The 57,671-nt window shown below is 45.0% G+C and carries 52 protein-coding genes and 1 tRNA gene (2 of these 53 running past the window's edge); 28 read left to right on the top strand and 25 right to left on the bottom strand.

The genetic code is table 11. From position 1 onward, the window contains the following. The 9 genes from rpmC to rplC form a co-directional block, all read right to left on the bottom strand. Positions 1-31 carry the 5' end (the start) of a 50S ribosomal protein L29 gene (gene rpmC / locus QH73_RS01035; protein WP_039714887.1) on the bottom strand. It extends 203 nt beyond the left edge of the window, so the window shows 31 of its 234 coding nt (coding positions 1-31); the start codon lies at positions 29-31; the stop codon falls past the left edge of the window. A 3-nt stretch (positions 32-34) separates the two neighbouring features. Further along, positions 35-454 carry a 50S ribosomal protein L16 gene (gene rplP, locus QH73_RS01040; protein WP_015152295.1) on the bottom strand — a complete coding sequence of 140 codons (420 nt, stop codon included), beginning with the start codon at positions 452-454 and terminating at the stop codon, positions 35-37. A gap of 62 nt (positions 455-516) precedes the next feature. Then, complete coding sequence (gene rpsC / locus QH73_RS01045; protein WP_015152296.1) at positions 517-1,263, bottom strand: 30S ribosomal protein S3; 747 nt, start codon at positions 1,261-1,263, stop codon at positions 517-519. A 105-nt stretch (positions 1,264-1,368) separates the two neighbouring features. Further along, positions 1,369-1,725, bottom strand: a complete 357-nt coding sequence (gene rplV, locus QH73_RS01050) for a 50S ribosomal protein L22 (RefSeq protein ID WP_015152297.1) — start codon at positions 1,723-1,725, stop codon at positions 1,369-1,371. Positions 1,726-1,799: 74 nt separating this feature from the next. Continuing rightward, the gene (gene rpsS / locus QH73_RS01055; RefSeq protein WP_015152298.1) at positions 1,800-2,078 is read right to left on the bottom strand and encodes a 30S ribosomal protein S19; all 279 of its coding nucleotides are present in this window, start codon (positions 2,076-2,078) and stop codon (positions 1,800-1,802) included. 122 nt (positions 2,079-2,200) lie between these two features. After that, complete coding sequence (rplB, locus tag QH73_RS01060; RefSeq protein WP_039714888.1) at positions 2,201-3,064, bottom strand: 50S ribosomal protein L2; 864 nt, start codon at positions 3,062-3,064, stop codon at positions 2,201-2,203. 92 nt (positions 3,065-3,156) lie between these two features. Further along, the gene (locus tag QH73_RS01065) at positions 3,157-3,471 is read right to left on the bottom strand and encodes a 50S ribosomal protein L23 (protein ID WP_039714889.1); all 315 of its coding nucleotides are present in this window, start codon (positions 3,469-3,471) and stop codon (positions 3,157-3,159) included. Continuing rightward, positions 3,464-4,096, bottom strand: a complete 633-nt coding sequence (gene rplD / locus QH73_RS01070) for a 50S ribosomal protein L4 (protein ID WP_039714890.1) — start codon at positions 4,094-4,096, stop codon at positions 3,464-3,466. The genes QH73_RS01065 and rplD overlap by 8 nt, the downstream gene beginning before the upstream one ends. A 79-nt stretch (positions 4,097-4,175) precedes the next feature. Then, positions 4,176-4,814, bottom strand: a complete 639-nt coding sequence (gene rplC, locus QH73_RS01075; protein ID WP_039714891.1) for a 50S ribosomal protein L3 — start codon at positions 4,812-4,814, stop codon at positions 4,176-4,178. A 645-nt stretch (positions 4,815-5,459) separates the two neighbouring features. Between rplC and QH73_RS28565 the strand changes: the two genes are divergently transcribed. The 9 genes from QH73_RS28565 (at position 5,460) to QH73_RS01115 (ending at position 13,593) form a co-directional block, all read left to right on the top strand. Next, positions 5,460-5,594: a hypothetical protein gene (locus QH73_RS28565; RefSeq protein ID WP_286194030.1), complete on the top strand. Its 135-nt coding sequence runs from the start codon at positions 5,460-5,462 to the stop codon at positions 5,592-5,594. A gap of 2 nt (positions 5,595-5,596) precedes the next feature. Then, positions 5,597-6,085, top strand: a complete 489-nt coding sequence (locus tag QH73_RS01080; protein ID WP_039714892.1) for an NAD(P)H-quinone oxidoreductase subunit N — start codon at positions 5,597-5,599, stop codon at positions 6,083-6,085. 97 nt (positions 6,086-6,182) lie between these two features. Next, the gene (ldpA, locus tag QH73_RS01085) at positions 6,183-7,364 is read left to right on the top strand and encodes a circadian clock protein LdpA (RefSeq protein WP_039714893.1); all 1,182 of its coding nucleotides are present in this window, start codon (positions 6,183-6,185) and stop codon (positions 7,362-7,364) included. Positions 7,365-7,416: 52 nt separating this feature from the next. Further along, the gene (locus tag QH73_RS01090) at positions 7,417-9,180 is read left to right on the top strand and encodes a R3H domain-containing nucleic acid-binding protein (RefSeq protein ID WP_039714894.1); all 1,764 of its coding nucleotides are present in this window, start codon (positions 7,417-7,419) and stop codon (positions 9,178-9,180) included. A 224-nt stretch (positions 9,181-9,404) separates the two neighbouring features. Next, complete coding sequence (locus QH73_RS01095; RefSeq protein WP_039714895.1) at positions 9,405-10,022, top strand: DJ-1/PfpI family protein; 618 nt, start codon at positions 9,405-9,407, stop codon at positions 10,020-10,022. Positions 10,023-10,084: 62 nt separating this feature from the next. Then, a tRNA-Gln gene (locus QH73_RS01100) sits at positions 10,085-10,156 on the top strand. Between the two features lie 185 nt (positions 10,157-10,341). Further along, positions 10,342-11,127, top strand: coding sequence for an HAD family hydrolase (locus tag QH73_RS01105; RefSeq protein WP_039714896.1), 786 nt, complete (start codon positions 10,342-10,344; stop codon positions 11,125-11,127). A 97-nt stretch (positions 11,128-11,224) separates the two neighbouring features. Next, a complete protein-coding gene (locus QH73_RS01110) occupies positions 11,225-12,535 on the top strand; it encodes a DNA double-strand break repair nuclease NurA (protein WP_039714897.1) in 1,311 nt (436 codons plus the stop codon). 311 nt (positions 12,536-12,846) lie between these two features. Continuing rightward, on the top strand, positions 12,847-13,593 hold the full coding sequence (locus QH73_RS01115; RefSeq protein ID WP_039714898.1) for an SDR family oxidoreductase: 747 nt from the start codon (positions 12,847-12,849) through the stop codon (positions 13,591-13,593). A 149-nt stretch (positions 13,594-13,742) separates the two neighbouring features. On the opposite strand, the gene QH73_RS01120 is transcribed toward QH73_RS01115, so the two are convergent. Both QH73_RS01120 and QH73_RS01125 read right to left on the bottom strand, forming a co-directional pair. Beyond that, positions 13,743-14,543: a helix-turn-helix domain-containing protein gene (locus QH73_RS01120; protein WP_039714899.1), complete on the bottom strand. Its 801-nt coding sequence runs from the start codon at positions 14,541-14,543 to the stop codon at positions 13,743-13,745. A 31-nt stretch (positions 14,544-14,574) separates the two neighbouring features. Then, complete coding sequence (locus QH73_RS01125; protein WP_039714900.1) at positions 14,575-15,354, bottom strand: pseudouridine synthase; 780 nt, start codon at positions 15,352-15,354, stop codon at positions 14,575-14,577. A gap of 204 nt (positions 15,355-15,558) precedes the next feature. Between QH73_RS01125 and QH73_RS01130 the strand changes: the two genes are divergently transcribed. Then, positions 15,559-16,272 carry an LmeA family phospholipid-binding protein gene (locus QH73_RS01130; RefSeq protein WP_039714901.1) on the top strand — a complete coding sequence of 238 codons (714 nt, stop codon included), beginning with the start codon at positions 15,559-15,561 and terminating at the stop codon, positions 16,270-16,272. A gap of 46 nt (positions 16,273-16,318) precedes the next feature. On the opposite strand, the gene QH73_RS01135 is transcribed toward QH73_RS01130, so the two are convergent. Together QH73_RS01135 and cbiT are read right to left on the bottom strand one after the other, a co-directional pair. Continuing rightward, entirely contained in the window at positions 16,319-17,206 is an 888-nt protein-coding gene (locus QH73_RS01135; RefSeq protein ID WP_039714902.1) for a phosphatidate cytidylyltransferase, read from the bottom strand. Between the two features lie 85 nt (positions 17,207-17,291). Continuing rightward, positions 17,292-17,894 carry a precorrin-6Y C5,15-methyltransferase subunit CbiT gene (cbiT, locus tag QH73_RS01140; protein WP_039714903.1) on the bottom strand — a complete coding sequence of 201 codons (603 nt, stop codon included), beginning with the start codon at positions 17,892-17,894 and terminating at the stop codon, positions 17,292-17,294. A gap of 292 nt (positions 17,895-18,186) precedes the next feature. Here cbiT and QH73_RS01145 point away from each other — a divergent pair, with 292 nt between their 5' ends. Further along, entirely contained in the window at positions 18,187-18,393 is a 207-nt protein-coding gene (locus QH73_RS01145) for a hypothetical protein (RefSeq protein ID WP_039714904.1), read from the top strand. Between the two features lie 28 nt (positions 18,394-18,421). On the opposite strand, the gene QH73_RS01150 is transcribed toward QH73_RS01145, so the two are convergent. The 11 genes from QH73_RS01150 to QH73_RS01200 all read right to left on the bottom strand — a co-directional run bounded on the left by QH73_RS01150 (position 18,422) and on the right by QH73_RS01200 (position 35,853). After that, positions 18,422-19,486: a potassium channel family protein gene (locus QH73_RS01150; RefSeq protein WP_039714905.1), complete on the bottom strand. Its 1,065-nt coding sequence runs from the start codon at positions 19,484-19,486 to the stop codon at positions 18,422-18,424. A 307-nt stretch (positions 19,487-19,793) separates the two neighbouring features. Beyond that, the gene (locus tag QH73_RS01155; RefSeq protein WP_165587595.1) at positions 19,794-19,940 is read right to left on the bottom strand and encodes a hypothetical protein; all 147 of its coding nucleotides are present in this window, start codon (positions 19,938-19,940) and stop codon (positions 19,794-19,796) included. Between the two features lie 38 nt (positions 19,941-19,978). Beyond that, positions 19,979-22,078, bottom strand: a complete 2,100-nt coding sequence (locus QH73_RS01160) for a M3 family metallopeptidase (RefSeq protein ID WP_039714906.1) — start codon at positions 22,076-22,078, stop codon at positions 19,979-19,981. Between the two features lie 8 nt (positions 22,079-22,086). Beyond that, positions 22,087-22,242, bottom strand: a complete 156-nt coding sequence (locus QH73_RS01165) for a hypothetical protein (protein WP_165587596.1) — start codon at positions 22,240-22,242, stop codon at positions 22,087-22,089. 7 nt (positions 22,243-22,249) lie between these two features. Continuing rightward, positions 22,250-22,765, bottom strand: a complete 516-nt coding sequence (locus tag QH73_RS01170; protein ID WP_039714907.1) for a chemotaxis protein CheW — start codon at positions 22,763-22,765, stop codon at positions 22,250-22,252. 87 nt (positions 22,766-22,852) lie between these two features. Continuing rightward, positions 22,853-26,551, bottom strand: coding sequence for a hybrid sensor histidine kinase/response regulator (locus QH73_RS01175; protein WP_309476427.1), 3,699 nt, complete (start codon positions 26,549-26,551; stop codon positions 22,853-22,855). Beyond that, complete coding sequence (locus tag QH73_RS01180; protein ID WP_039714909.1) at positions 26,526-30,032, bottom strand: methyl-accepting chemotaxis protein; 3,507 nt, start codon at positions 30,030-30,032, stop codon at positions 26,526-26,528. The genes QH73_RS01175 and QH73_RS01180 overlap by 26 nt, the downstream gene beginning before the upstream one ends. A 124-nt stretch (positions 30,033-30,156) precedes the next feature. Then, positions 30,157-33,471 carry a methyl-accepting chemotaxis protein gene (locus QH73_RS01185; RefSeq protein WP_039714910.1) on the bottom strand — a complete coding sequence of 1,105 codons (3,315 nt, stop codon included), beginning with the start codon at positions 33,469-33,471 and terminating at the stop codon, positions 30,157-30,159. 92 nt (positions 33,472-33,563) lie between these two features. Next, positions 33,564-34,142, bottom strand: a complete 579-nt coding sequence (locus QH73_RS01190; protein WP_039714911.1) for a chemotaxis protein CheW — start codon at positions 34,140-34,142, stop codon at positions 33,564-33,566. A gap of 62 nt (positions 34,143-34,204) precedes the next feature. After that, entirely contained in the window at positions 34,205-34,567 is a 363-nt protein-coding gene (locus QH73_RS01195; RefSeq protein ID WP_039714912.1) for a response regulator transcription factor, read from the bottom strand. A 107-nt stretch (positions 34,568-34,674) separates the two neighbouring features. After that, positions 34,675-35,853, bottom strand: a complete 1,179-nt coding sequence (locus QH73_RS01200; RefSeq protein ID WP_039714913.1) for a response regulator — start codon at positions 35,851-35,853, stop codon at positions 34,675-34,677. Positions 35,854-36,751: 898 nt separating this feature from the next. On the opposite strand from QH73_RS01200, the gene rfbF reads away from it, so the two are divergent. From rfbF to QH73_RS01285, 17 genes are all read left to right on the top strand, one after another. Then, positions 36,752-37,525, top strand: coding sequence for a glucose-1-phosphate cytidylyltransferase (gene rfbF, locus QH73_RS01205; RefSeq protein WP_039714914.1), 774 nt, complete (start codon positions 36,752-36,754; stop codon positions 37,523-37,525). Between the two features lie 111 nt (positions 37,526-37,636). Further along, positions 37,637-38,866: an L-2-hydroxyglutarate dehydrogenase gene (gene lhgD, locus QH73_RS01210; RefSeq protein WP_039714915.1), complete on the top strand. Its 1,230-nt coding sequence runs from the start codon at positions 37,637-37,639 to the stop codon at positions 38,864-38,866. A gap of 15 nt (positions 38,867-38,881) precedes the next feature. Next, positions 38,882-39,913 carry an NAD-dependent epimerase/dehydratase family protein gene (locus QH73_RS01215; protein ID WP_039714916.1) on the top strand — a complete coding sequence of 344 codons (1,032 nt, stop codon included), beginning with the start codon at positions 38,882-38,884 and terminating at the stop codon, positions 39,911-39,913. An 84-nt stretch (positions 39,914-39,997) separates the two neighbouring features. Continuing rightward, positions 39,998-41,272 carry a class I SAM-dependent methyltransferase gene (locus tag QH73_RS01220; RefSeq protein ID WP_039714917.1) on the top strand — a complete coding sequence of 425 codons (1,275 nt, stop codon included), beginning with the start codon at positions 39,998-40,000 and terminating at the stop codon, positions 41,270-41,272. 16 nt (positions 41,273-41,288) lie between these two features. After that, positions 41,289-41,831 (top strand): dTDP-4-dehydrorhamnose 3,5-epimerase, encoded by a 543-nt coding sequence (gene rfbC / locus QH73_RS01225; protein ID WP_039714918.1) that lies wholly within the window; start codon positions 41,289-41,291, stop codon positions 41,829-41,831. Positions 41,832-41,950: 119 nt separating this feature from the next. Continuing rightward, positions 41,951-42,763: a nucleotidyltransferase family protein gene (locus QH73_RS01230; protein WP_039714919.1), complete on the top strand. Its 813-nt coding sequence runs from the start codon at positions 41,951-41,953 to the stop codon at positions 42,761-42,763. 215 nt (positions 42,764-42,978) lie between these two features. Beyond that, positions 42,979-44,337 (top strand): DUF4910 domain-containing protein, encoded by a 1,359-nt coding sequence (locus QH73_RS01235; RefSeq protein ID WP_039714920.1) that lies wholly within the window; start codon positions 42,979-42,981, stop codon positions 44,335-44,337. A 30-nt stretch (positions 44,338-44,367) separates the two neighbouring features. Further along, positions 44,368-45,372, top strand: coding sequence for an NAD-dependent epimerase/dehydratase family protein (locus tag QH73_RS01240; protein WP_039714921.1), 1,005 nt, complete (start codon positions 44,368-44,370; stop codon positions 45,370-45,372). Between the two features lie 152 nt (positions 45,373-45,524). Next, positions 45,525-46,301, top strand: a complete 777-nt coding sequence (locus QH73_RS01245) for a PIG-L deacetylase family protein (RefSeq protein WP_039714922.1) — start codon at positions 45,525-45,527, stop codon at positions 46,299-46,301. A 167-nt stretch (positions 46,302-46,468) separates the two neighbouring features. Continuing rightward, on the top strand, positions 46,469-47,668 hold the full coding sequence (locus tag QH73_RS01250; protein WP_052289949.1) for a glycosyltransferase: 1,200 nt from the start codon (positions 46,469-46,471) through the stop codon (positions 47,666-47,668). Between the two features lie 946 nt (positions 47,669-48,614). Beyond that, positions 48,615-49,790, top strand: coding sequence for a glycosyltransferase family 4 protein (locus QH73_RS01255; protein ID WP_052289950.1), 1,176 nt, complete (start codon positions 48,615-48,617; stop codon positions 49,788-49,790). A gap of 446 nt (positions 49,791-50,236) precedes the next feature. Next, complete coding sequence (hepC, locus tag QH73_RS01260) at positions 50,237-51,067, top strand: heterocyst development glycosyltransferase HepC (RefSeq protein WP_132866470.1); 831 nt, start codon at positions 50,237-50,239, stop codon at positions 51,065-51,067. Between the two features lie 314 nt (positions 51,068-51,381). Further along, positions 51,382-52,707: a lipopolysaccharide biosynthesis protein gene (locus QH73_RS01265; RefSeq protein WP_039714924.1), complete on the top strand. Its 1,326-nt coding sequence runs from the start codon at positions 51,382-51,384 to the stop codon at positions 52,705-52,707. Positions 52,708-52,812: 105 nt separating this feature from the next. Next, positions 52,813-53,934, top strand: a complete 1,122-nt coding sequence (locus tag QH73_RS01270; protein ID WP_039714925.1) for a hypothetical protein — start codon at positions 52,813-52,815, stop codon at positions 53,932-53,934. Between the two features lie 16 nt (positions 53,935-53,950). Beyond that, a complete protein-coding gene (locus tag QH73_RS01275) occupies positions 53,951-54,931 on the top strand; it encodes a glycosyltransferase family 2 protein (protein WP_039714926.1) in 981 nt (326 codons plus the stop codon). Between the two features lie 27 nt (positions 54,932-54,958). Beyond that, a complete protein-coding gene (locus tag QH73_RS01280) occupies positions 54,959-55,915 on the top strand; it encodes a glycosyltransferase family 2 protein (protein ID WP_039714927.1) in 957 nt (318 codons plus the stop codon). A gap of 86 nt (positions 55,916-56,001) precedes the next feature. After that, positions 56,002-57,438, top strand: a complete 1,437-nt coding sequence (locus tag QH73_RS01285; RefSeq protein ID WP_039714928.1) for an O-antigen ligase family protein — start codon at positions 56,002-56,004, stop codon at positions 57,436-57,438. 169 nt (positions 57,439-57,607) lie between these two features. On the opposite strand, the gene QH73_RS01290 is transcribed toward QH73_RS01285, so the two are convergent. After that, on the bottom strand, positions 57,608-57,671 hold the 3' portion of the coding sequence (locus tag QH73_RS01290; protein WP_039714929.1) for a glycosyltransferase family 4 protein. Its footprint extends 1,007 nt past the window's final position; 64 of the gene's 1,071 nt are visible here — the last part of the coding sequence; the start codon falls outside the window, past its right edge; it ends in the stop codon at positions 57,608-57,610.

Consider the following 57,671-nt stretch of genomic DNA (forward strand, 5'->3'; position numbering starts at 1 on the left):
CTCTCGCTTCGGAAATCTTAGGTAGGGGCATGACTTATACTTGCTCCTCCTCGCGCATAATAAACTTTGTTTGAATTGGTAGTTTGTGAGAAGCCAATCGCATTGCTTCGCGGGCAGTTGCTTCTGGCACACCAGCGATTTCAAATAAAATTCGTCCTGGCTTCACTACGGCTACCCAAAACTCAGGCGAACCTTTACCCGAACCCATACGGGTTTCAGCCGGACGCATGGTTACTGGTTTATCGGGGAAAATCCGAATCCAAATCTTCCCACCACGACGGATATAGCGAGTCATGGCACGACGGCTTGCCTCAATTTGCCGAGAGGTAATCCAAGCTGGTTCTTGAGCTTGTAGGGCAAATTCACCAAAGTTGATGTTGCTACCTCTGGTGGCAAGTCCTTTCATTCGTCCGCGTTGTTGTTTGCGGAATTTTGTTCTTCTAGGGCTTAGCATGGTTTGTCATTCGTCATTTGTCATTTGTCATTTGTCATTTGTCATTTGATGACGAATGACAGTTAACCTTCGTTAGAACGGTCTTCAAACTGCTGCCGTCGGCGCTGCTGTTGACGGCGGCGGGGTTGATTGGTTCCAGGGGTAGGCTGTGGTTCTTGTCCAGGGATAATTTCTCCCTTAAACGCCCAAACCTTGATTCCTAAAATGCCGTAAATGGTTTTTGCGGTACAGTAGGCGTAGTCTATATCTGCCCGTAAGGTGTGTAATGGTACTCTACCTTCGCGCGTCCATTCGGTACGGGCAATTTCTGCGCCGTTGAGCCGACCGCCAACTTGAACTCTAATACCTTGAATGCCTGCTCTTTGAGCGCGTTGAATCGCTTGGCGTACTACGCGGCGGAAGGAGACGCGACGCTCTAACTGTTGCGCAATGTACTCAGCAATTAGAAAGGCATCGGCATCAACTTGGGCGACTTCGACAACGTTAATCCGAATTTGGCGTTGGCTGCCCAGAAGCTCTTGAAGTCCGTTACGCAAGGCTTCAATCCCAGCTCCACCACGACCGACGACTACACCAGGGCGAGCAGTGCGTAACTCTAGCTCAATTTGATCTGCTTTGCGCTCGATCCGAACTTCAGCAATTCCGGCATTATTGGCAGCATAACGTCCTAGCTTCTGCTCGATGTATTGCCTTAGTTTATAGTCTTCTTGAAGAATTTCTGGATATCGCTGTGGCTCGGCAAACCAACGAGAGTGGTGTTCTTTGGTAACGCCGAGGCGAAAACCGACTGGATGAATTTTTTGTCCCATAGTTGAGGGGTAAGGGGTAAGGGGTAAGGGGTAAGGGGTAAGAGGCGAGAGGCAAGAGGTTTTTCCCCTCAGCTCCCTCAGCTTCCTCAGCTCCCCCAGCTCTCTTTATTGAGCTGCTACGGCGATCGTGATGTGACAGGTCGGCTTGCGAATCTGATACGCTCGCCCTTGCGCTCTCGGACGGAAGCGCTTCAGCACTGGTCCTTGGTCGGCATAGGCTTGGGTAATTTTTAGCTCGGATGGTTCTAATCCAGCGTTGTGTTCGGCATTAGCAACGGCAGAACGCAGCACTTTCAACACTGGTTCGCAGGCACGGTAAGGCATGAACTCTAGAATAATTAATGCTTCCCGATACGAGCGCCCCCGAATTTGGTCGAGAACGCGCCGCACTTTAAAAGGAGACATGCGAATGTAACGGGCGATCGCTTTGATTTCTTGTGTATTAGTTGTGTTTGTAGCCATAACTTTCTCCATTTAGCTGTTAGCAATTAGCTATTAACTTCTTTTAGTGCTGATAGCTAATTGCTAATCGCTCGTTATCTGCCAGCTTTTTTGTCACTTTTGGCGTGACCGCGAAAGGTACGGGTGGGAGCAAATTCACCTAATTTATGTCCTACCATTTGTTCGGAAACATAGATGGGAACGTGCTGTCTGCCGTTGTGAACTGCGATCGTGTGACCGACCATCTGTGGCAGAATTGTCGATGCCCGCGACCAAGTTTTGATGACCTGTTTCTCACCTCGTGAATTCAGCTTTTCAATTTTGCTGAGTAGGCTATCGGCAATGAAAGGACCTTTTTTTAAAGAACGACCCATAGTTTTATGTGGTTGGTAATTGGTAGCTGGTAGTTGGTAATTGGTGAGTTAGGCAAGAGGCGAGAGGCGAGAGGCAAATTTTGACTTTTGACTTCCCATTACCTATTACCCATTACCCAAATTTAGCTTTCGCGACCGCCACGTCCGCGCTTGGAGGATTTACGACGGCGACGGACGATTAAAGCAGAACTTGGTTTTTTCCGCTTACGAGTCTTCATACCTAATGCTGGCTTACCCCAAGGGGTGACTGGACCCGATCTACCAATGGGCGCTCTACCTTCACCACCACCGTGTGGGTGATCGACGGGGTTCATAACGCTACCCCGAACGTGGGGCTTTTTACCTTTCCAACGGGTGCGACCAGCTTTTCCTGCGCTGAGGTTTCTCGCGTCGGTATTACCAACTTGTCCAATGGTGGCGTAGCATTCACGACGAATCATGCGGACTTCGCCGGAAGGGAGCTTGAGAGAGACGTAATTGCCTTCTTTGGCTACCACTTGGGCGCTAGCACCAGCAGCACGAACAATTTGTCCACCGCGTCCTGGGGTCAGTTCGACGTTGTGAACTGTTGTACCAAGGGGGATGTTAGCTAAAGGTAATGCATTCCCGTCTTCAATCGGCGCATTTACCCCAGCGGTTACGACTGTTCCTACTTTCAAGCCGTTTGGCTGAAGAATGTAACGCTTTTCTCCATCTTGGTAGAAAAGCAGGGCAATTCTAGCGTTCCGATTGGGATCGTATTCGATCGCTGCTACCTTAGCTGGAATGTTGCGCTTGTCACGTTTGAAATCGATGATGCGGTAGAGTTGCTTATGTCCGCCACCGCGAAAACGAGAAGTGATGACACCGCGATTGTTCCGTCCTTTAGGATTGTGAACGTACTTTACCAGCGACTTTTCTGGTTCGCTTTTGGTAATTTCAGCAAAATCAGAAACAATCCGTTGGCGCGTGCTAGGGGTGTATGGTCTATAAGAACGAGTACCCATAATTTTTTTCCTTAGTCATTTGTCATTTGTCATTTGTCATTTGTCATTTGTCATTTGTGGCAATAACGAATGACGAATAACGGATGACCAGCTTAAACATCTGGGAAGAGAACTTGTCTGATCTTGTCTTCATCCCCAGGTGCTATGGTAACGATCGCTCGCTTGTACTGGGGTTTAAAGCCAACAAACCTACCTACCCGCTTCTTTCTTCGAGGTTTGAGCAGGGTATTGACTTGTATGACTTTAACTTCAAATAAGTCTTCGATCGCGGCTTTAATTTGCGGTTTGCTAGCTTGAGGAGTCACGTCAAATGTATATTTGTTTTGCTCCATCAACCGCGTGGCTTTTTCAGTCAAAATTGGACGGCGGACGAGATCGGGTAACTGGCGGGGGTCGATCTTAAGCACTGTAGACCTCCTGAATCATGTTAAGGGCGGATGATGTAGCAACAATCTTGTCGGCGTTGAGGATGTCGTAGACGTTTAATTCATCGGCTGAAATTAAAGTCAGCTTGTTAATATTACGGGCTGACAAATAGACGTTTTCCGTTTCTTCAGCGACAATTAATAGGACTTTTGTGCCTGGTTCTATTCCCCAACGCGCGATCGCTGCTGTCATTTCTTTTGTTTTCGGCTGCGAGATCTGCTCGGCAAAGTCTTCTACTACAACCATGTCATCGGCTCTACTTGCAAAAGCCGTGCGCAATGCTAGCAGTTCTTCTTTGCGGTTCATCTTGAGGTTGTACGTTCTCGGTTTGGGTCCGAAAGTGACACCACCACCACGCCAGAGGGGCGAACGGATCGAACCAGCACGGGCGCGTCCGGTTCCTTTTTGTCGCCAAGGTTTGCGACCACCACCTCGTACTTCTGCACGGGTTTTGGTGCTTGCCGTTCCTTGACGGGCATTTGTTAATTGTTTAACTAGGGCGCGGTGAACGACATGAGAAGCGCTTGTTTCTTTTGCCACTTTCAATTCAAGCGTCGCCTGTCCGACTGCTTCACCCTGCCAATTTTTGACTACACACTCAACCATTTTGGGTTTTACCTTTTCATTTCATTTGGGATAAGAGTTGACAGTTGACAGTTAACGGTTAGCCGTTAACTGTCAACTCTTATCCCTTACCAACTTTTTTCGTAGGTATAATATTGAGCAAAGCACCTGGCTTACCTGGAACTGCTCCTTTGATCAGCAATAGATTGCGTTCTGCATCTACCCGCACGACAGTCAGTTTGCGAATCGTGACTTGGGAGCCACCTAAACGCCCTGCCATCCGCTTACCTGGGTAAACGCGACCAGGAGTCGTACCAGCTCCAATAGATCCAGGGAGGCGGTGATTTTTGGAACCGTGAGACATAGGACCGCGACCGAAATTATGCCGTTTTTGATAACCAGCAAAACCGCGACCGATACTATTGCCACTGACATCGACAATTTGTCCTGAATTAAATATATCTGCCGTAATTTGCTGCCCTAGCGTATATTCACCTGTATTGTCGAGGCGATATTCGTGCAAATGACGCAAAGCAGGAGCAGAAGATTTTGCTAAATGACCCAACTCTGGTTTACTCAGCGCTTTGGGTTTTACTTCTTTAAATCCAACTTGAATTGCGGTGTAGCCGTCAGTCTGTTTTGTTTTAATCTGGGTCACGACGCAAGGACCCGCTTGAACGACCGTGACAGGAATAGCTTTGCCTGTCTCGTCAAATACCTGGGTCATGCCCAGCTTTGTGCCGAGAATACCAATAGACACGGGGATTGTCTCTCCTATTTAAATCAGTTGCATCGGAACCGGATTGCAATGGTGGGACTCGGTTCTTACTATCTCCGCTTTCAGTATCGATCCAGCCCATTCACCTAAAAAAGGTTGTCAGGCTGGAGTAGCGAGCAATTGAATTACTTGGTTAAAACCAAATTCATCGCTATAACTCGCAAAACGCTCTACTGTAAAGCAGTTGCCAATGGCGACAGAAGTTGTGGCACTATCTGGCTTAAGTAGGACTTAAGTAGCAAGCTACCTAGTATCCCATCCACAAAGAACCTTAACGGTTCTTGGGTTTTACTTCTCTGAGATTTCATCAACCCACGTTCTCAGAATCTAGAGAAGCACCAGTAAGGTAATTCAAGTACCTCACCTGCGAGACTGCCACTAACGAGCTAAAAAGTGTAGTCAGACACTCAAAAACAAATAACTCGCTTGCCTTGCAGAGGATTTCCTCTTGTTCCCGAAGGACTGGAGCAAACTGTCAAAAACAATTTATGAGTTGAGTCTAGCTACCTTGTTTGGTCACGATCTAACAGTTTAAATCATGCGGTCGCAAATGACAACTATTGACGGGATTTTTTCGAGGTAAGAAGACAAGGGGGACTATTCGCAATTCGTAACCCGCCCCTACTAATGACTTGGGGACGGGCGGGTTTTGAGCGAACGAGCGATCGCCTGAGGGTGAATCTGCTGGCTAAACCCGCCCCTACTACTGATAACTGGCAACTGAATATTAAGATAAGAATGGAATTAAACAACAATACTTAACGATGCCACTCTTTACTACTGGTAGCAAATTAATTCGCGACTTAGAAAAGCACGGGGCGCTAGGCGTTTACGCTCCGCTAGAAGGTGGGTTTGAAGGTCGTTATCGTCGCCGCTTGCGTGCTACTGGCTATACAACTCTGAATATTACTGCTAGGGGACTAGGAGACGTATCGGCTTATCTAACTGGAGTTCATGGTGTGCGTCCGCCACACTTGGGCAAGAAGAGTGTAGGTCAAGGGGCAGCAGTAGGATACGTTTATTACGTACCACCGATAGTCAGCTACAACTTGGAGCAGCTACCACCCAAGTCTAAAGGGTTAGTCCTGTGGATTATTGAAGGACACATTCTCTCGAATCAAGAAATTGAATTTTTGGTCAATTTGCCTACCCTAGACCCGCGAGTAAAAATCGTCTTAGAAAGAGGAGGAGAGCGCTATTTTCGCTGGCAACCACTGAAAGATACTCTCGCACCCAACTACCAAGCCGGATAAATACTCATTCGCAGTCAAGGAAAAAAAATTGGCAACAAGTAATAGAAATTAATCGAGGACATATTCTTTTTTATCGGTTGCACATTAGCATAGAAGTGTGACTGAGATTGACAATGCCTTACGCTCTTTAAAGGAAGGTCACTGGTTCAAATTGATTTGCGGAGCCAGCTACCAGCATCTGCCTGCGGTCAGAAATCTTAGCTTAGCGTATACCCTGGCTGGTGCTGATTGTATTGATGTGGCAGCAGACCCATCTGTAATTGCGTCAGTGCAAGCCGCGATCGCCGTGGCAAGTACGTTAATGGAAGAAGCTCGACAGCGCGGCTTTGGCAGTCGAGGAGAGTTGCCTTGGTTGATGGTAAGCCTCAACGATGGCGAAGACCCACATTTTCGTAAAGCAGAGTTTAATGCGGTTGAGTGTCCGTCACAATGCGATCGCCCGTGCGAACGAGTTTGTCCTGCTCAAGCAATTGTGTTTCATCCCCCCAGGGACGATTATTCTAAAGTTGTATCTTCTGGAGTTATATCGGAAAATTGTTACGGCTGCGGGCGGTGTTTGCCTGTTTGTCCGCCGCAAATTATTTACACTCGCTCTTATGTATCGACACCAGGAGCGATCGCGCCGCTCGTACTTGCTACTGGTGTCGATGCAGTAGAAATTCATACCCAGGTGGGTAGAACAGCAGAATTTCAGCGTTTATGGTTAAGTATAGCTCCCTGGATCGAGCGCTTGAAACTTGTGGCAATTAGCTGTCCTGATGGCGATGGATTAATTGAATATCTCCACAGCCTACATCGTCTAATTTCTCCCCTTAAGTGTCCGATAATTTGGCAAACTGACGGGCGACCGATGAGCGGTGATATTGGCGACGGTACAACCTTAGCCGCCGTGAAATTAGGTCAAAAAGTCTTGGCGGCTGGCTTACCTGGATACGTTCAACTTGCAGGTGGAACGAACAGCTATACCGTTGCCAAGTTAGCAGCGATGGGATTGTTGAGGAAAAGTCAAAAGTCAAACGTTAAAAGTCAAAACAATTACGACTTACGACTTACGACTTACGACTTTCCGGCTCCCGACTCCCACATTTCAGGAATCGCCTATGGCAGTTATGCCCGCGTTTTGCTGTCGCCGATTTTGCACCAATTAGAACAAATGGAGGTAAATCCAGCTAATGAAAGAGCGATCGCCTGCTTGGAAAACGTACCGGAATTACTATGGCAAGCAGTAGAACTTGCCTATTCGCTGGTATCTCAACTGAAGTCTATGGAGTTGCCATAGAACAAAATTGCTAAACCTTCTCGCTATTGTTGACTGAATAGCTCTAGCCAGCATGACAAAAACAGACGATCTCCAGAAGTTGTTAGATATTTTGCCACTAGACATTAAAAATGTTTTAGAGCAACACCCACAGCGGGACAGCTTAATTGAAGTGGTGATGGATTTAGGTCGTCGCCCAGAAGCTCGTTTTCCCGATCGCGCCGAGTACCTTGCTGAGTCTGGCATTTCCCACGATCAAATTAGATATAGCATACAGCGCGTGGGACATTTTGGTGGTGATAATCGGGCAGGACTGGCGCAAACTCTGCACCGGATTAGTGCGATTAGGAACCGTGCTGGCGATATTATCGGTTTAACCTGTCGTGTCGGGCGGGCTGTCTTTGGCACGATTGGCATGATCCACGATTTAGTAGAAACCGGACAGTCAATTCTACTGTTAGGTCGTCCTGGGGTGGGTAAAACCACAGCTTTGCGAGAAATTGCCAGAGTGTTAGCCGATGACTTAAATAAGCGTGTCGTCATTATCGATACTTCAAACGAAATTGCAGGGGATGGAGATGTTCCTCATCCAGCCATTGGACGGGCGCGACGAATGCAAGTATCGCGTCCAGAATTTCAGCATCAAGTGATGATTGAGGCAGTAGAAAATCACATGCCAGAAGTCATCGTGATTGATGAAATTGGTACGGAGTTGGAAGCTCTAGCGGCTCGTACCATTGCCGAACGGGGCGTACAACTGGTAGGAACGGCGCACGGCAATCAAATTGAAAATTTGATCAAGAACCCGACTCTATCAGACTTAGTGGGTGGTATCCAGTCTGTCACTTTAGGCGATGATGAAGCCAGACGGCGGCGGACGCAGAAAACTGTTTTAGAACGTAAAGCTCCACCAACATTTGAAATTGCCGTGGAAATGTTGGAAAGACAACGCTGGACGATCCATGAAAGCGTTGCTGATACCGTCGATGCACTGCTGAGAGGACGCATACCAAATCCACAAGTTAGAACTGTTGATGCAGATGGTAAAGTCACGATTGTACGACAGTCACCCACGCCACTACGGGGAGTAGGGCAAGATGGGTTTGGGCGAGGCTACGAGGTAGGCAATCCCAGGCAAGAGGAAGAATCGAAACTATCGCCGACTATGACTGTAGGTGGGTGGCGTTCGACTGGACGAATGATACCACTTGCTGCCGTACCAGAACCAGCCACGCGAGAACAAGAGTTCGAGCGCTTGTTGGATGAATCTCTGGCTCGCAGCGATCGCTTTAACAGCGATTTGGCGGTGAATGCGGGTCCGAATGGGGAAGATTTACCCTTGCATATTTATCCCTACGGTGTGAGTCGCCACCAGTTAGAGCAAGCAATCCAAGTGCTGAGTTTACCCGTGGTACTGACGAAAGATATTGACAGTGCCGATGCAATTTTAGCTTTGCGATCGCACGTCAAAAATCAGTCTAAGTTACGTCATGTCGCTAAGGCGCGTCACGTCCCAATTCACACGCTCAAGTCAAATACTATTCCACAAATTATCCGCACGTTGCGGCGGTTGTTGGATATGGACGAGCCAGTCGTACCGGACGAACGGGAACTGAGTTTATTCATCCAAAATGGCAGCGAGGACGAACTCGATGCTTTAGAAGAGGCTCGTTTAGCGGTAGAACAAATCGTAATTCCCAAAGGACAACCCGTAGAGTTGTTACCCCGTTCGGCAAAAGTGCGAAAGATGCAACACGAATTAGTAGAACACTATCGCTTGAAATCAGATAGCTTTGGTGACGAACCAAATCGGCGCTTGCGGATTTATCCGGCGTAATGTTTTTTTCGGTATACATAGGGGCGCACAGCTGTGCGCCCCTACTAGTTCTGTATGTTACCCCATTGAAAACGGCTTTCCGCCTCTAACAGATCTACCGCGATCGCTGTGTACTAGCTAAAGTTGGCTCATCTGTATCTTTTCAAAAGTAACGCTATTGTGTGAGTGTAAAAACAATTGTATGAGCGATCGCTAAATCCTCTCACACCCATACTCAGGTAGATATGACACAGCGAAGAAACGTTGCTATCTTAATTTTTGATGAGGTAGAGATTTTGGACTTTTGCGGTCCCTACGAAGTCTTTGGAGTGACGGGAAAACGCAATGGCTCTGAGCCTTTTAACGTCTACACGGTAGCCGAGGAACGCCGACCAATAATCGCTCGGAATCAGTTGAGTATCAATCCGCAGTACACTTTACTTGACTGCCCGCGATCGCATATTGTACTCGTGCCTGGTGGCTTCGGCACGCGGCGAGAAATGCGCAATTCAGCTTTGATTGACTGGATTAAAGAACGTTCTCAACAAGCAGAGTTATTGCTTTCCGTCTGTACGGGTGCGTTACTTTTGGCTAAAGCTGGTTTGCTGGAAGGACTTACAGCTACTACCCATCATGGCGCGATCGATTTACTCAAGCAGGTTGCACCCAATACACAAGTTAAACCAGATAAAAGGTTTGTAGACAACGGCAGCATAATTTTATCGGCTGGAATCTCAGCAGGGATTGATATGTCGTTGTATGTAGTCGCTAAGCTTTTGGGAGAACAACAAGCGAGAGAGACTGCGGAGTACATGGAATATGACTGGCAGCTAAGTGGAAAGTTAGAAAATTATATGGAATAGCCGTAAAAGTTCTTGACACATTCGCAGTACTAACTGCTATCATGGTTAAGGCTAACAAACGATGGGGCGTAGCCAAGCGGTAAGGCAGCGGGTTTTGGTCCCGCCATCCCTAGGTTCGAATCCTAGCGCCCCAGTTTATATCTTGAGTATTGAAGTAGAAGCTTTCTGTGAGGGGGAGCTGAGGGAGCTGGGGAGGCTGGGGGAGTAAGAGTAGGTTAATATCTCTTGCCTAAACAATGAGAATTTTTGTGTAGAGATTTTCTGTTATTGAAGGGCTAGATCGGCTAAGCTTGCCGTTGGAATCTCACACTTGGGAAAAATGAGTGCAAATGCTCCCACGATTTTAGCTCTGGATTTTGATGGCGTAATTTGTGACGGCTTACCAGAATATTTCGCTACGGCTTGGCGAACGTACTGCAAAATTTGGCTGCCATCATCTCAGACACCCCTAGATGATTTAACACCGCAATTCGATCGCCTGCGTCCGGTAATTGAGACTGGTTGGGAAATGCCCGTTTTAATTCGAGCTTTGTTATCCGGGGTAACAGAAGCAGAAATATGGCAAAATTGGAGTGCGATCGCCCAAAAATTATTGCAACAAGATAACTTAACTGCGGCTGAGGTCGGTAAGCAATTAGATACAATTCGAGATGAATGGATTTCTACCGATCTCGATAGTTGGCTAGACTTGCATCGGTTTTATCCTGGGGTTTTAGAAAGATTGCACTCATTAATTGATAGTCCGGTTAAACCGCTGATTATTACAACTAAAGAAGGGCGTTTTGTCGAGCGACTTTTACAACGGCAAGGTATACAATTACCCAGTCAGTCGGTTTTAGGCAAAGAAATCAAGCGTCCAAAATATCAAATTATCAGAGAGTTAATTGCGATCGCCACTCAAACACCAGTTCTTTTGTGGTTTGTGGAAGACAGACTCAAGACTTTGCAACTCGTGCAACAGCAAGCAGACTTAGAAGACGTAAAACTTTTTCTAGCTGATTGGGGATATAATACCGCAGCCGAGAGAGAACTGGCGCAGCAAAACCCCCGTATCCAGTTGTTATCGCTAGCTCAGTTTGCTGAAGATTTTTCGGCTTGGAGCTAAATTGTAAATGATGATTTTTGAATATTTATCATCAAAAACTCACAAAAAATAAAAATTGAATATAAGCTGACTAATAGCCGAAAGCTTATAGCTCGATATGCTCGATCTGACAAAAGTAGCGAAGGCGATGCAAGGCATCAGCCAACATTTAAGCACGGAAGTAGCTGCAAGTCGCCAACGGTTAGAGTTGGCGCAAGATCTCATGACAGCAGCTTACAAAAATCAAGCAGAATTGATGCAGCGACAAAAACAGTGGCGCGATCGCATTTTATTCAGCACCGCTATACCAATGGAACCGCTTAACACCTGCATCGATCTACCAGTACCACCTAAAACTCATACCGTTCTCGCCACGGATGGCTCGCAGATTGCTCCTAACCATCACGAAATCGCTTATTGTTATCTACTCAATATCGGTCGGGTAGTCTTGCACTACGGACAAAATCGCCAACCTTTACTCGATAGCTTACCAGAAGTATTCTACCGTCCCGAAGATTTATATATTTCGCGTCAATGGGGTATCCGCACTGAAGAATGGATGGGTTATCGCCGTACCGCTTCTGAAGCTACCGTATTGGCTGAGTTGGCTGCTGCTGTGGTAGGGAGCAGGGAGCAGGGAGCAGGGAGCAGGGGGAAGAGAGCTGGGGGAGTTGGGGAGGCTGAGGAAGCTGAGGGAGAGAAGAACCAACTGTCAACCATCAACCATCAACTACCAACTACCAACTACCAACTACCAACTACCACTCCTACACTAGCTATGGTCGATGGATCGTTAATCTATTGGTTTTTGGAACAGTTGCCTTTAGAAGCACGCGATCGCATTTTGCCACCAATTTTGACGGCTTGGGAACAGCTTAAAGCTTTGGGTATTCCCATCATGGGTTATCTCAGCGCTTCTCGCAGTATGGAAAGCTTGAATTTTTTACGTCTGCAAGCTTGCATTCACGAAGTACCGGACTGCGCCAGTTTTTGTCCGAATCAAATTGAAAAAGTTCCTTGTCAAGTCCTCGAACCATTGCGCGATGCGGCACTGTGGTCGATCCAATTGCAGCCAGGACAAAGAAGTACTTTATGGCGTAGTTCTGCCCGCATAACAGAATTATACGGAGATTGTGCAATCTATTTCTGTTACGTACATGTCGGTACGGAAATTGCACGGGTAGAAGTTCCGGCTTGGGTAGCAGAGGATGAAGCTTTATTTAATCAGTCTTTAGGTTTGATGTTAGCCCAAGTACAGAAAGGCTATGGCTACCCTGTTGTGTTAGCAGAGGCGCACAATCAAGCAGTTGTGAGAGGAGGCGATCGCGCTCGTTTTTTTGCGATGCTAGAACAACAAATGATTAAAGCAGGCTTGCGAAATGTGGGAATTTCCTACAAAGAAGCGCGTAAGCGGGGCAGTATTGCTTAAAGTTGATTATCAATAGGTAAACTGCTATGACTGAGTTACTCGAACAAGCGATCGCTCGATTAAAGACTCTACCTGCTAATGAGCAGGATGCGATCGATTTGTGAATTAATTCGCATATAGAGTGTGACAAATTACTATTTCAGTTGTGGCGATCGCGCTGATTTTTTGTCATGCTATAACAGCAAATGAAGCGAAATAAAACTTACTGAAGAGCGTCTCGATTGAAAGTTATGACATCACAAGATGGGGCTACTTAATTGTGTAGCTTTGGATCGATGTAGTTAAGCCTAGACAAGCAAGGATTTGAGACAATGACAACAAAGCCAGTTACTTTCATTACAGGTGCAAATAAAGGAATTGGAAATGAAGTTGCACGGCAGCTTGCCCAGCATGACTTCACTGTTTTGATTGGTACACGTAACGTACAACGTGGAGAAGCAGCAGCAGAAACACTCCGTGCTGAAGGATTTGACGTTCATTTTGTACCAATTGATATCAATGATGAATCGTCAATTAAAGATGCTGCTGAAACTGTGGCTAGACAGTGGAAACAAGTTACTGTGCTGATTAATAATGCTGCTGTCAATTATGATTTCTCACCAGCAACTCGACCATCTACGCTGAGTGTAGATGTTCTCAAAGATACTTTTCTCACGAATGTTTTTGGTGCATTTGCAACAATTCACCATTTTCTACCGTTACTCAAGCAAGCTGGAACAGCACAAATCCTTAAACCACAAATCATAAATGTTTCATCAACACTTGGTTCCCTGACTGCTCTGAGTGACCCAGAACATTATTACTACGGAGTTAATACCGTTGCTTACAACTCTTCCAAATCTGCAATTAATGCTATAACTGTTGCCTTGGCAAAAGATTTAGTAGAGGACAGAATTAGCGTCAATTCTATTTGTCCTGGTTGGGTAAAAACTGATATGGGTACAGATGATGCACCGCGTACTGTCGAACAAGGAGCATCAATTATAGTCAAACTTGCTACGATGGAGAATCCACCGACGGGTAAATTTCTCGACGATGATGGAGAAATTTTGTGGTAGCTTCTCCTGCCATAAATTCTAAGAGTATTGACATTTGAAAATGAAGCACTTGAATCGAATTTCTGTAGCAAATTGATAAGATATCGATCGAGTGCTTTACTTGTGCGATCGCAATATTGAATTATAAATTACGAATCGCCCGTTCCGAATTAGAGCTTCGTATTATTTGCTTTAAAAGTAACTCTTTGTACTTGTCCTAGCTGTCCTAAAAGTTTAGCTTCTTCCTGATTATATGTAACTAATACTCCCCCAGCATTACCAACTTCGAGTTTTAATTGTTCGTTAGCTACCCATTTACGCTGCGTTCCTGGGGATAACTCTCCTTCAAACTCTTTCTTTCCGTCAGCAGTTACCCGTATCCAAGATTTGTCTTTTACAGTTATACCAACTTCAACTGGCTTGGTTTGCTTCTTGAGGTTAGCAACTGGTTTGGCTTTAGCTGGTGCTTTAGGCTTAGCGACATTAGCAACGGGTAATGGAGGCTGTGACTGAGTATTTTGACCGATTTGAAAGTCAGAATTACTCAAAGTTTGAGACAAAATGCTGACTGCACCAATAATTAAAAGAATGTATATAGCGTATAGATGGGAGGTCTGTAATTGAGCTGGAGGTAAGCTGACTCCTACGGGTTTCAAACTCTGCCGATAATCTTCTAAAGGAAAAGAATTTGCTAATTCCGTACCATCTAAATCTAAAGCCTCGGCATATTGCTTAATAAAACCTCGAATATAAACTGGCTCAGGTAACTTATCAATATTACCCGCTTCGATCGCCCGCAAAAAACTTTGGCGAATCCGCGTGGTTGATTCGATTTGCTCCAAAGATATTTGTTTGTCTTCTCGCCTACGACGTAGAGCAGCACCTATCTGCCCTAACTTTTCGGCTCTTTGCTGTTCGAGCGTCTGAATAATTGGTTCTTGTGGTTGTGGTTGTTGTTTCCACTGCTTCATAGACTTATCTGTTGCACTTCTTGACAGCACCTTACACCTGCACCCTTGTTGTAGATTTGAGTTGATTTTGTAGTTGATTTTGTAAATAATGAATCTCGCGTTCTTCGAGCGGACGATAGCGACCCGGAGGCAAAGCCGCGCCTACAGTTGATTCTAGTTGAATCGAACCGATCGCAGTCCGATGTAACTGGAGCGTGGGATAACCTAATTGTTCTGTCATGCGCCGAATCTGTCGATTTCTGCCTTCCCATAAAACGAATTCCAACCACGTTCGATTGGCATCGCGAGACAACACGCGCACTTGTGCCGCTCTGGTCTTTCTCCCCTCTAAAACAACTCCCTGTCGCCATTGTTTTAACACTGATTCCGGCGGATGTCCCGCAACCACAACCTGATATGTCTTAGAGATATCGTGTCGCGGGTGGGTGAGAGCAAATGTCAAGTTTCCATCATTTGTCAGTAACAATGCACCTGTAGATTCTGCATCCAACCGTCCGACAGGATGAATACCCTGACCTTGACGTAGATTAGTTGGCAACAGTTGCATCACTGTAGGTCTACCTTGAGGATCGTCGCAAGTTGTAACTACACCAGTTGGTTTGTTGAGCAATAAATAGGTTGGCTGGGGACGATGAGGCGATCGCAGTAGCTTTCCATCAACTTCGATCGTATCCTGAGTTGGATTTGCTTTTTGTCCCAGTTCTACCACAGCACCATTACAGCGCACGCGACCGAGCTTAATCATCTCTTCCGCTTGCCGTCTCGAAGCTATTCCCCACTGAGAAAGAATTTTTTGTACCCGTTCCTCCATTTGTCGATCCTTGACCCAGGTAATACCAATATATACGCTGAGAATTCGGAATTCGGAATTCGGAATTCGGAATTAATTTTGAATTTTGAATTTTGAGTTGCTCCCTCAGCTCCCTACTCCCTGCTCGTGCGCTCCCTGACCACTGATAACCGAACAAATATTAACTACACTAATTTGAGCAACTGTTACACTTACATACTTCCCTTGAATCCGAACAACTTAGAGCAAGACAAGACCGCTAAGCATCGCCTAATCAGTAAAGTGCTGTCTCCAGCACTATGGCTGTTTGTCCGATCGCAAGTCGAGCAAGTATCCCATTTAGAGGTACAAATTGCCAGCAGCGATCGACAAATCCTTTCTGGTAGTATTCCCCGTCTATCTATCTTTGCCGATCGCGTTGTTTATAAAGGTTTACATTTCGCAAAAATCTGCCTAATGGGGGAGGGAATGCAGACAAATTTACGTCAAGCGATGAGAGGACAGCCGCTACAACTGTTAGAACCTATGGATGTCTCTGGGGAAGCAACGCTACAGGAAATGGATCTCAATGCTTCCCTGAAGTCGGATTTACTCTCTAGCGCTTTAACAGAGTTACTATCAAAATTAGCTCCTAACAACAATGCCGTGCGAGGACAAATTGACTGGACAAAAATCGCGATCGCGCCAGAACTTTTATTACTTCAGGGTAATTTAGTCAATTCAAGCCACACTACAACCATCACCCTTAAATGCGGTTTGCAGCTGTCTAGCGGTCGCGAATTGCTTCTAACTCAACCCCAGCTCCAAATCTCCTCTAACTCACTTTGGGAACAGTTAGAAGACCATGCCATAGATTTAGGTTCTTACGTCAATTTAAAAGAACTAACCTTACAGTCAGGACAAATCGTCTGTCGTGGTAGTATTACCGTCATGCCTTAATCAGTTATCTGCGATCGATTACCAATTACCGATTACCAATTACCACTCAATCTAATAACGGCAACAACAAAGTGACAAAATAGTAAACTAATGGAGCAGTAAAAACGTAACTATCGGCGCGATCGAGGATACCCCCGTGACCTGGAATTAATTGTCCTGAATCTTTGACCCCAGCATCGCGTTTCATCATGGACTCCGTGAGATCGCCTAATAAGCTGGTAATCCCAATTAATAAGCCTAAAGCTATACCCGTCCAAGGCGAACCAGCCCAATGAAGCAACCAACTACCAATCGTTGCTACAGTTATACTACCAGCAACTCCAAATACAGACCCTTCCACAGTTTTTTTGGGACTAATATCAGAAAGGCGAGTGCGTCCGAAAAATTTACCAATAGTATACGCTCCAATATCAGCCGCCCAAATACAAAAGAAAGCTAGGAGAGTGACTGTCAAACCTTGCGGTAAAGCTGCAAAATTTCCTTGCTTGACCAGATGAATTGTATTCATATCTGGTAAATAGCCATCGAATGGAATATTGCTCACAGCATGATTACCAAGCGATCGCAATCTAATCCAATAACTAGGTAAATAACCGCAATAAAATAGTCCCAAAATAGAAGTAGAAATATCGGCGATCGAGGCTAATTTTGGTAAAAATAGGAGATAGAAACAAATAAACGTTCCTGCTACTGGCATCACGGCATCTGCTAAGCTGGAAGAAACCGTAGCGATCGCCAGCAAAGCTAAACTGACAACGATCGTTGTTTTCGCAGCAGGTGCAATTCCCTTGGCTCGAACTAATTCAAAATATTCCAGTTGACCCAAATAAACAATCGCCATAAACATAAAGGTAAAATACCATCCTCCTAAGACGCTGGCAGTTAGGGCAAGAGCGATCGCGATAATTCCACTAATAATTCGAGACCAAGGCATAGAGCAATTTTGGATTTAGGATTTGGAACTTTCGATTACAGACTTTGACTTCAATCCAAAATCTAAAATCTAAAATCGGATGGGATTAGTCTAGCTTTTCTCCACTCAAAATAAAAATAGGATCGACAGCAGCAAAGATTTGCTGATTACCTTTTTGCTCTAAGCGATTGACAGATGATTGGACGACATCGATATTTCTAGCATGTAACTCAGCTAAACCTTGAGAAATAGCATATAAACTTTCCAAATTACCAGCCGTGGTAACGACTCTACCTTGTAGCGGCAGATATTGCCAAACAGCTTTGAGAATATCTTTGATAGGACGACCACCTTCAATACAAACTCGGTGCGGAGCTTGAGGTAAATTGGGTAAGCATTCTGGGGCGCTAGCTTCTACGACTTCAACATTTTTCACATTAAAGCGATCGCAGTTGCGACGGATCAAGCTAGCAACTTCGTCATCTCGCTCAACAGCAATAATCTGGGCTTTCGGACACAACAAGCCAATTTCAACCGGAATTGTCCCTGTTCCTGCGCCAATATCCCACACCAAGGAGTTTGGTTGTAACCGCAGTTGAGAAATCAGCAATAACCGAATTTCCCGCTTACTCAAGGGAATTCCTGGCAAGCGCTCGAATAAATCGTCAGGGATACCTGGTGTAATATAGGGCCAGAGTTGGGAAGGCATAGAAATTAGATGAATGACATCAGCTTGCCCCAGCAGTAAAGGAAAGCTCTCAACAATAAGAACTTAACATCACTCGCACTTTTATACATAAAGTGAGGAGTGAGGAGTGAGTGGTGATGAGAGAAGTTCTGCACTCCTTACCTCTTTCCCTTGTCTGTTGTTAAGTCGTGAGGAGTAAGCAGGCGAAAACTGCTAGCGAAGATTGGGAAATTTGGTGGTTAACGAAAGGGTACAACAGGTTAAGCTAACAAATGTCAACTTCGAGTCAGCGTCAGTTTACACCAGAGGCAAGATGACAATTTGGGTTAACGAGCAGATCGATCCGTCTGGAATGATACACGCCTGCATCGCTTGCTGTGACGAAACGCAAGCACAAGCTTGTCACGAATCCTACCAACAAAATTTGACCGAGATGCAAAAAGAATCTGGTTGGGAAGCCAGACTGCGAACGGTAGAATCGTGGGACGACGTGCCAGTTAATGCTTTGAAATTGGACTAATGAGAAACGGTTATCCAGCAACCCACATTTAATGCTTGGGCGGACGCGGGAGCTGCTGGGGGCGAATTGGTCCCAAAATTTGGTTGAGCTGACGCAATTGCTCTGCCGTTCCCATACAAATCAATAAATCACCTGCCATTAACGTAGTGTCTGCCGTGGGACCACCAATTAGAGTTCCATCGACGCGGCGGATTGCTAAAATTAGCGCTCCAGTTTGCGATCGCAGTTTTGCTTCTCTCAAAGTTTGACCGATGCAGGGACACACTACTGGATCGAGGCGAAATTCCTCCATATACAGTTCCCTGTCTGCTCCCGTGAGGATGCCATCGACGAAATCTAATACTTGGGGTCTTAATGCCGCTGCTGCCATGCGTTTACCCCCCGTGATATAGGGAGATACAACTGCATCAGCTCCCGCCCTTTGCAGCTTTTGTAATGCCTCTCTCGTACTAGCTCTGGCGATCGCTCGAATTTGCGGATTGAGGGTTTTGGCTGACAGCACTGTATAGAGGTTTTCAGCATCAGAAGGCAGTGCCGCAACTAGACAAATCGCTCGATCTATTCGCAGTTGCAGCAGAGTATCGTCTAATGTCGCATCACCCTGGATTGCTACATAACCGAGCTGCCGTGCTTTTTCCACCGAAGCATCATCTAAGTCAACCGTGACAAAATTAGCCCCTTCAGCTTGAAATTCCAGGGCAATTTGCTGTCCCGTGCGCCCAAATCCACATAAGATGTAGTGTCCAGAGAGCGATTCCATTAACCGCCGCTGTTGCCTCAGTCGAATTCCTTCTTGAAAGTACCCTTGAATTACAGCTTCTGTAAAGCGATTGACGATATAACCGATCGTAATCACTCCCATTAAAATTAGACCGATGGTAAATAATCGTCCGCGATCGCCTAACGGTCGCGTTTCACCATAACCGACTGTAGCCAAGGTAATCACAGTCATGTAAGCCGCATCTTCCCACGACCAACCTTCTACAAAGCGATACCATAGAGTCCCCAATAGCAAGACACCTACAAGCGCGATCGCCCCTGCTAGTAGCTCTTTTTGAATTCGACGATATTTTTTCTCTGGGGTTGAGTACAAGAGAGTGATTAGGGGTGAGGGGTAAGAAAAATGAGAACTGCCAACTACCAACTACCAATTACCCATTGCCAATTACCACTGATAACTGACAACTGATAACTGATTTCTGAGCTAGTTTAGATTATGTGCGATCTGAGCCGGATGCGATGGAAAGTTTTGGACATTACCGCTAAATTGGCAGCAGAAATTTAAAAAATAAATTTTTGATTGAGGAGGGAATAGTGACTATAGATACTCTTATTTCTAGCCCCAATTTGCTAGCCCCAATTTGTCAGCATCAGCTGCCACTGCGCTGCAACCTTTCGATCTAGACAGCTTCATAGCAATTCTCGATTGCGTGCGTGACATCTGTAGGGGCGCACAGCCGTGCGCCCCTACGGTCGTGTGTTTTATCCAATTGAAAATTGCTATCAACGAAAAAGTTAGCAGCTAGAACACAAACAATGACCAGCATTTGTTAACAAATGCTGGTCATTGGTCACTGATAACTGATTAAGCAGCCAAACCACTATGCCTTAACAAAGGCTCTGTACTCGGCTCTCGACCTCGGAAGGATTTAAACACATCCATTGGATGTTGGCTACCACCCAAAGCCAGCACGGTATTGCGAAATCGTTTCCCAGTCTCAGTCAGTGCCTGGGGATTATCTAATCCAGCTTCTTCAAATGCACCGAAGGCATCAGCACTCAGGACTTCTGCCCATTTGTAGCTGTAGTATCCCGCAGCGTATCCGCCAGCAAAAATATGTCCAAAAGAACACAAAAAGGCATCTTCTGGTAATGGTGGTAATACGGTTGTCGTCTTGGCGATGCGCTGGCGTACGTCACTGGCTGTCTCCGTACCACCGGGCTGATAGCGATGGTGCAGTTCGATATCCACTAAACCGAAGTGTAACTGTCGCAGCATTGCACTACCACTCATATAATTGCGGGCAGCAATGAGTTTTTGATAGTAATGCTCTGGCAAAGTCTCGCCAGTTTCGTAATGCTTCGCCATTCCCATCAAGGTTTCTCGATGGTAGCACCAGTTTTCCATAAATTGGCTAGGTAGCTCAACTGCATCCCATTCGACGTTATTAATCCCAGCTGCCCCTGCATCGTCTACTTTAGTCAACATGTGTTGCAGCCCGTGACCGAACTCGTGGAATAAAGTCTCTACTTCATTGAAAGTCATCAAGCTGGGCTTGCCATCGACTGGAGGAGTTTGGTTGCATACTAAATAAGCTACGGGTTTACGGGTGGCAACTGTACCCTCGTGAGTTGTCATTTTTGCCCGACCAATACAATCATCCATCCACGCACCGCCTCGCTTTTCCGCCGGACGGCTGTATGGATCTAAATAGAAATAGGCAATTGCTGCTCCTGTTTCATCGGCTATTTGAAAATATTTCACATCTTCATGCCAAACTGGAGCTTGACCGTCAGCAGCAGTCACAGTCACCCCAAATAGCTTGTTGACTAGAGTAAATAATCCGTCTAAGACTTGGGGTAAGGGGAAGTAGGGACGCAATTCCTCTGCACTAAAAGCAAATTTTTCTTCTCGTTGGCGTTCTGCCCAAAATGCAATATCCCAATGCTGCAAGTTGCTGCCTTCTGGCGCTCCCTTAGAGGCAGCAAAAGTTCTCAAGTTTTCTAAATCTTGCTTTGCAGCATCGTAACTAGCGCGTCGCAATTCTTCTGATAAAGTCTCTACTGCCTCGACGCTGGGAGCCATTTTACTGGCTAGACTTAATTCTGCGTAGCTATTAAACCCAAGCAAATTGGCTTTTTCGCGTCGTAGTTGTAAAATCTTTTCAATTAATGGAGTATTATCTAAATCCCCAGAGGAAGCGCGGCTGATAAATGCTCTATATAGTTTCTCTCGCAAATCCCGACGTTTGCCATGCTGCATGAAAGGCAAGTAACTGGGAAAATCCAACGTCACGCGCCAAGGACCGTGTTCCGGTGTTGCCTTTTCTTCTCCTGCGGCACGGGCAGCTTGAGCTGCTAGACTCAACCAACTAGGAGGTAAGCCTTCTACTTCATCTGGTGATGTCAGCGTCAGGCTGAAAGCTTTGGTTGCATCCAAAACGTTGTTAGAAAACTTGGTGGTAAGTTCGGCTAACTCTAATTGAATCGCATTAAAGCGATCGCGTTGCTCTCCTGCTAAACCTACGCCCGATAGCTCAGCATCTCGAATTGCTGCTTCTACAATCCGTTTTTGGGCATCTACTAAGGTATCCCAGACTTCGCTGGCTCGCAGCGCCTTAAAAGCTTCGTAAAGCGGCTGACTCTGACTAAATTTATTGTAAAACTCTACAACTTGCGGCTGTACGGTTTCGTAAGCTGTCCGCAATTCGGGGCTATTCTTTACGCCCATCAAATGCCCGACAATACCCCAACTCCAGCGCAAGCGCTCTGACAAGCGATCTATGGGTTCTACCAACCCACTCCAGGTTGGCGTAACGTTTGCTTCTAAATTCGCTAGTTCTGATTCTAGTTCCGCCAGCAGTTGTGTCATGGCTGGAACTACATGCTCTGGCTGAATATCTGCAAATGGTGGCAATCCCTGACCTTTTAATAAAGGATTGTCAACTGTAGCGATCGCACTCATAAGCGGTTCTACTTTGTATTAGTGTTACCTCCATTATCGTTAACACCTACAACTACCGCCGAGTGTTGAATGCCGTAAGAATCAGGAGTCGGAATTAACTGAGTTCTTGCCTTTTGCCTCTTGCGTCTTACTTCTCGCCTCTTGCGTCTTACTTCTCGCCTCACTACTCACCTAGACAATTTCTACATTCCTAACTAATAGCAGTTGATCCACGTCTAACATAAATATTGTCAGCGGTGGTTCTGTTGCCGGAATCACGGCTACGTGAGTTGCAAAGCCGAATATATCGGCATTGCGGTAAGACTCTGGCAAAACGCGCACGCAAGACAAGGGTACGTCCATCAAAGTAGGAACTTGAGCGACGGGAATGGCATAAAGTTCTCTTTGTCTGTCTTGGACGAGCATCAAATAACCCCGCTTTGCCGGATCGAGATTGCCGCTAGACTGAAATAGTCGCCGCTGGAGATCGACCACCGTGACCTCGCGATCGCTCAAATGAATCAATCCGACTCCATGTTGCCCGCTACCATAAACTACTGTCTGTGGTAGTACTTTTACAATGCTATTAATATGCAAAGCTAAGTTAAATTCGCCCATTTGAAACATCACAATTTTGATGGACGTAGCTGCTTCTTGAGCAATCTGTCCTGTACCTTGAATTTTCGATCTAACTAGAGCGCTTGCCATATCAGTTAACAGGGAGTAGGGAGTAGGGAGTAGGGAGTAGGGAAGAACCTAGCTCCCAATCGCGCACAAATGACTAATGACCACTGACTAATGAGCAACACCTTCTGCCAAGAGTTCTTTAACGGCTGCTAGGAATTCTTGCTCGATGTAAGGTTTGGTGAAGTAGTGTTTAGCACCTAAGTGTTTAGCTAGCTGTTGGTGCTTCTCGCTACTACGGGACGTGAGCATTACCACAGGAATTTTTGAGAGTTGCGGGTCTTGCCTGCGATGGCTGAGGAACTCAAAGCCATTCATGTTTGGCATTTCCACGTCGGAAATTACAAGTTGGATAATGTGTAGATTTTGTTGTAGTTGGTTGATTGCCTCCCGACCGTCTCTAGCTTGTAAAACGCGATAGTCAGCTTTTTGTAGAGTCAGTGCCAAAGTCTGCCTTACGGTAATTGAGTCATCTACCACCAGCACAGTTGGAGTCACGGTTTTAACTGGGGGAGCTGATGGAGTAGAACTACTATCATCTGACAGTTCCGCAACAGGCAAGCTGGGTAGAGCGCCAACATCACCGACGCGCCGTCCGTCGCCAAAGAAGGATTGCAACAGCCCAGATACGTCAACGACTGGGATCAAACAACCGTTACCTAAAATCGTACAGCCATAAATATATATTGGTGGCGCGATCGCAGGACTGAAAGGTTTAATGACGAGTTCTTGCTCTGTAACCAAGCGATCGACTTCAATAGCAATCAGCTGGTCGTCTTGTTCTAACAACAGAATCGGTGCTGCCCAGTCATCAGGGGTAGGCACAGTTGCCAAACTCTGATTTTGCTGAGTCTCCGGTAACGGACAAGAATATTGAAGTAGTTGGGATAGGTGATAGGCAGGAACGATATGACCCTGCCAATGCAAAAATCTCTTGCCACTACTGACTCTCACCTGATCGGGTTGGGGAATTAAAATTTCAGCAATACTGTCTGAGGGTAAAGCCAGAGCAGTGGAGCCGACAAAGCAAACGAGTAGTTTGGCGATCGATAATGTCAATGGAATTCGTAAGGTAAAGGCAGTGCCGCGCCCTGGTTCGGAGTTCAGCGTCACGCTACCTTTAAGCGATCGCAATTGGTCGCGCACCACATCCAGTCCTACACCTCGACCGGACAGCTGGCTGACTTGACTTGCCGTAGAAAATCCTGGTTCAAATAGCAATTCTAACAACCGCGATGGCTCCGCAACGGCGGCTTGTTCTGGAGTTAATAACCCCATGTCTATACCTTTTGCTCGAATCCGGTCTAGGTTAACACCCCGTCCATCATCTCGCACTTCAATCATGGTCTGGCTACCTTGGTGATAGGCACGAATTTCAATCGTCCCTTGCTCTGGTTTGCCCCGCTGCTGTCGATCCTCTGGCATTTCGATCCCGTGATCGAAAGCATTGCGAACTAGGTGTACTAACGGATCGTTGAGTTTTTCCAGCACGGCTCGGTCTACTAAAACCCCCGTTCCATTTAACTTAAGTTCTACTGGTTTGTTGTACGAATTCGATAAGTCGCGCAACATGCGTGGGAAACGGTTGAGAACTTCACTCAAAGGCAACATCCTCGCCCACATCAAGTCATCGCGTAAATGACCCAGCATTTGGCGTTGTCTTTCTAGCGTTTGACTAGATTGTCCTGCCAGTAACACCACGTCACCTACAGTTTCTTCTAACTGCATGATTTCTTCTAGAGTGGTTTGTACCAGGGAGTGTAGCTCGCCATAGTTATCCATCTCCAAAGAATCAAAGCTCGTTTGACCGAATGCGGCAAGTCCTGTAGGTGCGATCGCAGTGACATTTTCAGAATTAGATTTTCCTACAGTACTACTGGTTAACGCTCTGTAGCTCTGAGGAGCGACTAACATCTGGTCGGCAAAATCTCGCAAGTTATGAGCGATTTGTCTGAATTTAGCAAAACGTCGCAGTAAAGCAACGATAATTGCTTGCATTTGATCGTTTTGCAGTGCGAGACTGTTGCGGTTAATTGCCAATTCACCAACTAAATTATTCATCCGTTCCAGTCGCTCTAAGTCAACGCGCACTGAAAGCTGAGATAGTTGAGGAGTAGCAGCCTTATTACCAGCTTTGCTTGTTTCTGGTGCTTGGCGTGCTGCCCCAGAAATTTTAAGCGGAGCTGGATTGCTGGGAGCAATCGCGGTACTTTTTTCTGCAACTGTCGGTAACTTGGGTGTGGTTGGTACTATAGAAGTCGATCGCCCAGTGGGTAGAGCGAGATCCTCTAGTGGTGGTAGATTACCAAATATCTGTTCGACAGATTGAATTGCGTCTGACGGACTTTCCCGATCGATGCGATTCGCGGCTTTTTGCTCAGAAGCAGCAACGACAGCAGGCGCAGCTGGCTCTTCTGCTAATTTCAAGTCACCAAAAATATCATCTAGAGATGGAATAGAGGTACGATCTGCTTGAGGTGCAGCATTTGGCGATGCATCTACGATCGCGCTGTCTTGACCGATGCTACCGAAAATATCGTCTAGACTGGGAAGCGCAGTAGTTTCGGGCGTAGTAGCAGGGGTAGCGAGCGGTGTTACGGGGACATCAGTTTCTACTAACGTACCAAATACATTCTCTAAAGATGTTTGTGCAGTTGGAACTGCTGTCAAATCTCCTATGGCATCTAATGTGCCAAATATGTCTTCAACCGATGATTCAGGAATTACTGGCAATGGCATAGATGCTAAGTCTACCTCCGCCAAAGCGCCAAAAACATCGTCTACAGGCATGTTGAAAACGGCTGGAGCGGCTGCCTCTACCAGTGCTGCTAAAGCTGGGGAGAGATTGCCACCAGATGTGCGATCGCCTGCCATGACTGCTTGTCTACCTGCCTCAAAGTCAGCTAGAGCGAGTTGAGCGATCTGTAAAGCTTGCTCTGGATGAGCTTCGCTCGCGGCGATTGCAGTAGAGGCGATCGCTCCGAATCCTGGCAGGTTTAACAACTCGGCAATACCTGCAAATACTTCTGCTTGCGCTCGCAATTCTCCCGCAATTTCTTTACCTGTAGGATCGGTAATGACAGCCGAGAGTCGCTCGATTCCCTGAGCAACATCCACCTCAAAAATCGAGAGTGCAATATCTACCCCTAGATCGACAGAGCTAGGTAACTCCGCCGCTCCTTTCAAGAAATTTCCTATACTAGATTCGATCCGGGCAAACACTGGTTCTGCTGTTGCCATTGCCTGCTCGTTGTCGCACTGACCGTTCTCAATCTGCTCGATTAATGGCAGGCGCAGACAGTCATAAGCTTCTAACAGCAAGCCTTCTACTTCGGCATTAATATCTAACTCTGGGTTGTGCAACCCTTTAAAGATATCTTCTAGGCTATGAGCTAGGGTTTTAATCGTGTCTAAACCAACACTCGCCGCTCCTCCCTTAATTGAGTGAGCAGCCCGCATCATGTTATGGACTTTGGCGGTGCTGCGTTCCGTTCTGAGCGTCAGCAATTCCTCTTCAATGAGCTGCAATAGCTCTGGAGCTTCTTGAATGAAGAATTGATAAGCCTGGTCGCGAATATCAGAGTCGATCGCCATACAGAATAGGGAGTAGGGAGTAGGGAGTAGGGAGCAGGGAGCAGGGAGTCGTAGGGGCGGGTTTAGCGCAAGCTTGACGGATGAGGCAATAAATCTTGGTTCAAAACCCGCCCGTACTGGGGAGTCGGAAGTTGAGGAAGATAAATTGATATCTCTTCTCACGCACCACGCACCACGCAAGAGCGCACCACTAACTAACTTTGAATTGGCTGACACTAGCTTGCAGTTCTTGTGCTAGTGCTGAGAGTTCTCTAAAGGAGCTGGAAACTACGGTTGCTTCATTGGAAGTGCGGTCGGCGATCGCCACTACATCTGTCATTGTGGCAGTCACGACTTCAGACGTTTGGGACTGCAATATCGCAGCAGAAGCGATCGCCGCTACGAGTTCGCCGATCTGTTGACTCGCCGTAGCAATTTGGTTCAGGCTTTGACGAGTTTCATCGACTAGCTTTGTTCCAGAAACAACTTGCTCTGTACCAGCTTCCATTGCTGCTACCACTTCGTTTGTCTCTGCCTGAATGTTGGCAATCAAACTTTCAATTTCTGCGGTTGCTTCTGCTGATTGCCGTGCCAAGACGCGCACTTCATCAGCTAGTACGGCAAATCCTCGTCCTTCTTCTCCAGCACGGGCAGCTTCAATAGAAGCTTTTAATGCTAATAAGTTAGTTTGAGCGGCAAATCTACCAATCAAGTTCACGACTTTAGAAATCTTTTGAGACGATTCACCCAACTGCTTCACTTTTTTTGAGGTTGTTGTCACCGTGTCCCGAATTGCCATCATTCCTTCAACGGTACGGTTCATCGTCGTACCTCCCACTGCTACTGTTTGAGTTGCTTGTTGCACGACTGCTTCTGCTTGAGAAGCACTTGCTGCTACGGCACGAATTGAGTTGGACATCTGTTGAATTCGCTCTAATGCCGCAGTCATGACCTCGGTTTGTCGCAGTGCTTCTTGAGATAGTTCGCCCACAGATCGTTCGCTGCTAGTTGTCGTACTGGCTACTTGTTGAGCGGCAGTTTGTACTTGCGTCACGATTTTCCGCAAGCTGTTAATTGTGGCATTGTAAGAGTCGGCGATCGTGCCGATTTCATCTTCGGTGACGTTAGCGCGTACTGTTAAGTCGCCGCGACTGACGGGATCGACTTCCATCAATAGTTCTAAAGCGCGTTGCTGCATGAACTCTCTAGCATTCTTTTGCTGCTCTAACAGAGATGCGCGATCGAGAGCGTAGCCAATTTGCGTTGCTAATTGCCGGAAAAAGTCCATCTCTTGCTGCTGCCAAACACGCGCACTAGAACATTGATGAGCAATTAATAAACCAAATAACCGATCGCCCTGCACAATTGGCGCGACTAAATTTGCTTTGACGCTAAATTGTTCGAGTTGTTTGCGATAACAAGCAGTCACTCTCGGTTCTTTGTATATATCGCTAATACTTGTTACTTGCCCTTTTTTGTAGCGTTCTACTTGACCTTTTCTCAAGCAGGGATCTTCAATCTCAGCTCCCATTGCTACTGGAAAACCATTAGCCACCGACTCAGCTATAATCGTCCCCTTCCAGTTAGTTGGATCTAAACCGTAAATCACTACTCGGTCTGTGGCGATCGCTTGCCGGATATTATCAGTAGCAACATTCAGTACATCTTGTAGGTTATTGATTTGAGCAATTTTGAGCGTGATATCTTTTAGTAGCTCGCTGCGCTTAGCTTCATCTTGTTGTTCTTGTAAGAGATCCAGCCGCTGCAAAGATGACCCTAATTGCAATCCTAAGCGCTCTAGAAAATTAATTTCTGCTTGCTCCCAACGATGAGATTTTGAACAGTATTGAGCAAAGACTAAACCAAAAAGCTCGTCGTTTTTAATAATTGGTGCAACTAAGTTCGCTTTAATTTTCAATCTTTCGAGTAATTGAACGTGGCAATCAGTAAAGCCGGCTCGATAAATATCATCGATCGCCCTTACTCGACCTTTCTTGTATTCTTCGGCTTTATTTGCCTGCATACAAGTATCGGCGATCGTCGTGTTAAGGCAAGACGGTAAACCAGGTATGGCTGCCTCGGCAACAACTATTCCACTCCAATCGGGGTGGAAGCGATAGACTACTACTCGTTCTACTTGTAATGCATCACGGGTAGCTTTGACTATATGAGCTAACACGTCTTCAACTGTTTGAAAATCTCGCGTTTTTGCTGCTAAGTCGCCAAAAAATTGAGCGTACTTTGCTTCTTGGCGACGAGCTTCCAGATTGGCTTCAATATTAGCTGCCATCTGATTCAATTCTTGCGAGAGAATGCCAATTTCATCGTGGCGATCGCTGGTTTCTTCCAGTCTCGTAGCAGTCTCTCCAATCCCAATCTGTTGTGCGAAACTCGCTAAGCGTTTGAGCGGTCGAGAAAAAGAGCCTGCTACTGGAATTGCAACTAAACCAATTAACAGCAACATGCCTCCAGACACACCGTAGGCGAAAAGTTGCTGTTCGCGAATGTGAGCTTCTATTTCATCCAAAGGTGTACCGACGAAAGCCATGCCAACAGGCTTAGCTTTGTCTGGATGCAAAATCTTTTCATGGTCGTACAGAGGACTGTATGCTGTGAGATACGTTTGCCCCAAGATGTTTGTCTGACCGTTAAATTCTTGCCCCCGATCTAGGACTGTCTGTGCAACTTCTCTTGCAGCTCGCGTACCAATTGCTCTAGATTTACCGTCTGTATAAGGGACAGTAGTTGTCACTCGCCAGTCTTGAGCAAAGATTGTTGATAAGGAAACTTTTTCAAAGTCTTTAAAACTATCTACCTGCCCTGGAGCTTGGTTGATTACAGAACCGACAATGACAGCACCTACGACTTTTTTACCTGCTAGAATTGGCTGTACTGCCATCCCTACCAATCCCATTTTCCCCGCATCAATGTTGTAGGTTCCATTGGAAGAGGGTTGTTTGCTTAGTGGTAAACCTGCTGTCGGTTGGGGACGAATACCAATATTTGCCTGCTTATCTTGCCCTAAGCGTTTGAGAACATTACTGTTAATGAGTTCTAGACCGCTTAAAACTTTTCCCGATCGCAAAGCGTGTTGGACAATCGGCACATCCCCTAAATTGATACCATTTGGGAGAGAGACTCGGCGGTAGGGAGGATTGAGTTCTACTTTATCTACGGCTAAGTTTAAATATTCTTCGGATAAGGTGCGAATACTTTGAGCTACTGTTTTTCCGTCAGCATCTACAATGACGCGGATATTTTTTTCTACAGAACCACTACCATCTGTGACGCTAAATTTGCCTAAAAAGGTATTGAGAAACTGGCGCTGAGTTACTATTTGCTGCCCATCGCGTAGGTCAACCTTCATCGCTTGTACGACTTCGGCAATCGTATTTGCTTCTGTAGCTGATTCTGTAACAACCCACGTGGCATAGTTAGATAAGAAACTAGCTTGAGCTTTTTGTAAAAATGTTTGAGCGTTCTGTATTTCTCTTTGTCGCGTCACAGCAGCATTTCTCTGCGTTACCACGACTATAGGTAGTGCCGCACTCAACATCAACAATAGAGTTAGCTTGGTGCGAAAGCTAAAATTATTCCACGGTCGATCGCGACGCTGCTTGCCAATAGCAGATTTCTGTGGCGATCGCGGTGGCTGCGAGGATGTTTTGACCTCAGAGTTTGAGACTTGGGAAGTTTGTTTGAGGCGAGAATTTAGCATAGCTGATACATTTTCGAGGGAGTAGGGAGTAGGGAGTAGGGAGTAGTGCTAATTGTTGATGGTTAATAGTTGATTGCAATTACCCTATCAACCATTAACAATTAACCAACAACGTTACTCACTCCTAACTAACTTTGAACTGACTGGCGCTAGTTTGTAGTTCTTGCGCCAGCGTTGAGAGTTCCTTAAATGCCGCAGATACTACAGTTGCTTCGTTGGAAGTGCGGTCGGCGATCGCGGCTACATCTGTCATTGTTGCCGTTACGACTTGCGATGTCTGAGATTGCAACGCCGCAGCAGAAGCGATCGCCGCTACGAGTTCGCTAATCTGTTGGCTCACTTCCGTAATTTTGAGCAGATTTTGCCGCGTTTCATGCACGAGTACAGTACCCGTCACCACCTGCTCCGTACCAGCTTCCATTGCTGCTACAACTTCGTTTGTCTCTGTCTGAATATCTTTCACCAAGTTTTCAATTTCTGCCGTTGCTTCTGCCGACTGCCGTGCTAGGGTTCGCACTTCGTCAGCTACCACCGCAAATCCTCGTCCTTGTTCTCCCGCGTGAGCCGCCTCAATAGAAGCGTTAAGCGCTAGTAGGTTAGTTTGATCGGCAAATGTACCGATCAGGTTGACAACTTTCGAGATCTTTTGGGACGATTCACCCAATCGCTTCACTTTTTTAGAGGTTTCTGCCACCGTTTGTCGAATTGCCATCATCCCGTCCACAGTCCGGTTCATGGCTGTATCGCCTTCTGCCACCGTTTGAGTTGCTTGCTGCACTGCTGCTTCCGCTTGGGAGGCACTACTAGCTACAGCAAGAATTGAATCTGACATTTGCTGAATCCGCTCCAAAGCCGCAGTCACTGCTTCAGTTTGTCGTAGGGCTTCTTGAGATAGTTCGCCGACAGATCGTTCGTTACTAGTCGTTGTATGAGCTACCTGTTTGGCAGTAGTTTGTACTTGAGTGACGATTTTCCGCAAGCTGTTAATTGTCGCGTTGTAGGAGTCGGCGATCGTCCCGATTTCGTCTTCGGTGACGTTAGCGCGGATCGTCAGGTCGCCTCGGCTGACGGGATCGACTTCCATTAGCAGTTCTAAAGCGCGGCGCTGTAAGAATTCTCTGGCATTCTGTTGCTGCTCTAACAGAGAGGCGCGATCGAGCGCGAGTCCTACTTGGGTAGCGACCTGGGAAAACATGGCAATTTCTTCTTGCTGCCATTTACGGGGAGCATCGCACTGGTGAGCGATCAATAGACCCAAAAGTTCGCCACTACGAATCACGGGAGCAACTAAGTTTGCTTTGACTGCAAACTGTTGTAACTGAGCAATATGACAATCAGTTAGTCCCGCATCGTATATATTTTCTGTTGCTTGCACTCGTCCTTGACGATAGCGTTCTACGTAACCTTTGGCAAAACAGGGGTCGTCAATATCTGCTCCCAGAGCTTTAGGAAAACCTTCGCCTACAGATTCAACAATCACTCTACCTTTCCACTGCTCGTTGAAACTATAAATGATGACGCGATCGCTATTCAGCGCTTGGCGCAGTTCTTGCACCGCAGTGTCCATAATTTCTCGCACGCCAAGTCCTTGAGTCAGTTTAATGGTGATATCTTTCACCATTGAGGCTCGCTCTGCCACAGCTTGCTTTTGTTCTAGAAATGATAAGCGATTTAAGATAATCCCTAACTGAGATGCTAGCTGCTTGAGGAAGTTAATTTCTTCTTGCTGCCAAATGTGGGTTTGTTGGCAATGATGGGCAATTAATAAGCCAAACAACTGATCGTTTTTCAAGATTGGCGTGACCAAATTGGCTTTAATTTGCAATCGTTCCATTAGCCGCAGGTGTTCTGGATGAAAACCAGCCGCCATGACGTTGCTGGTAGGAACGACGCGACCGCGCCTATATTCTTCCAGCAGGCGTTCGCCAATACATGCATCGTCAACATTATTGTCGAGGGCGCGTGGCAAACCAGGTAAGACTGATTCAGCGGCAATGTAGCCACTCCCATTGGGATTAAAGCGATAAACGACGACTCGATCTGTTTGTAAAAGTTCTCTGGCTCCCTGTACTGCTTGGCTGAAGACAGTTTCTAAATCTTCCGAGCCGCCGTCGCGGGCAGAGGCAATTTCTGAGAGGAAGTTAGCTTGTTGAGTTTGGGCAGTTTGATTTTGGAGGAGTTGTTGTAACTGACTTGCCATCTGGTTGATGTTGGTTCCCAAGACTGCCAGTTCATCTTCTCCCGCTACTGTCAAACGAGTATCTAGCTCGCCTTGACCCAATTTCTCCACTGCATCCGCCGCGTCTAAAATGGGACGAGTGGCGCGGTTAACTAAGTAAGCAGCGATCGCGCTGACTAAAAATGCCGCGATCGCCGTACCAACACCGAAGTTTAATAATAATCCTCGTTGGGCAGCAAATGCTGTAGCTGAATCTCTTGCAATTGCGGAACTCCAACCTAAATTTGGTATTCCCTCTACTTTTGGAAAAGGAGCATACGTCAAGATGTGTTCTTCTTGATGATTGGTATGAATATCAGTTGTTGCTCCGCTCGCAGGCTTTGCTTGCATTTGCTGCAATTTAGGAAAGATCGATTTAGCCTCTTTGCCTAAATTCATGGCATCTTGAGAACCCAAAACTTTGCCGTTAGCATCAATTACTAAATATTCTTGTTCGCTGGCACCATATTTTTCTAGCAACTTGCTCACTGCTTCGACTGGAATTTGGGCGCGAACGACACCAATGATTTGGTTAGTCAGAGAATTTCTGACTGGTGCAGCAACACCAATACCTAATTTTCCGGTAGATTTCGAGATTGTTGGTTGATTAATGAAAGGGCGACCAGTTTTCAACGCTTGCTGAAAGTATTCTGCATTTTTGTGATTGGCTATTGGTTTACCTGTAGACTGCAAGATAGTGTCGCCATTGAGATCGAACATAGCAATGCTGCTATATACCCCGTAGGCATTGACATATCGATCTAGTAAGCTCTGCTTTTCCTGCGGCGTTGTGACTGCTACTACTTTAGGATTGGCTAGGATTGGTAAATTTGCTAGTACTTGAATATCGCCATACCGCTCAACCATGAAATTTGATAGCTCTTTACTTAGAGCTTCATTTTGCAATAGTTGACTTTCCGTAACATCTTTATATAGTTGTCGATCGGTCAAGAAATAATCAGTTGCCCCAATTACCACCACAGGAATCGTACTCAGGGCAACTGCTATAGCTGTGGCTTTGACCCTTAAACTAAGTCCTTGTTTGCGAGGTTGGTTCGGTTGCTGGCTCGGTTGTGGTTCGCTATTGTTTTGATTAAAATTTGGCTGTTTTTCAATGTCAGATATTGGCTGCTCGTTAAATGCCGTATCGTCATGAAAAGGCTCGTTGTAATTACCCTTATGAGTATTTTTAGCTTGGTTGGGTTGGGAAGGAGAATTCATAGTTTAAGTCGTTAACTTAGAAATCAGGGGCGAGACGGAAACTTTCACCTGCAAGTTTGGTAATGATGCCAGATGAAATTAGCTCAAGCATTTCAACTAACCTCCGTTTTTGACTGAGGCATTCCAGCGATGATGGAGTCGCCATCTAACACCACCAAGATTTCGCCATTCGGCTTGGGAAAATAACCACGCAAATACGGCACTAACTCAGGGGTGACAGCAGACGCGGGAGGGGATTGAATGTTATCGGGGTTGCACCATTCCATGTCTTCCACCTGATTGACCAATAGTCCCAGCACTTTTTTACCTGTTTTACGATCGCTTTGTTTTTCGGCAACCTGCTGGGCGTTGTGAATCACCACTGCTGTGTAACTAGAGCGACTAGTTCCTTGTTGGTATAAGGGAGCCTGTCCGATCTTGTGACCCAGATCGACGATCCACAGAATCTCGCCTCGCCAGTTATAAACACCCATAACCCAAGCGGGTAAATGGGGAATAGGTACGATTTGAGCAGTGGGTACGGTCAGTACTTCTGCGATTTGGGATAGTGGCAATATGGCAGTCGTATCTGGTGGTAAATGCAATCGCAAAAACTGCTGTTTTGAGCCAGCAGCTTCTTCTGCATTTGGATTTCCTGCTACTACACCCCTGGTTGTAAATTCCGATATCATGACCGCTCTCCTAGCAGTTCTTGGCTAGCAAATGTGCCAAACAATCGTTAGATTAATTCCAATCATTTCAACAGTTGCTTGACAGTTTGCAGTAGTTTTTCTTGATCGATAGGTTTGGTAATATAGGCATCTGCGCCTTGTTTCATGCCCCAGAACTTATCCATTTCGCTACCTTTGGTGGAACACATGACAACAGGAATCATGCTCGTTCCTGCTTCTGATTTGAGATCGCGACAAAGTTCAAAACCGCTCCGACCTGGTAGCACGACATCCAAAATAATTACATCTGGTTTTTGACTGCTAATTTTTACTAAAGCATCTTCGCTACTAGTAGCTGTTTGAACGCTTAAACCACCGCGTTGTAAGCAACTAGTGATGACTTGCATTTCTGTCATTGAGTCATCGACAACTAAAACTGTACTCATGGCTTCAACCTCTAGAACAAATGAAAATAAACTAGTATTTGGATCGATTACAAGCGATCGGATTTAAGGCATTGCAAACGAGAACAGCTACTTCATAATGAGTCATATTAAAGATCTTCTACTAAAGAATTACTGTTAAGATGTTTAGACGTTACCGATAACACTGTTTCTGCATCTACTGGCTTACTCAAAAAATCTGAAGCCCCGACAATTTTGGCACGAACTCGATCGATAATGCCATCATTTCCAGTGAGGATAATAATGGGAGTGATACGGAAAGCCGAAACTTTACGTAACTGGCTGCAAATTTCATATCCATTGGTATTTGGCATAACTAAATCTAAAAAAATTAAGTCTGGTTTGCGGCTCAACAAACCAGCGATCGCGCGCAGAGAATCTTGGACGGCAAAAAATCTGTAGCCGCTTGCTGTCAAGATTTGTTCCATACTTTGACAAACTAACGGGCTATCATCTACGCAAGCAATCAGTGGTCCTTTGCCAGAAGGTGTGGATGGCGGCGGTGTGGCTGGCGCTGCTGGAGCGACTGGCGACGCTAAATCGGGAATATCAATCAGTTCAACTAAACCGGCTTGAATGTAAGGTAGTAAAGAACAAATGACATCCTTAACATCCCGATTCATGACTACTGCTAAATCTCGCAATGTCCGCTGTCCGTCCAGCAGTTTAGTTAAATTTTGATAAACAGCAGGCGATACTTGTTCCTGAAGCTGTTCTGGTTGGTTAATAACTGCGGCTTTGTTTGGCGAGCGATCGGCAACTTTTGCTTTTTGCCAGAGTTGCCAAATTTGTTGGACTTCTGATAGTATTTGCCCTGGATCGAGTAATGCTAATTGTGGTAGTGCAATGTTATCTGTCTTGCTCTGATATGTGACGTGCGTAGCTTGAGTAATATCAAACATGACTTCAGAGACAATCGCCGCGATCGTTTTTCCCGCTTGCTCTCTAGTAATTTGCTGTTTCTCGATTCCTGCGTTTAGCAAGTGGCATTCCCAGCAATTATCCGAGCTATTTGAAGCGTTAGAGAGAACGGCAGATAATTTTAGCTGTTGAATATCAACTTGCGGACAATGCGATTTTAAAGCTCTATACCAACGTCTAACGGTATGATTTCCTCCAGAGGCATATAAGATTCTGCCCAGAAATAGATAAACAATCCATTCTTGTTCTAGAGGGCTTTTTAGTAATAATTGTCCGCTGAACCTTTCTTGCTTTAAAGTGTTAAAATGATTGACAAAATCATTGCTTGCTATCGGTTCTGTCATCATAAGATAAATTATTGGCTAATGAAAATTTTACGTTCATTGAAAAACTCGAAGTATAAACAAGAGATCGCGCTTCATAAAAAAAATAGTAATAATGTAAAAATAAGTTTTAGAATAGAGGGGCTAAACAGTTGAACTTACTTAATCATGACTTCAACTTTTGTTAACTCAAAACATTACATAGACAAGAAAGACGATTGATAATAAAGCTAATTAAACTCCCGTCATAATGTAGCCTCGATCATGACATTAGCTCAAAGTAGCAAGTAACCGTATGAATACTGAATTTATCGAGCCGAAATAGCATCACGTACGTGTTCTCAATGGCTTTTTCGCTGCATAAAAGGTATTTATCTACTAATAAAAGCTCGCGAAGAGGAGTTTTTTGTAGTTAGCCGATTCAGCTCGTATTAGTCTCGATTAAAGTTGCATTTTGGCGATCGCGTCTCAACCCGCCGCTCAAACATGAAGAGCAGCAACGGAGTTGCGCTCGAACAACTATCCAGCTAGGGTATGAGTAGATCTATCAAGCGCTCGACCTTGTGCTGGCGATCGCATGACAGCAGAAGTTTGAGAAACAGCATGAATGAGGGTTCGGCGCTATTTAGCCGCGCGCGGAAGTCTGGAGCGTCAAATTAAATATTTCCAACCGTGCTATTTACAGCATGTTATTTGCGAGGTCAGAAAGTTTACAAACTTAGCTTTGGTTCCACAAATTCTTTACTAAGTTTTTATATACCATAAAGTATATTTACTGTGTCTTTACACTATATAAGCAATCTGCATACTACTATTGTTACGCAGATGGTTAATTTATACTTGTTTATAAAATTAGCAAAACAGTGACAAAGCAATCGATTGGAAAGACAAGAGGAAACCTGCAAAGTTTTGAGGTGCTTGCATGAAAGCAGTCATACTGGCTGGAGGGCTTGGGACTCGTCTGAGTGAGGAAACCACCGTCAAACCAAAGCCGATGGTGGAGATTGGTGGCAGACCGATCTTGTGGCACATTATGAAAATTTACTCTGCCTCTGGTATTAATGATTTTATTATCTGTTGCGGTTACAAAGGATACTTAATTAAGGAATACTTTGCTAACTATTTTTTGCATATGTCAGACGTGACGTTTGACATGCGTTTCAATCAAATGAACGTTCACTGCGGTTATGCCGAGCCTTGGCGAGTCACTCTAGTAGATACGGGTGATAAAACCATGACTGGTGGAAGACTCAAGCGCGTTAGAGAACATATTGGTAATGAAACTTTCTGCTTCACATACGGCGACGGCGTGAGTAGCGTCAATATCAAAGAGATAGTCAAATTTCACAAAGAGCAAAATACTTTAGCAACTCTAACCGCCAGTCAACCGCCAGGACGCTTTGGTGCAATTCATCTGGAAGGAGATCAGACCAAGATTACTAGCTTTAGAGAAAAACCAGATGGCGATGGAGCATGGGTCAATAGTGGTTTCTTTGTTCTAGAACCAGAAACGATTGATTTGATCGAAGATGATAAAACAATTTGGGAACAAGAACCATTACAAAAACTGGCACAGATGGATGAGCTATCAGCCTACAAGCACCCTGGTTTTTGGCAACCGATGGACACGCTACGAGACAAGCACCTGCTTGAAGAACTTTGGAACAGTGGCAACGCTCCTTGGAAGGTATGGTAGGCAAGTCAAAAGTTAAGTAGGGGTGGGTTGATGTCTTAATTCTGAGATGAACGATCGGCGATCGATCGCTAAACCCGCCTGTATCAGTCTAATATTAATCACTTCAATCGCATGAATAATAATCTCACGTATGATTTCGCGATCGTTGGTGGTGGGATAGTAGGGTTAGCTACAGCCATGACGTTAGGCGATTGCTATCCCGATGCCAAAATTCTAGTTTTAGAAAAAGAAAACGATTGGGCATCTCATCAAACTGGGAATAATAGCGGCGTAATCCACTCGGGTATTTACTACAAACCAGGTAGCTTCAAAGCTAGATTTTGTCGAGAAGGCAGTCGCTCGATGGTAGAGTTCTGTCAGCAGCACGATATTCCTCATGAAGTTTGCGGCAAAGTCATTATTGCCACGACTACCGCACAACTGCCATTACTAGATAATCTTTATGAAAGAGGTTTAGCTAATGGTTTGGGCGTGAGAAAGTTGAGTGCGGCAGAAGTTGCGGAATACGAACCGCACGTTAGCTGTTTGGCAGGAATCCACGTACCTACAACTGGAATCGTTGACTACAAAAGGGTTGCGCAGAAGTATGTGGAAATAATTCAAGCTCAGGGTGGAGAATTAAAGCTCGGTACTAAGGTAGAACGAATCCGACATACGAGCAACACGACAGTGCTAGACACTAACTCTGGTAGCTTTGAGACAAAGTTTACGATCAATTGTGCCGGACTGCAAAGCGATCGCATTGCTAAAAAGAGCGGAGCCGATCCCCAAGCCAAAATCGTACCTTTTCGGGGCGAATATTACGAACTCGTACCAGAAAAACGCTACTTAGTCAAAGGCTTGATTTACCCCGTACCCAATCCTGCTTTCCCCTTCTTGGGCGTACATTTTACCCGCATGATTGATGGCAGCGTTCACGCTGGACCTAATGCAGTCTTGAGTTTCAAGCGCGAAGGCTACCACAAAACAGATTTTGACTTCAAAGATTTGGCAGAAGTGCTAACCTATCCAGCTTTTTGGAAGCTAGCTGCCAAACACGCCGATGAAGGAATTAAGGAAATCGTTCGTTCTTGGAGTAAAGCTGCCTTTGTCAGGAGTCTACAACAATTGATTCCAGAGGTGCGAGAACAAGATGTCGTGCCAACTCACGCGGGAGTGAGAGCGCAAGCACTCAAAGCCGACGGTAGTTTAGTGGATGATTTCTTACTCGTGCCAGGAAAAAATGCTATGCACGTTTGTAATGCTCCTTCCCCAGCTGCTACCTCTTCGCTAGAGATTGGTAAGGCAATTGTTGCCGCAATTTCCCAATCCCCCTTCCAGGCAAACACAGTCAAAGTATAGGAAGAATAATTATCAATGAAAGTATTAGTTACAGGTACAGAAGGATATTTAGGCTGTTTACTACCACCACTATTAATCAAACGGGGACATGAAGTTCTAGGAGTAGACACTGGATTCTACAAAGTTGGCTGGTTGTACAACGGGACTGATACGACTGCTCAAACCTTAAATAAAGATATTCGCCACATCACTACAGAAGATTTGCAGGGTGTAGAGGCGATCGTTCATATGGCAGAATTGTCTAACGATCCTACCGGACAGCTCGCACCCAACATTACTTATGATATTAACCACAAAGGTTCAGTACGGTTAGCGAATTTAGCTAAAGCTGCTGGGATTCGCCGCTTCGTGTACATGTCTTCTTGCAGCGTCTACGGGGTTGCCACCGAGGGTGATGTAACAGAGAGTTCTCCTGTGAATCCGCAAACTGCCTATGCCGAGTGTAAAGCTTTGGTAGAGCGGGATCTAACGGCAATGGCAGATGATAGCTTCTCGCCTACATTCATGAGAAATGCCACAGCTTTTGGTGCTTCGCCACGAATGCGCTTTGATATCGTCCTGAACAACTTATCTGGATTGGCATGGACGACACAGGAAATCAAAATGACGAGTGACGGTACGCCCTGGCGACCTTTAGTCCACGCACTAGATATATGTAAAGCGATTATTTGTACCCTAGAAGCGCCACGGGACATCATTCACAATCAAATCTTCAACGTTGGGGATACGGCACACAATTACCAAGTACGAGAAATCGCCGAAATTGTAGCGGAAGCTTTTCCTGGCTGTCAAGTGAGTTTCGGTAACAGTGGATCGGATAATCGCAGCTATCGAGTCAGTTTTGAGAAGATTAACTCTACCTTACCAGGGTTTAAGTGTGAGTGGGATGCACGGCGGGGAGCAAAACAGTTATTTGAGTTGTTTAGTGGAATTCAAATGACTGCTGATGTATTTACTTCCAGAGGGTTTACTCGCTTGAAGCAATTGGAGTATCTATTGCAAACAGGACAGTTGGATAAAGATTTCTTTTGGAATCAACCAAAATAATCTTGTTTGCTCAAACTTCAGTTTCCACTCTTTGAGTGGAATTTATTTTGTAATTTAGCTTTAAATCGTAGGAGAAATCGGATAGTGAGTAAAAAGTGTCGTTTTTGTGGTAACGAACTGCGATATACCTTTGCAAATTTAGGTATGTCACCTATAGCAAATGATAATTTAACTTCAGAACACTTGAATCGCGCCGAGAAGTTTTATCCACTCCACACATACGTCTGCGATCGCTGTCTTCTGGTACAGTTAGAGGAATTTGAATCTCCAGAACATATTTTTGGCGACGGCGACTATGCTTATTTTTCTTCTTACTCCGAAAGCTGGCTCAGACATGCCAAAGCTTATACTGAATTGATGGTAGAAAGATTCAAATTTAATGCAGCTAGCCAAGTTGTCGAAATTGCTAGCAACGACGGTTACTTGCTGCAATATTTTCATCAAAAAGGCATTCCAGTACTAGGAGTAGAACCAGCGGCAAACACCGCTAAAGCGGCAGCTGAAAAAGGAATTCCAACTTGGGTAAAATTCTTTGGCGTAAACACGGCTAAAGAAATGGTTGCAGAAGGAAAATCGGCAGACTTATTGTTAGGCAATAACGTTCTGGCTCACGTCCCCGATGTGAATGACTTTATCGGTGGCATGAAAATTGTCTTGAAGCCAAATGGCATCTTGACAATGGAATTTCCGCACTTACTGCAACTAATGCAGCAAAATCAGTTTGACACGATTTATCACGAGCATTTTTCTTACTACTCCTTCATTACAGTAGAGAAAATGTTTGCCGCGCACGGTTTAACGTTGTTTGATGTCGAAGAACTCCCGACGCATGGCGGTTCTTTACGAATTTACGGCAAGCATAGCGATGCAGTAGAGCCAGCAGTTAGCAACCGCGTCAAGCAATTGAAGGCAAAAGAAGCGGCTGCTGGGTTGGAAGATATTGAAACTTACTTGACATTTGGCGAACAAGTTAAAGCAACCAAGCGCAAGCTACTGAAATTTCTGATCGAAGCTAAATCTCAAGGAAAGACGATCGCCGCCTACGGTGCGCCAGCTAAAGGCAATACTCTACTGAATTACTGCGGTGTGGGCAAAGATTTCATCGACTACACTGTAGATCGCAGTCCTTACAAACAAGGGTTGTTCCTACCTGGAACTCATATTCCAATTCTGCATCCAGATAAAATCCGCGAAACACAGCCCGATTACGTGTTGATTTTACCTTGGAATTTGAAAGAAGAGATTATGACCCAAATGGCATATATCGCTGAATGGGGTGGACAGTTCGTCGTGCCGATTCCAGAAGTACGAGTTTATCCGGCAATTCAGCAACAGGTTTTGTCTACTATAGCTAGCTAATGCCACGAGCGAGCCTATGCTTTTTACTGAAACGGCGCTCCAAGGAGCGTACATCATTGACATAGAGCGAAAAGAAGATAGTCGGGGGTTTTTTGCGCGGACTTTTTGCGATCGCGAATTTGCTGCGCTTGGCTTAGAAATTACTAACGTCCAGTGCAGCATTGCCTTCAACCATAAAAAAGGTACGCTGCGAGGAATGCATTACCAAGCGGCTCCAGCAACAGAGGCAAAGTTAGTTCGCTGCACTCAAGGAGCAATCTACGATTGTATTGTCGATCTGCGCCCCGATTCTCCCACATACCTATCTCATATCTGTGTGGAGTTGACTGCTGATAATCACAGGGCGCTATACATTCCAGAAATGTTCGCTCACGGCTATCAAACTCTTGACGATAATACAGAGATAGCGTACCAGATGAATAAGTCTTATGCGCCTGGATACGAGCGGGGGTTGCGCTACAACGATCCGATTTTGGATATTCAGTGGCAGCTACCAGTGAGCGAAATTTCTCGCAAAGATCTGGAATGGGATTTGCTGGAAACGGTTTTAATTAAATAGCAACCCTACCGAAAGTGAGTCGTGGGTACTCGCAATTGGTAGTTGGTAGTTGGTAGTTGGTAGTTGGTTAAGAGGTAAGGGGATGCTGACAACTGATAACTGACAACTGATAACTGTAAATGGCAACTTATAACTACAATCCACAGCAGGAAGTCATCGGACTGTTACCAGCAGGGGGACAAGCAACGCGCATTTCTCCCTTGCCTTGTAGCAAGGAATTGTATCCGATTGGCTTTCGCTCTCAAGCAGATGGTAGCCTGCGTCCCAAAGTTGTATCTCACTATTTACTAGACAAGATGCAAATGGCAGGGATTCGAAAGGCTTTCTTTCTCCTACGCCCTGGAAAATGGGATATTCCTGCCTATTTTGGCGACGGCGACATCGTAGGTTTGGATCTAGGCTATCTGGTAGTAGGTTTACCCTTTGGCGTGCCATATACCCTCGATCGCGCGTATCCTTTTGTTAAAGATGCAGCGATCGCGATCGGGTTTCCCGATATTCTCTTTCAACCAGATGATACATACAAGCGTTTACTGACAAGGCTTTATGCTGGCAATGCAGATGTAACAATCAACTTGCTACCGCTTGAGCATTCGCACAAAGGTGGTATGGTTGACTTCGACGATCGAGGATGGGTAAGGCAAATTATTGAAAAACCTGCCCAAAGTGACTTGCAATACAGCTGGTGTGCTGCTGTCTGGAAACCAAGTTTTACAGAGTTTCTCCATCAGTTTGTCGCTGAGTTAGAAACAGAGCGTCACAATAGTTCGTCTCCACCCCGCGAAGTTCCGATTGGAGATGTTTTTCAAGCGGCAATTGATGCTGGCTTGCAAGTAGAAGCAGAAATGTGCGATCGCCAACCGTACTTAGATATCGGTACTCCAGCAGATTTACAGCGAGCCATACGTTACTTAACATCTGAGAAAATGTAGCGTTTGAAATTGATGAAAAGCTCCTCAAGTATTATTCGTTCAATTCGGCTCTCAAATCCCAGATAAATATCTTAAGTTTCTAAAATAGATTGAATCATCCGATTTCGATTAATTTTCTACTTTTGGTCGAACATAGTTTTGATTTGCAGAACCTGTTAAAATAACTTTGATTACCTATATAAAATTAGTAACAAACTTGTTGTAGGAGTAAAATTATGATTCAAGTTAGTCCGAGTATTCATAACTTATCTTATTTAAGGAAATCTCTCAACTCAGACGATATAGGACGACAAATTTATCAAATGATATCTCGATTATATCCAATTTGTCGTAGTATTACGGGTAATGGAGTCCGAGAAACCCTAAAAATTATTCAAGAACATATTCCTTTAGAAATAGCAGAAATTCCTACAGGTACAGAAGTTTTTGACTGGACTATACCAAAAGAGTGGAATATTAAAGATGGATATATTAAAAATTCAAAAGGAGAGAGGATTGTAGATTTTCAGAAATGCAATTTGCACGTCGTGAACTATAGCGTTCCCGTACATAAAACCGTCACCTTATCTGAATTAAAAGCACATCTACATACGCTCCCAGAATATCCCGATCGCATACCATATCGAACTTCGTACTATAAAGAAACCTGGGGCTTTTGCTTAAGTCACGCACAGTTGTTATCGCTAGCAGATGAAGAGTATGAAGTTTGTATTGATTCGAGTTTAGAAACTGGATATTTGACCTATGGCGAATATTATTTACCAGGCGAAACGCGAGAAGAAATTTTAATTTCCTGCCATACTTGCCATCCATCTTTATGTAACGATAATCTTTCCGGTATATCGTTAGCTACATTGTTAGCCAAACATCTCGGTCAGATTCAGCAACGAAGATACTCTTATAGATTTCTGTTTATTCCAGGTACAATTGGTTCCGTGACTTGGCTAGCTTTAAACGAGCAAAATGTCAATAAAATTGCTCACGGCTTAGTTGTTACTGGTGTAGGTGACGCAGGAAAATATACTTATAAAAGAAGTCGTCGGGGTGACACGCAGATAGATCGAGCTGCAATCCACGTCATGCAACACTCTGGCTCGGAATATCAAGTTATTGACTTTTTTCCCTACGGCTATGACGAACGGCAATATTGTTCTCCCGGGTTTAATTTGGCTGTAGGTTGCTTCATGCGATCCTCCCACGGTCAGTATTCTGAATATCATACTTCCGCAGATAATTTGAGCTTCGTGCAACCTGAGTATTTAGGGGACTCCTTTGCCAAATTTTTGTCGATTTTGCACTTATTAGAAAATAATCGCACTTACTTAAATCAAAATCCTAAATGCGAACCACGCCTGGGTAAAAGAGGACTGTACAGAGCTGTAGGCGGTCATGCAGAAGAACAAGTGAATGAGCTAGCTTTGTTATGGGTTCTCAATTTATCGGATGGCGAATATAGTTTATTGGACATAGCCGAGCGATCGCAACTCAGTTTTGATGTCATTAAGCAAGCAGCAGACGCTCTAGCAGGCTGCGAGCTGTTGAAAGCTAAGCCAGAACCAGCTATGAAAGCATAAAGAATTCTCGTAAAATACACCTATATATAGATGAGTCAATCTGACTACGATCTAGACTATGACAAAGAAGATGAATCTATTGCCCAAATAGTTGAAGTTAAAATGAGTGATGCGCTGGCGGAATTAGCGGGAAAGAGAGTTTTAGTTACAGGTGCGAGTGGATTTTTGGGTTCTCATTTGTGCGATCGCCTATGTCAAAATGGTGCGGAAGTTCATGCTATTTCTCGCACAGAACGCACGACAGACAATGAGTTGCTGTATTGGTGGCAAGGCAATGTGGAAGATGTGGAAGTCGTGCAAAACCTATTTCAGAAAATTCAACCCCAGATTGTCTTTCATTTATCTGGACTGATTACTGGTGTTGCTGGTTTAGAGTTGGTATTGCCCACATTTCACAGCTTAGTAGTGAGTACTGTCAATATCTTGACAGTTGCGACTCAAAGGCAGTGCGATCGCGTCGTCACGATCGGATCGTTAGAGGAACCAGAACCAAAACAAGGTGAAATTGCGCCAATTTCACCCTATTCTGCTGCTAAGTGGGCTAGTGTCGCTTACAGCCGCATGTTTCACCATCTCTACCAAACACCTGTCGTTCTCGTACGTCCGTTTATGACCTACGGACCCAGGCAACCCATTCATAAAATTATTCCTGCCGTTACCCTATCTCTACTTCAAGGCGAAGCTCCCAAACTAGCCAGTGGTAGGCGAGAAGTTGACTGGATTTACGTTGATGATGTGATCGACGGTATGCTAGCGGCAGCAAGAGTACCTGGGGTTGAAGGACATACCTTCGATCTGGGGTCGGGCAATTTAGTTTCTATTCGTTCGCTGGTAGAACAACTGACGCAAATAATTAACCCACAAATAGAACCTTTATTTGGTGCTTTACCCGACCGACCAGTAGAAAAAGTGCGAGTAGCAAACATAGCTTTGACTTCAGATAAATTAGGCTGGCAGCCTAAAATGTCTTTAGAAGCAGGTTTAGTTTCTACAGTTAATTGGTTTCGTCAGCAGTTAAAAGCTGAGCGTACTTAAAGCGTTCTTAGTTTTATGCTTTTGGACTAATTTGTCCAATGATAAATTTATGCCAATTGCTTTAGTCTTAATTAGTTATAGCGCGTACAAGTTGTAATAGTTGTAATTCTGAGTTTGAAACAAGCGATTGATAAATATGGTTAATAAAAAATATGACTAGTAAGCAAAGAGTACAAGAAATCATCAACAGAATAAAAGTTATCGTCGGCTTGCACCTAAGAAATCTAACTTCTTATTTGTTGTTTTTATGGATTGTGGTGGGGAAAAGCAAACCTCTAACGCTTAGCCAGAAATCGGCGATCGTTTTTGCGCCTCACCAAGATGATGAAACTTTAGGCTGTGGTGGCGCGATCGCCCTCAAACGCCAGCAGGGAATCCCAGTGAAAGTGGTGTTTATGACTGACGGACGCTATGGTTTCCTCGATCGCAAGGAAACAACAGAAGTTATTAACTTCCGTAAAAAAGAAGCCATAATTGCGCTTAATGCTCTTGGAGTTGCGGATTCAGAGATTATTTTTCTCGACCAAATCGACGGCACTTTGGCGAACTCGATCGGTGAATCACGCCAAAACTTAGTCGAGCAGATCGTTCAATTGTTACAACAAACTGCACCAGGGGAAGTGTACGTTCCTCATCGCAAAGATTTTCACGCCGATCACGAAGCAACTTACGATCTAGTCCGTACGGCGATCGCCCAGTCTGGAATGCAGATAGAGCTACTACAATATCCCATTTGGATCTTCTGGCAAAATCCTCTGTCATTTCAACTTCAAGGGAGAGATCTCGACGGCGCTTATCGACTATCGATTAATTCCGTTCGCGATCGAAAACATCAAGCTATAGAAACTTATCAATCACAGATTCCCGGTCTCAGTCGTGGTTTCTTACAACGGTTTTTTTCGCCATACGAATTATTCTTCAAAGAATAAAGTCATTTCGACTTTACAGTTACAAGTTATTAAGAACAGATAATGTTCGCGGTAAATTAAAATAGTAGCCTGAATGTTCGCAGTAAACTAAAATAACAACTTTGTTTTTAGTTAAAAACAAAGTTCAAATGTATAGATATCTAAGTATAGATAGCAACAGAACAGTCATGATTGCTAATTTTTTGCATCGTCTAGGGTACTACTTCAATTTTATTGTTGGTAAAATTAGAGGTCGAATTAATCGTATTAAAGTTGCTTCTTTCAAGCCAGAAGGCATTGCCAAAGGAAACGCTCTAATTTCATATAACCTCGATCCATTTCTCGCCAAATCTTCTGAAGCAGTTTGCAATAAGCACACCCATCATTGGGAAACTGTGGAGATGGTAAAAATCTTGTTAGATTTAGGTTATTGCGTTGACGTTATTACCCTATTTAACGATTTATTCATACCCAAAAAAAAATATTCTATCGTACTCGATAGTCGGCACAATTTAGAAAGATTAGCTCCATTACTCGATCGGGACTGTATCAGAATTTTGTACGCCGATACAGCCCATATCATATTTCATAATGCGGCGGAATGCAATCGATTATATGCCTTGCAACAAAGAAGAGGTGTAACTTTACGCAATAACAGGTTTGAGCTACCGAATAAAGGAGTTGAGTACGCAGACTGTACTATTGTTTTAGGAAATGAATTTACGATTAATACCTTTAAATATGCTCGCAAACCGATATATCGCGTGCCAATTTCGACAACTGAACTTTACCCGTTTCCAGAAGAAAAAGATTTTGCTACCAGCAGCAAGCGGTTTTTATGGTTTGGTAGTAATGGAGCAGTTCATAAAGGGTTAGATCTGGTTTTAGAAGCTTTTGCAGAAATGCCAGATTACCACTTAACTATTTGCGGTCCAGTGAGCAAAGAGCTAGATTTTGAAAAAGCCTTTTATCAAGAACTTTATCACACTCCTAACATTCATACTTATGGATGGATCGATGTTAGTAGTACTGACTTTGTAAAAATTGCTAATTCTTGTCTCGGCATTATTTATCCTTCGTGTTCTGAGGGTGGTGGCGGTTGTGTAATTACCTGTATGCACGCTGGTTTAATCCCAATTGTGACTTACGAAGCTAGTGTAGATGTCAAAGATGATTATGGAGTGATTTTAAAAGAAGCTTCCATAGCAGAAATTAAAAAAGAGATTCAGAAAATCTCTAGTCTACCTCCAGCCGACTTAAAGGCAATGGCACGGCGATCGTGGGAATTTGTGAGGGCAAATCATACACGGGAGAAGTACTCTCAGGAATATCGTAGGGTGATAACAGAAATTATTGATATTTTTGGAAAAACAAAGGATTTAAATTAGTTGGAAACTGCTACTTGCTCTATTTCAACTAGCTTTCAAGGTATTGAAATAATATAGGACTCAGATTAAATTTTTGAAATCTACGTAGGATGCGTTACGCCAAAGGCTTATGTTTGAGTGAGGAAGCCGAACCACGTTGAAATAGCAAATAATTCTCAATAAATCGAAAATTTCCCAAGCGATCGTAGGTTGTCATTTTAGACGGCATAAGCGGGCGATTTTTGCAGTGAGGATAGTTATAGAGTTTGTATAACTGACATAACTCATGCTCATCGCGAGCGCAAAAATCTCAAGGGCAAAATAGCTAGACTTTAGATGCACCCTATCTTACCGAGAAAAACTACGACTTTGTGAAGAGGTAAACGGATTGTCATACAATTAAAATTGGTGAGCGATTCGTAATTGATTTATGGTTGTGTAGTTAATGCTGGTCTTTTCTAGAACATCTGTCATATTAAGCAATCGAGATTCTTGTTCTTCTCAGGAGCAATTGTTTTGAGCAGAGTAACTTTGGAGAATATGGAAAAATTCTTCGATTTTATTTCAGGCATCTGCTATATTGCGAAGGAGAATGGGATTATACCTGAGAATTTTGCGCTAGAGAGATGGGCAATCGCATCTGTATAATCCGCTTATACCGACTTTATACCGATTGAGAGGCTGAAATTGACTATGAATGCTGACTTGCTTGACGCGATCGCCAATTCCGAAGCTTGGTGCGCCCGTAAGCAACATCGGTTACATAATTTCTCAAGTAAGAAACATCTCGCTCTCTCAAGAAACATGACATGCAAATGACTCATTAGCTTTGGTTGACAATGCTAAGTTTTCCCATGCTAGGTTGGATTGCGCCACACTAGCTTGTAAGTGCCGAAAAGTGACGGCAGCAGGCGTAAAGGCTCTCGCTAGAGCGTAATGTTAATTGTTAATTTGGTCATGGGCTTAGATGATATCAGATCGTTTGCCAAAACAAGATAACTCTGTAGCTACACCTGCACGTATTGACTGCGTTGGTATGGGGTGGTTTCCGCACGCGCCAGGAGGACTAGACCGCTACGTATACGAACTAACGCATCATCTAGCTGCGGCAGGCGATCGCGTTACCCTATATGGTCTGGGTTTGCCAATACTAGATAACTCAGCAGTAGAGTTAGTCAATTTAGCTGCACCCGACCGTCCCCTCTGGCAGCGATTATGGTCAACTCGTTGTAACTTTGCCGAGCGGCAATTGCAGCAGCCAGACGCAATTAACCTGAATTTTGCTCTGTACAGTTTGCCGTTATTGCAGAGTTTACCGAAGGGCGTACCAATAACCTTCACTTTCCACGGTCCTTGGGCATTAGAAAGCGCTCAGGAAGGCGGCGGTCAACTGAGCGTGTTGCTAAAACAGCACTTGGTAGAAAAAACGGTTTATCGTCGTTGCGATCGCTTTATCGTTCTCAGCCGTGCCTTTGGCGAGATTTTGCATCAAACATATCAAGTTCCGTGGCACAAAATTAATGTCATTCCAGGTGGGGTTGACTTACAACGCTTCCAGCCCAACTTATCGCGGCAACAAGCTCGGACTCATTTAAACTTTCCTTCAGACCGATTGATTCTATTCGCGCCCCGTCGCTTAGTTCACCGCATGGGTTTAGACAAGTTACTGCAAGCCCTGGCACAAATTAAGCCAAAAATTCCTGATGTCTGGTTGGCTATAGCTGGTAAAGGACCGCTCAAACCAGTTTTAGAACAACAAGTGGCAGAGATGGAACTGCAAGAACACGTAAAATTTCTAGGTTTTTTACCAGACGAGCAATTACCGATCGCTTACCAAGCAGCAGATCTTTGTGTCATGCCCAGCCAATCATTGGAAGGTTTTGGTTTAACAGTTTTAGAATCTCTTGCTTGCGGTACTCCCGTGTTATGCACTCCTATAGGCGGAATGCCAGAAATTTTAGCTCCCTTTTCACCAGAATTAATTGCTGATACAAGCGAGGCAACTGCGATCGCTCGGAGATTGGCAGAATTACTGACCGATCCAAGTTCGTTACCTTCTAGAGATGCTTGTCGGCAATATGCTGCAACTCATTTTGATTGGCAGAAGATCGTATTACAAGTGCGCCAAGTCTTGTTAAGATAATGTGCCAATTATTCAACCTCAAATTTTTAAGTCCTGTTCTAGGAAAGTTAGTCCTTGCTAATCGAAAGGATTAGTGGTACTGCGTAGGCTTTATATATTTTTTATAAAAGTTTTATATAGTTCGAGTATTGACTGTAAAGAAACAGTGAAAGCTGGCTAATATCGTGGTTGTTTTAGGGGATTTTGCATAACATAAGTATAAATTTGCTCAATCATTTCCGAAATCACGTAAGTCCAACTTGTCATCTTTATTTAAGACATACAAATCTAAAACTTTTTAATTGCCATTTTACACAAGTTGAGGTCATACTCTTGAAAATACTTGGACGGATTGATTTGTAAGTCAGTTCACCTGTAAGCAAATAAATATCTCTATTAGAGATGCCAATTTGCATTTAATTCTGGACTCATCCCTGCTTGGGGAATTGAAACACCATAGCCGTTACATGTCAACATCTAAAGCTGGAACTATGCCTAATAGCTCTACTATCGAGCGAGAGCGCCAAGCTAATCAAATTTTGCGCTACAAACTGAGGTGGCGACAACAATATCTAGTTGTCAATTTAGCATCAACAACAAGAAAAATGTATCATTCCGTGCTTGACAGTCAGGCATGGTTGGTAGATCGTTTAAAGCTGTCATCGTTAAAGGGAGTTTGCCTCGATCCTGCACTTGGGGAGGCAGAGATCGAACTATGGGCTGAGGCGTGCGCTCAGGCAAACAAAACAGCATTTGTGCGCTTACCAGCTCAACTGAAAAGAGCCAAGCAACGCAATGTGTTTGGTGGAAAATTGCAGGAGTTCCTCAACCGAGCGATCGCGGCTCTGTTAATTTTATTGCTCAGTCCCGTGCTACTCGCATTGCTTTGTATATCCTGCTGGCGATCGCCAAACCCATTCACCTGCGATCGGCAGTGGTACGTGAGCCAGCAAGGTAAGCTATTCAGACTATACAAATTTCAATTAATCGCAACAGCCAATTCTAAACGACGAGACAACGATGCACAGCACGAGTCAAAAAATCTGCTGGAGCGTTACGGACGCTCTCAACTCGAAGATTTGGATCGATGGCTGCGTAGATATCATTTCGATAGACTGCCGAAGCTATTCAATGCTTTGCGAGGAGAGATCGGGATTGTCGAACGACGCGATCTGACTCTGGAGCAGGTAGTAAGGCTAAGTTTAGACAAAAAACCACTTGACAAAAAGCCGCTTTTAGAAACGCGACACCAAGAACCACAGTCCGAACGCAGCATAGAAAAATTGCACTCGGTGTGAGTAAAGTACCAGCACTAAGCACCAATAGTTGTTTGTTTAGCAGTTTTTGATTTGGCAATTTTTGATTGAGGTGTTGTCAGAAAATACATAACTGAATTTTCAGTTCATCTACAATTTCGATCTGTTAGCTACTAGCTAGCAGCTAGCGCAGTTAGAAAACTAAACTCCAATAGCAACATGAGAATAGATACATTCAGATGGATTGAACCAGCTAGGATGGGAAAATCCTATTCTGAGCTGCAATACCGATCGCTTCAACAGCAAGCCATAAACCCAGATCGAGTATCGAGTACCGATGGTTTGGAGTTTGGTAAATGAAAGCAATCAGAAGTCGAGTTCAGTGGGTTTTGAACGGACGAAGCTCTACTGCTGCAACTTTGCAGACAGTCATGGCAAGGATACTCGTGCTAGCCGCCAACATGGGGACTGGAATCATTACATCTAGAGCCTTGGAGCCGCAAGGAAGAGGTGAATATAATGCGATCGCCCTTTGGCCCCAGTTTTTAGCTTACCTCTTAATGTTGGGTTTACCAGCTGCCATACAATACAACTTCAAGCGTCATCCAGAGAAAGAATCGGAACTTTTTTCAGCAGCTCTTGGATTGAGCGCGGTACTGGGTCTATTTGCCATGACGATCGGCATCGTATTCATGCCACGGTTTCTTCCACAGTACTCGGCAGATGTGATTCGCTTTGCCCAATGGTACATGATTTTAGCTCCGATCGTCCTTTTGACAGAAATTTTTTTCTCAATCCTAGAAGCAAACCAAAAGTTTACCGTTGTCAATCAACTTCGTTCCCTACAACCGTTATTTACTCTAGCTATTTTGGGCGTGTTGGCATCGACCGCGCAGCTAAGTCCTTTGACTGCCGCTCTAGCCTACAGCGTACCTGGATTGCCTCTGTTTTTCTGGATGTGGAGATATTTATGGCAGCGCTTTCGCCCCCGTTGGAAAGGGTTAGGCAGTGCCTATCGATTGTTAGTCGGTTACGGCATTCGTGCTTATGGCATGAACTTACTAGGAACTCTAGCTGAGAAGATCGATCAAGCATTAGTGGTGACTATGCTATCTCCTGCTTCGATGGGTCTGTATACGCTAGCTTTGAGTGTCTCTCGAATGCTTGGTTTATTCCACAGTTCGACGATTACCGTCTTGCTACCCAAAATTGCCGCACGTCCGATTGAAGAGGTAGTGGCTTTAACTGGACGAGCAGTCCGTGTCAGTACGGCTGTCACTGTAGTCGTTGCCCTAGCGGTTTCAATCCCAATTCCTTTTTTGATTCAATTGCTTTATGGTGACAAATTTGTCGAGGCTGTTGGTGTTTTTCGCATTCTCAGCGCAGAGATTGCGATTGGAGGCGCAGCTTGGGTTTTGGCTCAGGCTTTTATGGCTGTAGGTAGACCGGGAGCGCTAACGGTTGTAGAAGCAATCAGCGTGTTGGTGACTGTACCCCTTTTGTTAATACTCATTCCCATCTACGGATTAGAAGGTGCGGGCTGGTCATTGTTAATTTCGACTGTCTTTCGCCTAGTTTGCTTGCTTGCTGGCTACCCACTACTCTTGAAAGTACGTCCTCCTGGTTTGATTGCGACTAGAAAAGATATAGATTTTTTACGGCAGGTATTTTTACATCAGTGAGGATGGCTCAAATCATTCCCGCGATCGCGACCGATTATAAGGTATAAATTATGCTTAGTAAAAGACCCTCGACAAGAGATAAGTTGCATAACTGGAGGCATCTGAATGCAATCGACCAATTTTAGTGGCAAAGTCTATTTTTATTGCATTCCACCGGATACTCCTGAAAAAACAGGCTATCCCCACACGATGATTTGCTTGGGTGATGGATTAAAAGCTTTAGGAATAGATGCTTATGCCAATGTCAACTATTGGCGGCTAGCTCCAGATACAGAAGAGTACTTGTTTCGCCACGACCCTGAAATTACACCAGATGACTGCTCGATTGTTGTCCTCAATCAAGACTGGTTTCGAGTGGCAAATAAGCCTTTTCCACAACATTTATTTCATCCCAATCGAAAATATATTACTGTCTATCTAGACAGCGATGATGGTAGTAAAACGCACGCTTACAACCCTGAGTTTCGCCAATTTGATTTTATTTTTAAAGTTTGTTGTAATCGTTACTTCAAATATCCCGACAATGTTCGCCCTTGGGCGCAGGGAATATCCAGCCGGATGTTGAGAGAATTAGAAAACATTCCACCGATCCAGGCAAGAAAAAGACAATTGCTAGTTAATTTTAGAGAACCGCATAAAATCAAGCACTCTGTCAGGCGAATAGTTCGTAAAGAACTGCTGCCTCAAATCGATGCAGCTCTACCAGTTAATAATGTCATTGAAGGTCTGGATAACTTTTCTACAGAGCCTTATCACTACATGCATTGGTCGCAAACAGGCAGAAGACATTCGCCAGGTTATTTTCAAAGTTTAAAAGATTACGCTGCTTGCGCCTGTTTTGGTGGCTTTTTTGTCACTCCTGTACCTCGCGATCCTGCTACGGCAACAAGTCGTTTGCTCAAAAAAATTCTCAGCAAATTGGAGTGGAAATCAAATCGAATTACAGATTGGGATAACTGGCGTTACTGGGAGTCCCTTGCAGCAGGATGTGTCAGCGTGCGCGAGGATTTTGACAAGTACGGTTTTATTATCCCGGTAATGCCAGAAAACTGGCGACACTACATTGGGATCGATTTGAGCAATATCAAACTAGCTGTGGATAGAATAGCCAGCGAACCAGAAATTCTAGAAAAGATATCTATTGAAGGCAGACAGTGGGCGCTAGAAAATTACAGCCCCGTACCTACAACGTTACGCTTTCTGAATACAGTCAGCGAGAAATTATAATAATTAATAACCAGCTATGTCTACCAATATAACAGCGCCAGAATCGTTAGTTAGTGTTATTATTCCTACCTACAACCGCCCAGAATATTTAAGAAAAGCGATCGCGAGTGCGGTAAGCCAAACATATCGGAACATCGAAGTAATTGTATCTGACGATTGCAGTCCTGAAAATCCTCAAGCAATTATTGACGAGTTTCAAGATCCCCGGATTCGGTTACGTCGCAATCCACAGAACTTAGGCATTGCATTAAATGTCACGAGTGCATTTAAAGAAGCAAAAGGCAAGTATGTTGCGAGTTTAAATGATGACGATCTGTGGAATGAAGATTATTTAGCAAAACTCGTACCGTATCTCGATGCTAATCCAGAATTAGTTGTCGCTTTTTGCGATCATTACGTGATTGACTCAGAGGATAAAATCGATTATCTAAAAACTGAGGAAAATACGCGGTATTGGCAGCGATCGCGGCTGAAAGAAGGAATTTATCAACCTTTTTACGAGTTGAGTGTGGTCGATCAGTCCGTATTCATCGCCCTAGCAACTGTCATCCGTAGAGATGCGATCGATTGGGATAGCATCCCGCTGGAAGTGGGATTGTTTTGGGATCTCTACTTGGCATATCTTGCTTGTCGATCTGGTAAGGGTGCTTACTACTATCCCGAAAGATTGACGCGCTACCGCATTCACCCCCAATCAGAGACGCAAATCAGCGGCAAAAAAAACGTGCAGGCGAAGATTCGCACGGGTAAAGCAGGAATCTTTTGTTACGAGCAATTCATAGCAGACGAGCGTTTACAACATTTTCGCCCGTATTTTAGAGCCAAACTAGCACAATCTCACACGACTTTGGGAATTGGTCTGATGCGGTCTGGACAAATTGCGGCAGCACGCCCCCATTTCTGGAAAGCAATCCAATACCAACTCAACTTGCGTACTGTAGCTGCACTGACCCTGAGCTTTACGCCTGGGTCAATCGTCAAGCTATTAAAAGTTTAATCTGGTGAGTCGTGGAGTTAGCAAGTCATGATGATTTCTGTTTTGATACCTACTTATCGCCGTTCGCAAGACTTGGCACGCTGTTTAGTGGCTTTACAACAGCAAGCTCGACCGGCGGATGAGGTGCTGGTGGTCGTCCGCGATAGCGATACGGAAACTTGGCAACTACTAGCAGGATTAGACCCTCATGCTTTACCATTGCGCACTGTTAAGGTGAGCGTCCCGGGGGTAGTAGCAGCCATGAATGCAGGCGTTGATGTAGCAAAAGGAGAGATTATTGCCATTACCGATGACGATGCCGCACCTCATGCCGATTGGTTGGAGCGGATAGAAGCTCACTATTTAGCAGATGAGAAAGTGGGTGGTGTTGGCGGACGCGATCGAATGCACTACGGGGTGCAGCTCGTCGAAGGTCAATCCCACATAGTCGGTCGATTGCAATGGTTTGGACGGGCGATTGGCAACCACCATCTTGGTGTGGGAAATGCCCGTGAAGTTGACATACTTAAAGGGGTAAACTCCAGTTATCGGCGTTCGGCGATCGCTCATATCCGCTTTGACGAGCGGATGCGGGGTACGGGGGCGCAGGTACATCACGAATTGATGTTGTGTCTAACTCTAAAACGGGCTGGCTGGAAGCTGATTTACGATCCCGCAATTGTCGTCGATCACTACCTCGGGCAGCGGTTTGATGAAGATCGGCGCAACCAGTTTAATGCAATTGCTTTCAGCAACATGACATATAATGAAACCTTATCTTTGCTGGAACACTTAAGCCCTATCCGGCGAATAGCCTTCGCGATCTGGGCGCTTTTAGTAGGAACGCGAGATGCCTGGGGTTTAGTACAGTTATTGCGGTTCTTGCCGAGTCAAGGAAAATTGGCGTGGCAAAAGTGGCTTGCCTCCATGCACGGGCGCTGGCAAGCTTGGTTAACTTGGAGCAATCGCGATCGCTCCTCAGAGGTATGGGCGCAGCATTTGTAATTCGGAATTCGGAAGCGCGGAATTCGGAATTATCGATTGAGAAATCTGCCTTGGTTTAAATGCTGTCATCATGGAGATGCTACTAGGTGAACTCTAAGCAAACACTTTCAACTCCTGCTTTTGGATTGCAACCAGCGCCAGCTTGGATGGCAATTATCGGATTTGTATTGATTACAGCACTGTGCTTAGTTGCTGCTAGCGGGATCGCGCGCTATGCTGTCCCACTGAGCGCTTTTGTTGTGGGTGCGTTTCTCTATTTTCGCTATCCTGTCTTTTACGTCAGCTTTACTTGGTGGATTTGGTTTCTTACGCCGTTGCTTGCCCGCATTGTCGATTTTAAGAGCGGCTGGGATGCGCAGCGTTTGATGTTGGTAACGCCTTTTCTCGTCTCGCTGTTGAGCGGGATTACTCTCATCCGCTATTTACCTAAAGCATATCGTCAAGGCGGCTTACCCTTGATCTTGGCTTTTGTCGCCGTACTCTATGGTTTTCTAATCGGATTGGTGAAAAATTCGCCTATGGCAGCAACGCGAGCGAGCCTGGACTGGTTCACACCAATTCTGTTTGGCTTCCATCTATTTATCAATTGGCGAGATTATCCCAAACTCAGTAAGACAATTCAGCAAACTTTCCTTTGGGGCGTGCTAGTTTCCGGTGTCTATGGTGTCGTGCAATACTTAGTTGCACCAATGTGGGATCGGTTCTGGATTATTGAAACAGAATTGGTGACAAATGGCAGACCAGAACCACTTGGCATTCGCGTGTTTAGTACCATGCATTCGCCCTTTCCTTTTGCCGTGGCAATGATGGCGGGTCTGGTGTTGTTATTTAACACGAAAGGAACTTTGCGTATCCCTGCTTCTGTAGGGGGGTATTTGGCTTTTCTGCTATCGGCAGTCAGAGCGGCATGGGGCGGGTGGCTAGTGGCACTTATCACCTTGCTGACTTCTATGAAAGCACGCCTACAGCGACGATTAATTATTTCCATCTTAGTGATGTCTGTGTGCGTGATCCCATTGGCAACGATCGAGCCTTTCTCAGAAGTCATTAATACTCGCTTGCAGTCCTTTTCAGAGATTCAAAAAGATACCAGTGCTAACGATCGCGCTGCTACCTACGAGCAACAGCTCAATCTTGCCCTATCTGATTTTCTGGGTCAAGGGTTGGGAGGGATGTACGCCACTAACAGTGAAGGTCAGTTAGAACAAGTTATCCTCGACAGTGGTGTTCTCGATTTGTTCTTCACCCTGGGTTGGTTTGGTGCGATCCCCTACTTGGGGGGCATCGTTCTCATTATCTATACGCTGCTGCAAAATTCCGAACTGCGGCTGGACTCTTTTGCTAGTGCTGCCCGTGCCATTAGTATTGGCGTTCTAGTTCAAATGCCACTGGGAAATACCATAGTTTCGCTCGCGGGTATGGTTTTTTGGTGCTTTGTGGCTATGTGTTTGGCAGCACGTAACTACTACCAGCAACAGAAGTGGTTGCAGTCAACGAATATGGCAGGGAGCAGGGAGCAGTGAACAGTTATCAGTGAACAGTTATCAGTGAACAGTGAACAGTTATCAGTGACCTGTTACCAGCGATTGGCGATTAGCGATCGATTAATTCGGAATTCCGCGTTTGCGAATTCCGAATTTTCCCCACACACCCCACTCCCATTCTTCACTGATAACTGATAACTGATAACTGTCAACTATCTTCACGCATGGCAAGTTCGTCATAGACTGCTAGGGTTTCTTGATGAACTCTAGTC

It is taken from the genome of Scytonema millei VB511283, from assembly GCF_000817735.3.
Taxonomy (GTDB): Bacteria; Cyanobacteriota; Cyanobacteriia; order Cyanobacteriales; family Chroococcidiopsidaceae; genus Chroococcidiopsis; species Chroococcidiopsis millei_B.

Coding starts and splice junctions, on each gene's coding strand:
- rplP (WP_015152295.1), bottom strand. CDS start 454: ATGCTAAGCCCTAGAAGAACAAAATTCCGCAAACAACAACGCGGACGA.
- rpsC (WP_015152296.1), bottom strand. CDS start 1,263: ATGGGACAAAAAATTCATCCAGTCGGTTTTCGCCTCGGCGTTACCAAA.
- rplV (WP_015152297.1), bottom strand. CDS start 1,725: ATGGCTACAAACACAACTAATACACAAGAAATCAAAGCGATCGCCCGT.
- rpsS (WP_015152298.1), bottom strand. CDS start 2,078: ATGGGTCGTTCTTTAAAAAAAGGTCCTTTCATTGCCGATAGCCTACTC.
- rplB (WP_039714888.1), bottom strand. CDS start 3,064: ATGGGTACTCGTTCTTATAGACCATACACCCCTAGCACGCGCCAACGG.
- rplD (WP_039714890.1), bottom strand. CDS start 4,096: ATGGTTGAGTGTGTAGTCAAAAATTGGCAGGGTGAAGCAGTCGGACAG.
- QH73_RS28565 (WP_286194030.1), top strand. CDS start 5,460: ATGACTTGGGGACGGGCGGGTTTTGAGCGAACGAGCGATCGCCTGAGG.
- QH73_RS01080 (WP_039714892.1), top strand. CDS start 5,597: ATGCCACTCTTTACTACTGGTAGCAAATTAATTCGCGACTTAGAAAAG.
- QH73_RS01090 (WP_039714894.1), top strand. CDS start 7,417: ATGACAAAAACAGACGATCTCCAGAAGTTGTTAGATATTTTGCCACTA.
- QH73_RS01095 (WP_039714895.1), top strand. CDS start 9,405: ATGACACAGCGAAGAAACGTTGCTATCTTAATTTTTGATGAGGTAGAG.
- QH73_RS01105 (WP_039714896.1), top strand. CDS start 10,342: ATGAGTGCAAATGCTCCCACGATTTTAGCTCTGGATTTTGATGGCGTA.
- QH73_RS01110 (WP_039714897.1), top strand. CDS start 11,225: ATGCTCGATCTGACAAAAGTAGCGAAGGCGATGCAAGGCATCAGCCAA.
- QH73_RS01115 (WP_039714898.1), top strand. CDS start 12,847: ATGACAACAAAGCCAGTTACTTTCATTACAGGTGCAAATAAAGGAATT.
- QH73_RS01120 (WP_039714899.1), bottom strand. CDS start 14,543: ATGAAGCAGTGGAAACAACAACCACAACCACAAGAACCAATTATTCAG.
- QH73_RS01125 (WP_039714900.1), bottom strand. CDS start 15,354: ATGGAGGAACGGGTACAAAAAATTCTTTCTCAGTGGGGAATAGCTTCG.
- QH73_RS01135 (WP_039714902.1), bottom strand. CDS start 17,206: ATGCCTTGGTCTCGAATTATTAGTGGAATTATCGCGATCGCTCTTGCC.
- cbiT (WP_039714903.1), bottom strand. CDS start 17,894: ATGCCTTCCCAACTCTGGCCCTATATTACACCAGGTATCCCTGACGAT.
- QH73_RS01145 (WP_039714904.1), top strand. CDS start 18,187: ATGACAATTTGGGTTAACGAGCAGATCGATCCGTCTGGAATGATACAC.
- QH73_RS01155 (WP_165587595.1), bottom strand. CDS start 19,940: ATGCTGGTCATTGTTTGTGTTCTAGCTGCTAACTTTTTCGTTGATAGC.
- QH73_RS01160 (WP_039714906.1), bottom strand. CDS start 22,078: ATGAGTGCGATCGCTACAGTTGACAATCCTTTATTAAAAGGTCAGGGA.
- QH73_RS01170 (WP_039714907.1), bottom strand. CDS start 22,765: ATGGCAAGCGCTCTAGTTAGATCGAAAATTCAAGGTACAGGACAGATT.
- QH73_RS01180 (WP_039714909.1), bottom strand. CDS start 30,032: ATGCTAAATTCTCGCCTCAAACAAACTTCCCAAGTCTCAAACTCTGAG.
- QH73_RS01185 (WP_039714910.1), bottom strand. CDS start 33,471: ATGAATTCTCCTTCCCAACCCAACCAAGCTAAAAATACTCATAAGGGT.
- QH73_RS01190 (WP_039714911.1), bottom strand. CDS start 34,142: ATGATATCGGAATTTACAACCAGGGGTGTAGTAGCAGGAAATCCAAAT.
- QH73_RS01195 (WP_039714912.1), bottom strand. CDS start 34,567: ATGAGTACAGTTTTAGTTGTCGATGACTCAATGACAGAAATGCAAGTC.
- QH73_RS01200 (WP_039714913.1), bottom strand. CDS start 35,853: ATGATGACAGAACCGATAGCAAGCAATGATTTTGTCAATCATTTTAAC.
- rfbF (WP_039714914.1), top strand. CDS start 36,752: ATGAAAGCAGTCATACTGGCTGGAGGGCTTGGGACTCGTCTGAGTGAG.
- lhgD (WP_039714915.1), top strand. CDS start 37,637: ATGAATAATAATCTCACGTATGATTTCGCGATCGTTGGTGGTGGGATA.
- QH73_RS01215 (WP_039714916.1), top strand. CDS start 38,882: ATGAAAGTATTAGTTACAGGTACAGAAGGATATTTAGGCTGTTTACTA.
- rfbC (WP_039714918.1), top strand. CDS start 41,289: ATGCTTTTTACTGAAACGGCGCTCCAAGGAGCGTACATCATTGACATA.
- QH73_RS01230 (WP_039714919.1), top strand. CDS start 41,951: ATGGCAACTTATAACTACAATCCACAGCAGGAAGTCATCGGACTGTTA.
- QH73_RS01235 (WP_039714920.1), top strand. CDS start 42,979: ATGATTCAAGTTAGTCCGAGTATTCATAACTTATCTTATTTAAGGAAA.
- QH73_RS01240 (WP_039714921.1), top strand. CDS start 44,368: ATGAGTCAATCTGACTACGATCTAGACTATGACAAAGAAGATGAATCT.
- QH73_RS01245 (WP_039714922.1), top strand. CDS start 45,525: ATGACTAGTAAGCAAAGAGTACAAGAAATCATCAACAGAATAAAAGTT.
- QH73_RS01250 (WP_052289949.1), top strand. CDS start 46,469: ATGATTGCTAATTTTTTGCATCGTCTAGGGTACTACTTCAATTTTATT.
- QH73_RS01255 (WP_052289950.1), top strand. CDS start 48,615: ATGATATCAGATCGTTTGCCAAAACAAGATAACTCTGTAGCTACACCT.
- hepC (WP_132866470.1), top strand. CDS start 50,237: ATGTCAACATCTAAAGCTGGAACTATGCCTAATAGCTCTACTATCGAG.
- QH73_RS01265 (WP_039714924.1), top strand. CDS start 51,382: ATGAAAGCAATCAGAAGTCGAGTTCAGTGGGTTTTGAACGGACGAAGC.
- QH73_RS01270 (WP_039714925.1), top strand. CDS start 52,813: ATGCAATCGACCAATTTTAGTGGCAAAGTCTATTTTTATTGCATTCCA.
- QH73_RS01275 (WP_039714926.1), top strand. CDS start 53,951: ATGTCTACCAATATAACAGCGCCAGAATCGTTAGTTAGTGTTATTATT.
- QH73_RS01280 (WP_039714927.1), top strand. CDS start 54,959: ATGATGATTTCTGTTTTGATACCTACTTATCGCCGTTCGCAAGACTTG.